Annotated in this window: 54 protein-coding genes; 27 read left to right on the top strand and 27 right to left on the bottom strand. The window is 65.6% G+C overall.

The features are described from left to right. Positions 1-45: 45 nt before the first annotated feature. The gene (locus AB0L82_RS42025) at positions 46-1,215 is read right to left on the bottom strand and encodes a lipase family protein (RefSeq protein ID WP_364650639.1); all 1,170 of its coding nucleotides are present in this window, start codon (positions 1,213-1,215) and stop codon (positions 46-48) included. Between the two features lie 145 nt (positions 1,216-1,360). Between AB0L82_RS42025 and AB0L82_RS42030 the strand changes: the two genes are divergently transcribed. Continuing rightward, positions 1,361-2,770 carry a PQQ-binding-like beta-propeller repeat protein gene (locus tag AB0L82_RS42030; protein ID WP_364650642.1) on the top strand — a complete coding sequence of 470 codons (1,410 nt, stop codon included), beginning with the start codon at positions 1,361-1,363 and terminating at the stop codon, positions 2,768-2,770. A gap of 4 nt (positions 2,771-2,774) precedes the next feature. After that, positions 2,775-3,524, top strand: coding sequence for an SMI1/KNR4 family protein (locus tag AB0L82_RS42035; RefSeq protein ID WP_364650645.1), 750 nt, complete (start codon positions 2,775-2,777; stop codon positions 3,522-3,524). A gap of 57 nt (positions 3,525-3,581) precedes the next feature. On the opposite strand, the gene AB0L82_RS42040 is transcribed toward AB0L82_RS42035, so the two are convergent. Further along, entirely contained in the window at positions 3,582-9,665 is a 6,084-nt protein-coding gene (locus AB0L82_RS42040) for an amino acid adenylation domain-containing protein (protein WP_364650649.1), read from the bottom strand. Positions 9,666-10,008: 343 nt separating this feature from the next. Here AB0L82_RS42040 and AB0L82_RS42045 point away from each other — a divergent pair, with 343 nt between their 5' ends. Next, on the top strand, positions 10,009-10,461 hold the full coding sequence (locus AB0L82_RS42045; RefSeq protein ID WP_364650652.1) for a VOC family protein: 453 nt from the start codon (positions 10,009-10,011) through the stop codon (positions 10,459-10,461). A gap of 76 nt (positions 10,462-10,537) precedes the next feature. Here the strand turns inward: AB0L82_RS42045 and AB0L82_RS42050 are convergent, their stop codons facing one another. Continuing rightward, positions 10,538-11,404, bottom strand: coding sequence for an SDR family NAD(P)-dependent oxidoreductase (locus AB0L82_RS42050; RefSeq protein ID WP_364650655.1), 867 nt, complete (start codon positions 11,402-11,404; stop codon positions 10,538-10,540). Positions 11,405-11,436: 32 nt separating this feature from the next. Next, entirely contained in the window at positions 11,437-11,973 is a 537-nt protein-coding gene (locus AB0L82_RS42055) for a DUF308 domain-containing protein (protein WP_364650658.1), read from the bottom strand. Between the two features lie 175 nt (positions 11,974-12,148). Here AB0L82_RS42055 and AB0L82_RS42060 point away from each other — a divergent pair, with 175 nt between their 5' ends. Next, a complete protein-coding gene (locus AB0L82_RS42060) occupies positions 12,149-12,778 on the top strand; it encodes a TetR/AcrR family transcriptional regulator (RefSeq protein WP_364650661.1) in 630 nt (209 codons plus the stop codon). Positions 12,779-12,797: 19 nt separating this feature from the next. Here the strand turns inward: AB0L82_RS42060 and AB0L82_RS42065 are convergent, their stop codons facing one another. After that, positions 12,798-13,925 (bottom strand): epoxide hydrolase family protein, encoded by a 1,128-nt coding sequence (locus tag AB0L82_RS42065; protein ID WP_364650665.1) that lies wholly within the window; start codon positions 13,923-13,925, stop codon positions 12,798-12,800. A 109-nt stretch (positions 13,926-14,034) separates the two neighbouring features. Between AB0L82_RS42065 and AB0L82_RS42070 the strand changes: the two genes are divergently transcribed. Beyond that, positions 14,035-15,858, top strand: coding sequence for a histidine kinase (locus AB0L82_RS42070; protein ID WP_364650668.1), 1,824 nt, complete (start codon positions 14,035-14,037; stop codon positions 15,856-15,858). Here AB0L82_RS42070 and AB0L82_RS42075 read toward each other — a convergent pair. From AB0L82_RS42075 to AB0L82_RS42090, 4 genes are all read right to left on the bottom strand, one after another. Beyond that, positions 15,827-16,432, bottom strand: a complete 606-nt coding sequence (locus AB0L82_RS42075; RefSeq protein WP_364650671.1) for a response regulator transcription factor — start codon at positions 16,430-16,432, stop codon at positions 15,827-15,829. The two genes, AB0L82_RS42070 and AB0L82_RS42075, sit on opposite strands and share 32 nt — an antisense overlap. 49 nt (positions 16,433-16,481) lie before the next feature. Next, positions 16,482-17,468, bottom strand: a complete 987-nt coding sequence (locus AB0L82_RS42080; RefSeq protein WP_364650674.1) for a hotdog domain-containing protein — start codon at positions 17,466-17,468, stop codon at positions 16,482-16,484. A gap of 117 nt (positions 17,469-17,585) precedes the next feature. Continuing rightward, on the bottom strand, positions 17,586-18,371 hold the full coding sequence (locus tag AB0L82_RS42085; protein WP_364650677.1) for a CPBP family intramembrane glutamic endopeptidase: 786 nt from the start codon (positions 18,369-18,371) through the stop codon (positions 17,586-17,588). 131 nt (positions 18,372-18,502) lie between these two features. Then, complete coding sequence (locus tag AB0L82_RS42090) at positions 18,503-19,021, bottom strand: nuclear transport factor 2 family protein (protein WP_364650680.1); 519 nt, start codon at positions 19,019-19,021, stop codon at positions 18,503-18,505. 235 nt (positions 19,022-19,256) lie between these two features. Here AB0L82_RS42090 and AB0L82_RS42095 point away from each other — a divergent pair, with 235 nt between their 5' ends. Beyond that, entirely contained in the window at positions 19,257-19,973 is a 717-nt protein-coding gene (locus tag AB0L82_RS42095; protein ID WP_364650683.1) for a SigB/SigF/SigG family RNA polymerase sigma factor, read from the top strand. Here AB0L82_RS42095 and AB0L82_RS42100 read toward each other — a convergent pair. Continuing rightward, positions 19,944-21,026, bottom strand: coding sequence for a LysR family transcriptional regulator (locus tag AB0L82_RS42100; protein ID WP_364650686.1), 1,083 nt, complete (start codon positions 21,024-21,026; stop codon positions 19,944-19,946). The genes AB0L82_RS42095 and AB0L82_RS42100 overlap by 30 nt on opposite strands. Before the next feature lie 360 nt (positions 21,027-21,386). Here AB0L82_RS42100 and AB0L82_RS42105 point away from each other — a divergent pair, with 360 nt between their 5' ends. After that, entirely contained in the window at positions 21,387-22,364 is a 978-nt protein-coding gene (locus tag AB0L82_RS42105) for an AraC family transcriptional regulator (protein WP_364650689.1), read from the top strand. Here AB0L82_RS42105 and AB0L82_RS42110 read toward each other — a convergent pair. Then, positions 22,353-23,411: an AraC family transcriptional regulator gene (locus tag AB0L82_RS42110; RefSeq protein WP_364650692.1), complete on the bottom strand. Its 1,059-nt coding sequence runs from the start codon at positions 23,409-23,411 to the stop codon at positions 22,353-22,355. The two genes, AB0L82_RS42105 and AB0L82_RS42110, sit on opposite strands and share 12 nt — an antisense overlap. Positions 23,412-23,759: 348 nt before the next feature. On the opposite strand from AB0L82_RS42110, the gene AB0L82_RS42115 reads away from it, so the two are divergent. The 3 genes from AB0L82_RS42115 to AB0L82_RS42125 all read left to right on the top strand — a co-directional run bounded on the left by AB0L82_RS42115 (position 23,760) and on the right by AB0L82_RS42125 (position 28,642). Next, positions 23,760-25,820 (top strand): CocE/NonD family hydrolase, encoded by a 2,061-nt coding sequence (locus tag AB0L82_RS42115; protein ID WP_364650695.1) that lies wholly within the window; start codon positions 23,760-23,762, stop codon positions 25,818-25,820. A 90-nt stretch (positions 25,821-25,910) separates the two neighbouring features. After that, on the top strand, positions 25,911-27,320 hold the full coding sequence (locus AB0L82_RS42120; protein ID WP_364650698.1) for a lipase family protein: 1,410 nt from the start codon (positions 25,911-25,913) through the stop codon (positions 27,318-27,320). Between the two features lie 254 nt (positions 27,321-27,574). Next, positions 27,575-28,642 (top strand): Fic family protein, encoded by a 1,068-nt coding sequence (locus tag AB0L82_RS42125; protein WP_364650701.1) that lies wholly within the window; start codon positions 27,575-27,577, stop codon positions 28,640-28,642. A 63-nt stretch (positions 28,643-28,705) separates the two neighbouring features. On the opposite strand, the gene AB0L82_RS42130 is transcribed toward AB0L82_RS42125, so the two are convergent. After that, the gene (locus AB0L82_RS42130) at positions 28,706-29,026 is read right to left on the bottom strand and encodes a hypothetical protein (protein WP_364650704.1); all 321 of its coding nucleotides are present in this window, start codon (positions 29,024-29,026) and stop codon (positions 28,706-28,708) included. A 207-nt stretch (positions 29,027-29,233) separates the two neighbouring features. Here AB0L82_RS42130 and AB0L82_RS42135 point away from each other — a divergent pair, with 207 nt between their 5' ends. Further along, positions 29,234-29,785, top strand: a complete 552-nt coding sequence (locus AB0L82_RS42135; protein WP_364650707.1) for an RNA polymerase sigma factor — start codon at positions 29,234-29,236, stop codon at positions 29,783-29,785. Further along, positions 29,782-30,054, top strand: a complete 273-nt coding sequence (locus AB0L82_RS42140; protein ID WP_364650710.1) for a hypothetical protein — start codon at positions 29,782-29,784, stop codon at positions 30,052-30,054. The genes AB0L82_RS42135 and AB0L82_RS42140 overlap by 4 nt, the downstream gene beginning before the upstream one ends. Before the next feature lie 46 nt (positions 30,055-30,100). Here the strand turns inward: AB0L82_RS42140 and AB0L82_RS42145 are convergent, their stop codons facing one another. Next, positions 30,101-30,436: a hypothetical protein gene (locus tag AB0L82_RS42145; RefSeq protein WP_364650713.1), complete on the bottom strand. Its 336-nt coding sequence runs from the start codon at positions 30,434-30,436 to the stop codon at positions 30,101-30,103. Between the two features lie 121 nt (positions 30,437-30,557). Then, entirely contained in the window at positions 30,558-31,901 is a 1,344-nt protein-coding gene (locus AB0L82_RS42150; protein WP_364650716.1) for a hypothetical protein, read from the bottom strand. Between the two features lie 177 nt (positions 31,902-32,078). Between AB0L82_RS42150 and AB0L82_RS42155 the strand changes: the two genes are divergently transcribed. Beyond that, entirely contained in the window at positions 32,079-32,405 is a 327-nt protein-coding gene (locus AB0L82_RS42155) for a hypothetical protein (RefSeq protein ID WP_364650719.1), read from the top strand. A 108-nt stretch (positions 32,406-32,513) separates the two neighbouring features. Here AB0L82_RS42155 and AB0L82_RS42160 read toward each other — a convergent pair whose 3' ends face one another. Beyond that, entirely contained in the window at positions 32,514-32,699 is a 186-nt protein-coding gene (locus tag AB0L82_RS42160; RefSeq protein WP_364650722.1) for a hypothetical protein, read from the bottom strand. A 385-nt stretch (positions 32,700-33,084) separates the two neighbouring features. On the opposite strand from AB0L82_RS42160, the gene AB0L82_RS42165 reads away from it, so the two are divergent. From AB0L82_RS42165 to AB0L82_RS42200, 8 genes are all read left to right on the top strand, one after another. Then, entirely contained in the window at positions 33,085-34,485 is a 1,401-nt protein-coding gene (locus AB0L82_RS42165) for a hypothetical protein (protein WP_364650725.1), read from the top strand. Continuing rightward, positions 34,482-34,889 carry a FixH family protein gene (locus tag AB0L82_RS42170; protein WP_364650728.1) on the top strand — a complete coding sequence of 136 codons (408 nt, stop codon included), beginning with the start codon at positions 34,482-34,484 and terminating at the stop codon, positions 34,887-34,889. The genes AB0L82_RS42165 and AB0L82_RS42170 overlap by 4 nt, the downstream gene beginning before the upstream one ends. Before the next feature lie 67 nt (positions 34,890-34,956). Further along, positions 34,957-36,078: a hypothetical protein gene (locus AB0L82_RS42175; RefSeq protein ID WP_364650731.1), complete on the top strand. Its 1,122-nt coding sequence runs from the start codon at positions 34,957-34,959 to the stop codon at positions 36,076-36,078. Continuing rightward, on the top strand, positions 36,075-36,614 hold the full coding sequence (locus AB0L82_RS42180) for a hypothetical protein (RefSeq protein WP_364650734.1): 540 nt from the start codon (positions 36,075-36,077) through the stop codon (positions 36,612-36,614). Before AB0L82_RS42175 ends, AB0L82_RS42180 begins: the two co-directional genes overlap by 4 nt. Positions 36,615-36,808: 194 nt before the next feature. Further along, positions 36,809-38,032 (top strand): oxygenase MpaB family protein, encoded by a 1,224-nt coding sequence (locus AB0L82_RS42185; protein ID WP_364650737.1) that lies wholly within the window; start codon positions 36,809-36,811, stop codon positions 38,030-38,032. A 95-nt stretch (positions 38,033-38,127) separates the two neighbouring features. Beyond that, on the top strand, positions 38,128-38,778 hold the full coding sequence (locus AB0L82_RS42190; protein ID WP_364650740.1) for a helix-turn-helix domain-containing protein: 651 nt from the start codon (positions 38,128-38,130) through the stop codon (positions 38,776-38,778). A gap of 127 nt (positions 38,779-38,905) precedes the next feature. Then, positions 38,906-40,000 (top strand): GGDEF domain-containing protein, encoded by a 1,095-nt coding sequence (locus tag AB0L82_RS42195; RefSeq protein WP_364650743.1) that lies wholly within the window; start codon positions 38,906-38,908, stop codon positions 39,998-40,000. A 222-nt stretch (positions 40,001-40,222) separates the two neighbouring features. Beyond that, a complete protein-coding gene (locus AB0L82_RS42200) occupies positions 40,223-40,399 on the top strand; it encodes a hypothetical protein (RefSeq protein ID WP_364650746.1) in 177 nt (58 codons plus the stop codon). Positions 40,400-40,477: 78 nt separating this feature from the next. On the opposite strand, the gene AB0L82_RS42205 is transcribed toward AB0L82_RS42200, so the two are convergent. From AB0L82_RS42205 to AB0L82_RS42240, 8 genes are all read right to left on the bottom strand, one after another. After that, positions 40,478-40,669, bottom strand: coding sequence for a DUF1059 domain-containing protein (locus tag AB0L82_RS42205; protein WP_364650749.1), 192 nt, complete (start codon positions 40,667-40,669; stop codon positions 40,478-40,480). 89 nt (positions 40,670-40,758) lie between these two features. Continuing rightward, a complete protein-coding gene (locus AB0L82_RS42210) occupies positions 40,759-40,938 on the bottom strand; it encodes a hypothetical protein (RefSeq protein ID WP_364650751.1) in 180 nt (59 codons plus the stop codon). Positions 40,939-41,054: 116 nt separating this feature from the next. Continuing rightward, the gene (locus AB0L82_RS42215; RefSeq protein ID WP_364650753.1) at positions 41,055-41,297 is read right to left on the bottom strand and encodes a hypothetical protein; all 243 of its coding nucleotides are present in this window, start codon (positions 41,295-41,297) and stop codon (positions 41,055-41,057) included. Between the two features lie 291 nt (positions 41,298-41,588). Further along, positions 41,589-41,930, bottom strand: coding sequence for a hypothetical protein (locus AB0L82_RS42220; RefSeq protein WP_364650756.1), 342 nt, complete (start codon positions 41,928-41,930; stop codon positions 41,589-41,591). A gap of 191 nt (positions 41,931-42,121) precedes the next feature. Continuing rightward, complete coding sequence (locus tag AB0L82_RS42225; protein WP_364650759.1) at positions 42,122-42,262, bottom strand: hypothetical protein; 141 nt, start codon at positions 42,260-42,262, stop codon at positions 42,122-42,124. Between the two features lie 97 nt (positions 42,263-42,359). Beyond that, entirely contained in the window at positions 42,360-42,620 is a 261-nt protein-coding gene (locus tag AB0L82_RS42230) for a hypothetical protein (RefSeq protein WP_364650762.1), read from the bottom strand. Next, entirely contained in the window at positions 42,621-42,953 is a 333-nt protein-coding gene (locus tag AB0L82_RS42235) for a DUF6247 family protein (protein ID WP_364650764.1), read from the bottom strand. Positions 42,954-43,304: 351 nt separating this feature from the next. Then, positions 43,305-43,979, bottom strand: a complete 675-nt coding sequence (locus tag AB0L82_RS42240; RefSeq protein WP_364650767.1) for a hemerythrin domain-containing protein — start codon at positions 43,977-43,979, stop codon at positions 43,305-43,307. A gap of 54 nt (positions 43,980-44,033) precedes the next feature. On the opposite strand from AB0L82_RS42240, the gene AB0L82_RS42245 reads away from it, so the two are divergent. Together AB0L82_RS42245 and AB0L82_RS42250 are read left to right on the top strand one after the other, a co-directional pair. Further along, positions 44,034-47,315: a BTAD domain-containing putative transcriptional regulator gene (locus AB0L82_RS42245; protein WP_364650770.1), complete on the top strand. Its 3,282-nt coding sequence runs from the start codon at positions 44,034-44,036 to the stop codon at positions 47,313-47,315. A gap of 49 nt (positions 47,316-47,364) precedes the next feature. After that, complete coding sequence (locus AB0L82_RS42250; protein ID WP_364650773.1) at positions 47,365-47,790, top strand: nitroreductase/quinone reductase family protein; 426 nt, start codon at positions 47,365-47,367, stop codon at positions 47,788-47,790. Here the strand turns inward: AB0L82_RS42250 and AB0L82_RS42255 are convergent. Continuing rightward, on the bottom strand, positions 47,787-48,824 hold the full coding sequence (locus AB0L82_RS42255; RefSeq protein ID WP_364650776.1) for a ketoacyl-ACP synthase III: 1,038 nt from the start codon (positions 48,822-48,824) through the stop codon (positions 47,787-47,789). The two genes, AB0L82_RS42250 and AB0L82_RS42255, sit on opposite strands and share 4 nt — an antisense overlap. Beyond that, positions 48,821-50,692 (bottom strand): ThiF family adenylyltransferase, encoded by a 1,872-nt coding sequence (locus tag AB0L82_RS42260; RefSeq protein ID WP_364650779.1) that lies wholly within the window; start codon positions 50,690-50,692, stop codon positions 48,821-48,823. The genes AB0L82_RS42255 and AB0L82_RS42260 overlap by 4 nt, the downstream gene beginning before the upstream one ends. A 477-nt stretch (positions 50,693-51,169) precedes the next feature. Here AB0L82_RS42260 and AB0L82_RS42265 point away from each other — a divergent pair, with 477 nt between their 5' ends. Continuing rightward, positions 51,170-53,002 (top strand): hypothetical protein, encoded by a 1,833-nt coding sequence (locus tag AB0L82_RS42265; protein ID WP_364650781.1) that lies wholly within the window; start codon positions 51,170-51,172, stop codon positions 53,000-53,002. Here the strand turns inward: AB0L82_RS42265 and AB0L82_RS42270 are convergent. Next, positions 52,994-53,158, bottom strand: coding sequence for a hypothetical protein (locus tag AB0L82_RS42270; protein ID WP_364650784.1), 165 nt, complete (start codon positions 53,156-53,158; stop codon positions 52,994-52,996). The two genes, AB0L82_RS42265 and AB0L82_RS42270, sit on opposite strands and share 9 nt — an antisense overlap. Before the next feature lie 329 nt (positions 53,159-53,487). On the opposite strand from AB0L82_RS42270, the gene AB0L82_RS42275 reads away from it, so the two are divergent. Further along, a complete protein-coding gene (locus tag AB0L82_RS42275) occupies positions 53,488-53,790 on the top strand; it encodes a hypothetical protein (RefSeq protein WP_364650787.1) in 303 nt (100 codons plus the stop codon). A 30-nt stretch (positions 53,791-53,820) separates the two neighbouring features. Here AB0L82_RS42275 and AB0L82_RS42280 read toward each other — a convergent pair whose 3' ends face one another. After that, positions 53,821-54,204 carry a hypothetical protein gene (locus AB0L82_RS42280; protein WP_364650790.1) on the bottom strand — a complete coding sequence of 128 codons (384 nt, stop codon included), beginning with the start codon at positions 54,202-54,204 and terminating at the stop codon, positions 53,821-53,823. A 229-nt stretch (positions 54,205-54,433) separates the two neighbouring features. Here AB0L82_RS42280 and AB0L82_RS42285 point away from each other — a divergent pair, with 229 nt between their 5' ends. Together AB0L82_RS42285 and AB0L82_RS42290 are read left to right on the top strand one after the other, a co-directional pair. Next, positions 54,434-54,844, top strand: coding sequence for a hypothetical protein (locus AB0L82_RS42285; protein ID WP_364650792.1), 411 nt, complete (start codon positions 54,434-54,436; stop codon positions 54,842-54,844). A gap of 514 nt (positions 54,845-55,358) precedes the next feature. Continuing rightward, entirely contained in the window at positions 55,359-56,357 is a 999-nt protein-coding gene (locus AB0L82_RS42290; protein ID WP_364650795.1) for an Rpn family recombination-promoting nuclease/putative transposase, read from the top strand. The last annotated feature ends 182 nt before the right edge of the window (positions 56,358-56,539 follow it).

Consider the following 56,539-nt stretch of genomic DNA (forward strand, 5'->3'; position numbering starts at 1 on the left):
ATCGGGGTACTTCTTCGGTGCTGCCACGAATGACTCCTTCCGGCCCTATCGGACCACAGTCAGAGCTCTCCGAGAAAGCGGGGGAACCTCACGCAGAAACCGCAGCGCATCGGGCAGGGATGCAAGGAACGCTCCGCTGTGATCCTTGCCCGGATACCGGGTGACGCCGACAGCGATGCCCAGATTGCTGCTTTGCAGTTGCTGGCCGAATTCCTCTGTGTAGGTAGGGGGTACGTCGATATCGGCGGTGCCGTAGCCGATGGAGACATCGACCGGGAAGTCGTCAGTTCGGAAGCCCGCCAACGCGGCGATATCGGCTTCGAAGGTCGGTGTGGGGGAGTCCGGGTCGGTGACCAGGGCCGCCGGGCGTCGCCCCTGCGCCGCGGCGGTGAGATTCGCCAGGCACGTCGAATTGGCCTGCGCCACATAGTCGCGGCCGAAGTCCGACAGGTATGGCGTCACCCGATCCGGGTACAACTGCTGCATCGCCGCCAGATAGTAAGCGGCGTAAGCGATCTGATTCGCGGAGCCGGTCGAGGAGCGCTGGAACATCGTGCGCAGGCTTGGCCCGGTATTCGCGCGCAGTCCCGTGACGACCGCGCCCCTCAGCCCTGCCGACCGTCCGGCGGGATCGTAGAGCGAGACCGCGCTCAGCGCGGCGTGCGAGCCTTCGGACTGTCCGATGACGACCCAATTGTGTGACAGCGGAACCGGAGTCGTGCGGATTGCCGCCACGGCGTCCAGGATGGAACGGCCTTCGACGATGGTGTTGTAGTAGCTGAACCCGCCGCCGGTCCCCAGCCCCTGGTAGTCCGGAGCCAGCACGGCATAGCCGTTGTTCAGGATCTCGTTGAAATAGGTACGGTTGCGCTCTGATTGGGGTTGGCGCGAGGGTGCGCAGGCGTCGGCGATCCCCACCGTGCCATGCGCCCAGACCACCAGCGGCCAGCCGCCAGCCGGGGGCAGCCCGGGCGGTACATACAACCCCGCCGAGGCGGGCGTGATCTGCGCGTACTGATTCGTTGTCGTATAGCGAAGCTCTATCGCGGCGGCGGCCGCGGGGAATGACCATGCCGGATCGAGCACGCCGAGACCGGATACCTGACCGAAGCCCGCGTTCTCGGCGGTGGCCGCCGGGCTCGCCAGGGCGGCCGAGAGCGAGAGACAGGAAACAGCGACGACGCAGGCCGCCTTGCGCAACGACAGTGCGAACATGGTCGACAACCGTAGTTCCCGAATCGGCCGGATGAGTGCCACCGGTGGGAAATCCGGCGCGGCGAGTGGCATCCGAGGCAGCTGATACCTTGCGTGCAGGCTTGTTTGGACTGATGTCTGGCTCGATGTCGAAGGAGACCGCCATATGGGCTCAGCCGCACAGTGGTTCACCGGTGCGAACAGGTGGCGACTCTGGATAGCCGGGCTGGTCGTCGTGGTGGCCGTGGGTGTGATGGTGATCGTCTGGCCGGATTCGTCGACGAAACAGTCAGCGCCGCCAGCTCCGGTGGAGGGTGGCAGGTTTCGTGTGACCACTGTGCTCGACTCCGCTCCCGCCGCCGCGTGGACCGTACGCGCCGCGGACCTGACGACCGAGCCCGGTGCGGTTCTGCTGTCGGTGCCGCACAGTCTCGGCCGCTACTACGGATTCAGCAGCCCCATGGACGCCGGTACGACGATTGTGGCGGCCACCGCGGTGCCCGCGAGCGCGAGCGATGGGACCGGGGCGCCGGTCGGTCCGGTCCGACTGCACGGCCTCGACCCCGACACCGGAAAACCGCGCTGGACAACCGATGTCGGGGAACTCACCAGCTGCGGTGAACGGGTATTCGCGGGGATGATCACCTGTAAGGGGGGCCATCGGGTACTGATCATCGACAGCGCGACGGGCGCGGTGGTCACCGACCGGACCACCGACTTCGAGGTCGTGGACGTGCAGGTCCGCGACGGGGTCGTGTCGGTGGCCGGGCGTACCGTGGACGGACAGACTGCGGTCGTCACCCGCGGCACCGTCGCCGATATCGCCGCGACCTGGAGCAAAACCTATCCCACAGCGGTCCCCGGTGAACCCGTCCAGCCTCGGCTCGACCCGCCGGACTACTTTCGGCTCGGACGCGACAGCCACGTCCAGGTTTTCGACTTGCGCTCTGGTGAACCGCTTTTCACCGGTCCGGTCGGCAATATCTTCGACGGCGGCATCATCGCCTCGCAGGTGATCGATCGCAGCGGCACCGCGGGAACGGTCGCTCTCCTGGGACGAGACGGGCACTTGATCACCGATGTCGCCAACGCCACCTTCATGCTCGAGTGGTACCCCGCCGCCTCGGCGGCACCACTTCCGATCATGACCGGGGAGAGTGCCTATGACCGCACGACCGGCGCAATCCTGTGGACCAACCCGGAGATTCGCATCAGTGATGCCGCCGGAGGCAAGAGCGCGGTCCAGGGCGTGGTGCGCGATACCGTCATTATCCGATCGCAGGATGGGACAACGCTTTCCGGCCTCGACCTCACGGACGGGCATCGAATCTGGCAGCGGCCCTCACCATTCGAGCACGCCTCACAATTCACCTTGTACGACGGCGTGACCGACGCAACGCATCTCATCCTCACCGACGGTGTCACCGTGCAGGCGATCAATGCCGCCGACGGGTCGCCCGTCTGGTCGATGCCGTTGCCGCCCAACGGCGATCCCCGAACACGTGCACAGGTGCGGGCACTCGCGGGTCGCATGGTTGTCACGACCGCCCACGATTTCACCGGATACGGTGCGTGATGGCATGGCACTCGATCTGATCGTCGTATCGACGGAAATCGAACCGGTCGAGCACGTGGCCGTGGCCGCGCTCGAGCGGCGACTGGGCATATCGATGCCACCCGATTACGCCGACCTCATGGCGACCTACGGCCAGGGCAGTGTCTGCAACGCTTTCGATGTCTGGGGGCCGACGCGCATCCTGGACAGTCTCGACGGCATGCGAGAGATGTGGGCGGAGTACTGGTTCTGGAAGCACCTGGAGCTGGGGCAGGCTGATTTCGCGGACGCCGTACCGGTGGGCGGCTCATCCGATGGCGACCAACTGGCACTGGTCCCGGGGCGCGGTCTTGTGATGCTGCCGCGTCATTCGGACGAGGCGATCGATGTGGGCTCCTCGTACACCGACGCCGTGCGCTGGTTCTGCACCTCGGGACGCCTCGTGGTGGCCAGCGACGTTCTGTGGTTCGCATCCTGGACCAGGCAGAGCTGCTACGAGAACTGGGCGGGCGGTGAGCTGAATCCGGTGCGGGACGCGATTTCCGCGTTGGGCATGCATGTCGCGGTCGAGGCATCCGGTGCGGACGCGAGTACGTTCCTGATCCCGGCCATGGGTGGTCACGTGTCGGTCCTGCGGCCCTCCGGCGACGCGGATTTGTATGTGCACGTGCGATTCGAGCCGGAATTCGCGGCGCTCCACGCCCGGATCGAAGCGGCGCTGATCGGAACGGGAGCGCGTCGGATGGCACGCTGGGGAGCAGAACCCGTCACCTAGCGTCCTTCCCCCGGCCGTGCGCGCCGCTGATTGCGGGGCGCACAGCCGGGGGTCAGATCAGTGTGCTCCGACCGTCAGCGCGGGCAGGAATCCCGATGCCGTGAACTGTTCGAGATAGCGGTTCAGCACCTCTCGATCGATGACCGGGCAATGAATGCCCTTCTCGTGCAGCGCCGCTCGCGTATGGGTGTCATCCCATCGGGTGTGCCCGGCGAGATCTCCGAAGGTGGACGCCAGCACCGACGCGCGGGCGAGGGAGTCATCGCCTGCGGCGGAGCGGGTCACCGATTGCCGGTTCAGTTCGGCCAGTACGAAATCCATCGACCGTTCGTGTACCGGATAGCCGTGTTCGCGCAGGCATTCCAGGATCTCGCGCACCGCGACGGGTGTGTGATTGACCTGGTGGTAGACGGTCTCGGTGCGCGGATTCGAGCCGAGCGCGACGATCGCGCGCACGACGTAGTCGACGGGAACCAGTGAGACCGTGGCATCGCCCACCTCGGGCGCCACACCGAGCACCGCGGCGGCGCGCACCATATTCCAGAGGGCGTCATCGGGATTGTTGACGCCGGTGCGGGTGTCACCGCAGATCGTTCCCGGCCGATGAATGCTGACCGGCACCCCGCGTGCACCGGCCTGGCGAATCAGTTCCTCGCCAACCCATTTCGAGGTCAGATAGCCGTTGGACTGAAGTTGGTCCGCGCGCAGCCGGTCGTTCTCGCCGACGACCTCGGGGACCGTGCCCGCCGGGATCGCCGCGCCGAGGGTGGAGATGTAGTGCACGGCCTTCACCCGTGCGGTGGTGGCCAATTCGAGCACCGATCGCGTGCCCTCGACATTCGCCGCGCGCAGCCGCTCGTACGGATCGACATGGTTGACCTTCGCGCCATTGTGATAGATGACGTCGATGCGGTCGGCGAGCAGGTCGAACTGCCCGGCGTCCAGGCCCAGTCGCGGTGCGGTCAGATCACCGCGCACGGCGGTCACCCGGTCGGTGACGCCGTCGGTCGGCAGCTGAAATCGTGCCATGGCCAGCAGGATTCGATCCAGCGGATCATCGTCGCCGTGGGTGCGCACCAGGCACCAGACCCGCGCCCGGGTGCGGGTCAGCAATTCGTGTAGCAGATGTGCGCCGAGGAATCCCGTCGCACCGGTGAGCAGGATATTGTCCGCGCTACGCCGTGCCAGCGCGCATCCCGCGAGCGAGATCGCCGGGGCGAGAACCGCATCGGTCTCCGGTGTGAACGCCGGGAGGGGTTGGCGAACACCGCTCACATACCCCGCCAGACCCGCCACGGTCGGTGCGGCCAGGATCGCGGACATGGGGACATCGCAGTCCAGTCGCTCCGAAAGGCGTTGGTGCAGCACGAATATCAGCAGCGATGAGCCGCCGAGCTCGAAGAAGTCCGAGGTCGAACCGACATCGGAGACCTCCAGCACCTCCGCGAAGACCTGCGCGATCGCGATCTCCAGCGGGGTGCTCGGTGCGATGACGACCTCGTCGGTGAACACCGGCGCGGGCAATGCGGCCCGATCGACCTTGCCGCTGGTGTTCACCGGCAGCGAGTCGAGCACCATTACCGCCGCCGGAACCATGTATCCCGGCAGTAGCCCGGATACGTTGTTGCGCAATTCCTTCGGCTGGACGGTGGTCCCCGCTCGCGGCACCACATAGCCGATCAGCCGATCGTCCTGGCCGTCCCGGCGTACGGTGACCACGGCCTGGGCCACGGCGGGATCATCGAGCAGTGCGGACTCGATCTCACCGAGTTCGATGCGATGTCCGCGCACCTTGACCTGAAAGTCCGTGCGGCCCAAGTACTCCAGGACTCCATCAGGCCGGGAACGCGCCAGATCGCCGCTGCGATACATCCGCGATCCCGGCGGCCCGAACGGGCTCGCCACGAATCGCGCCGCGGTGAGTCCCGGCGCACGATGATAGCCGCGTGCGAGTTGATCGCCCGCCAGCACGAGCTCACCGGCCACACCCGGAAAGAGCCGATGCAATCGGGAATCGAGCACACCGCACTGCGAATTCCACGCGGGCACCCCGATCGGCATGATCCCCGCACGCCGATCCGCCTCGGCCACCTGGTGTTCGGTAATGCTGACAGCGGCCTCGGTCGGTCCGTACAGGTTGTGCAGCTCAGCCGCGGTGACCTCCGCGAACGCCTGCGCGGTTTCGGGTGCGAGCGCCTCGCCGATGACGAACACCGCGCGCAGGGTCGCCAGATCCGCGGACGTCGCCGCGCGGGCCACCAGGGTCAGCATGGTCGGCACGAAATCGGTCAGTGTCGCACTGTGTTCCGCGATCAATCGGCAGATGGCCCGCGGATCCCGATGCTCGTCCGGCCCGGCCAGCACCAGTCGCGCACCCGCCCCCAGCGGCAGGAAATACCCCCACAGCGACACATCGAAGGTCGCGGCGGTCTTGTGCAGGTAGATATCCCGGGAGCGCACGTCGTAGCGAGCACGCATCCACTCGAGCTGATTGACGATCGCCGCGTGGGTGACGACCACGCCCTTGGGCTTTCCTGTCGATCCGGAGGTGTAGATGACATAGGAGGGGTGATCGCCCCGCAGCGGTGTGGTCCGTTCATTATCACGCACCGGTCCGGCGGAATACCCTGCGAGGTCAACGGTATCGACGGTGTACGGGGTACCGAGGGTGAACCCATCGCCGGTGGTGGTCAGAACACACTGTGGCGCAGCGGATTCGAGAATGTATCCGATGCGCTCGGCCGGATGATCGGGATCGATCGGCACCCACGCCGCGCCCGCTTCCGCGACCGCGTACAGCGTGACGACCTGCTCGACAGATCGGCGCATCGCCACCGCGACAAGGGATTCCGGGCCGATGCCCTGTGCGATCAGCCAGCGTGCGCGCCGGGTGGCGCGCTCGTACAGCTCGGCGAAGGTGAGGGATTCGCCCGCTCCGACCACGGCCACCGCGTCGGGGCGCTCGGCCACCCGCCGGGCGATCGCGGCGGTGAGATGCTCGCGTGCGACCGCCACATCGTCCCCGCGTGCCACCTCGCGGCCATCGACCATCGCGAGATCGCCCACCGCGGTGCGCGGATCGGCCAGGATGGACTCCAGCAGCCGGGTGTACGCGTCGACGAAGCCCTGCACCGTCGATCGATCGAAAAGATCTGTGCTGTAACCGAATCGCAGCGCGATGGGACCGAGCCTGCCCTCGGCGTCGCGGGTGTCGATCACGCCGATATGCATATCGGTCTTGACCGTATCGGCTTCGATTTCGAATACCGACATATCCGTCGCTGTCATCTCCAAATCGGCCGGCGTGAAGTTCTGGAACGCGAATCCGATCTGGTACAGCGGATGCCGCCCCGGCGATCGGACCGGATCGACCGCGTCCACGACGTGTTCGAACGGCACGTCCGAGTGCGCGAAATTGGCCAGATCGCGGTCTCTGGTGCGTGCCAGCAGTGCGTCGAAACTCTCCGCCGCGTCCACCCGGGTGCGAGAGACGGTGGTATTGACGAACATTCCGACGACACCCGCGAGGGCAGGTTCGGCGCGATTGGTCATCGGCACGCCGATCGCGATGTCCTGGGTGCCGGACAGCCGTGCCAGCAGTACCGCCAGCGCGGTCCGCATCACCATGAACACGCTCGCATGGCGTGCCCGCGCGAAGGTCAGCAACTGTTCGTGAACGGTCGCGGGGAGCAGTTGATCGAGCGTGGCGCCGCGCAGTGAGGCGATCGCGGGCCGCCGCCGGTCGGTCGGCAGATCGAGCTGGTCCGGTAGCCCGCGCAGTTCCTCGGTCCAGTATCGAAGCTGCTGTGCCAGCAGTGATTCGGAGTCATCGCGGGACCCGAGCACCGTCTGCTGCCACAGCGCGTAGTCGGCGTACTGCACCGCCACCGGACGCCAGGATGGGGCGGTGCCACCGCAGCGGGCCGCGTACGCCAGGCCCATATCCTGGGCCAGCGGTGCCATTGACGAGCCGTCGGCGCAAATATGGTGCACCGCGCAGACCAGCACCTGTTCGGTCGGGGTGCGCAGCAGCCGCATGCGCAACGGCACCTGCGCGGTGACGTCAAACCCTTCGCGAATCACGCTGTGCACCTTGGCGGAGAGCTCGTCTTCGGCGACGTCCTGGACCGCGAAGCCGTCCATCACCGCGTCCGCGTCCACGATCTGCTGGTACGGCCCATCGGCATCGGCCGGATAGCGGGTCCGCAGTGCCTCGTGCCGGGTGATCACATCGCGCAACGCTCCGCGCAGCGCGTCGGCATCGAGGCCGGTGAGCCGCAACGCGAAACCGATATTGTCCACCGCGGTGGCGGTGTCGAACTGATTGCGCAGCCAGAATCGAAGCTGATTCGGCGACAATGGAATTCGGTTCGGTCGCAATCCTGCCAACAGTGCCGGGCGCGCGGTGTCGAACCGCTGGGACCGAATGGCCTTGGTCAGTGTGGCGACGGTCGGATGATCGAACAGCAGTTGCGGTGGAATCCGCACCTTCCAGATTTCGCTCAACCGCGCCGCCGCCTGCGTGACCAGCAGCGAATTACCGCCCGCGGCAAAGAAATCACTGTCGGCCCCGAGGCGTTCGACACCGAGCACCTGCGCGAATACCTCGGCGACGAGGTCCTCTCCGGCACCGGTCACCCGCCGCTGACCTTCGCGTCGCACCGGCAGCGTTCGCAGTGCGTTCCGATCGACCTTGCCCGCCTCGGTGAGCGGGAACTCCGGCACCACCACAACGGAATTGGGCACCATATAACCCGGTAGTCGGGCCGCCAGCCGTGCCAGCAGGTCCGTCGAATCCGGTGCCGCATCCGCGTCGGCCAGCACGAACGACACCAATTCGGTATCGCCGGTAGCGGTTTCGCGGTCCACGGTCACCGCACTCGCCACACCCGCCAGCCCGGACAGCGCGGCGTCTATCTCCCGGAGTTCGATGCGCAGACCGCGCACATTGACCTGATGGTCGATCCGGCCGAGATACTCCAGCTCGCCGCTGTCACTGCGTCGCACCAAATCCCCGGTGCGGTACAACCGCGCGCCCGCCCCTTGTGGATCGGCGACGAATCGCGCTGCGGTCAGTGCGGACTGACCGATGTACCCGCGCGCCAAACCCGGTCCGGTGACGTACAACTCGCCGACCGAGCCGTTGGCGACCGCCCGCAACCGATTATCGAGGATGAGGTGCCCGACTCCTTGCACCGGGCCACCGATCGATACGGGGGCATCGGGAAGCAAAGGACCGCTCAGACTGGCCGCGACGGTGGTCTCCGTCGGCCCGTACGCATTGTGCACCCGTCGCGCACCACCGGCCCAGCGCATGACCAGCGACGCGGGACACGCCTCACCGCCCACCACGATCGTGCCGAGCGCATCGAGCCCGTCCGGTTGCACGGTCGCCAGCACCGACGGCGTCAAGAACGCGTGCGAAACCCGTTGCCGGTGCAGGAATTCGGCCAGTTCACCGCCGCCGATGAGCGAGGGCGGGGCGATGACCATCGTCGCGCCCGCCCCGATCGCGAGCAGCAGTTCGAGTACCGACGCGTCGAAGCTCGGTGAGGCGAAGTGCAGGCATCGAGACGCCGAGGTGGTCGCCAGGGTCGTCTGGAGCTCGGCGCACAACGCGGCCAACCCGGTGTGGGTGACCTCGACGCCCTTGGGCACGCCCGTCGACCCGGACGTGTAGATCACATACGCCGTATTCGAAATCCGCAGCGCCGCAGCGCGGTCGAGGTAGGAGATCGGTGCCGGTGATTCGCTCGCAACCGCCGTGCGGACCCGTGGATCATCGAGTTCCAGCCACCGAACGGTATCGGGCAGATTGTCGCGATGACCGCGATCGGTCAGCCCCACCACACATCCGCTGTCCGCGAGTTGATACTCGATCCGCGCGCGCGGATACCCCGGATCCAACGGTACGAACGCCGCCCCCGCCTTCGTAACCGCCCACACCGCCGCGATCGATTCCACCGACCGCGACAGCGCCACCCCCACCCGATCCTCGGGCCCCACCTCGGCTTGAATCAGCCAGCGCGCCATCCTATTGGTTCGCGCATCCAACTCCCGATAAGTGAGCTCCACACCATCGGCGACCACCGCGACCCCATCGGGATTCCGCTCCACCGCCGCCGCCAGCAACGCCGCCAACCCCCGGCCACCAATCCCGCTCCCGCGTCGACGCCGAGTCGAACGTGAAGAAGAAACATGGCTGCCGTCGCGCATAGGTGTCCTGCCGTTCGGGTCGAATGCTGGGATGATGCTACGACCGCCCGGATCACCTTGCCACAGCAGAGAAATGGACGCTTGACCGAACCGCCTCGCCCGCCTGCCTCACCTCTGCGAACGGGTACTACCCGGTTCGGCGTGGTGGCGGAGCGTTGCCCGGACCGTTATCTATCGGCCCGAAGTAGAGGCCAGAACCTGTCCTGTACTCCTGACACGATCGGAAGCCTCCGGAACTACTCCGGAACACATCGATCTAGGAGTGCCCATGACCGTCGCCGCCGTCACTCATCTCAACTTCACCGGCCAGGCGCGCGCCGCGCTGAGCTTCTACCAGCAGGTGTTCGGTGGTCAGCTGACCGTGGCGAGTTACGCGGACTTCGGTATACCCGAGGAAGTGCCCGGCGCGGACAATGTCGTATTCGGCCAGGTCGTAGCCGAGAACGGCTTCGCCATCATGGCCTACGACATCCCCGGACAAACCGATGCCCCCGAGCCCTCATGGACCCGCCGCGAGAACGGAGCAACCCTGACGAACGCCCCATTCTTCGTCTCCTTGCGCGGCGAAACCGTAGACGAGGTCGCGGCCCTCTGGGCCAAACTCTCCGACGGCGCGAAGATCGTCGAGGAATTCGCCCCGGCCCAGTGGACCCCAGCCTTCGGCATGCTGACCGACCGCTTCGGCGTCACCTGGATCCTCGACGTAGCCGCGACCTACTGACCGATATCCATACCGTGCGATCGCAGGCCCGATCGGGCCCGCGATCGGCATGTCGGGGGTAAACCACGGTCCTCGATCAGCGCCTGCCGCGTTGGATGCGGGCGATGATCCAGTCGATGTAGTGGGCGGTGAGTTCGGGTGCGGTTGTGGTGATTCGGCGCAGGATGCGGGTGGCGAGGTTGGGGAGGACAGTTGGTTTGCCGGAGGCTGCTCCGATGAGGAGGGCGCGGGCTACGGCGGGGGCGGTCATGGGGGTGCCGGAGGAGAGGGCGGAGAGTTCTCGGGGTTTGGTGGCGGCTTCGGCGGCGAGTTGGGGAGTGTCGACGTCGGGCGGGCAGACGACGGTGACGGTGATGCCCTTGGGCTTGAGTTCTTGGCGCAGGGCTTCGGCGGCGGCGCGGACGGCGAATTTGCTTGGGCTGTAGGCGCTGTAGCCGATCAGGCTGAGGAAACCGGCGGCCGAGGAGATGGCGGTGATGCTGGCTCGGTCGGCGGTGAGCAGGTCGGGGAGGGCTTCGCGGATGGGGGTGAGGGTGCCGAAGTAGTTGACTTCCATATGGTTTCGGAAGTCGGATTCGGAGAGTTCGGTGAAATAGCCGGGTTTGGCGATTCCGGCGCAGGCGATCACTGCGCCGATGGGGCCGTGCTGGGAGCGCGCGCCGTACAGTGCGGTGCGGATCTGGTGGGGCGAGGTGACGTTCGCGGTGAAGGTCGCGAGCCTGCCGTCATAGTCGCCGGTGCGGGTGGCGAGGGCGGACATGGCGGGATCGTCGAGGGCGAGCACGCTGACCGCCGCACCCGCGCCGAGCGCCAATTCGGTGACGGCGAGGCCGATTCCACTACTGCCGCCGGTAATGACCACATGGCGGTCCGCCCAATACGCGGCGGTGGCGGCGGGCAACTGGACCTGAGTCGAATCATTGTGCTGTACGCGAGTATTCATGACCGTCTTCCATTCACTCGATGTGTACTTCGTCAGCCGCGGGCGTGATATCGGCGTATCGGGACGCGGGTCCTGCTGATCGCGGGGGCGATAAACCGGTTCCGTACGCGGACAGCGGTATTCGTGATCGGCCGGTTGATCGAACCGAGCCGAACGCTCCGGATGCGGGCCGGGGCATGGGTCAGGAATCGCAGTCCCCGGGTGGGATAGGGCGTGATCGCGGCGATGATGTCGACCGCGCCGCGAATGATGAGCCAGCAGCCCATCCATTCCAGCGAGGTCCACACCGTGGTGTTGGGCCGCAGTAATGCGTTGAGCCCCACGCCGATTCCGAATACCCGGATGCCGAACGTCGCCGGGACCGTCCACGATTCCTCACGCAGTGCGCCGTGGTCGGCGCCCAATCCGGCCAGCAGAGCGGCGATTCCGTCGACCATGAGGTAGCCCGCGGTCAGCGCGAGAACGGTGATCGCGGTGTCGTCCGTGGACAGCATCGCGATCATCCCGAGTCCGAGAGCCGCCATACCTTCGACGACGAAGGCGCGGATCATGCGCCGCGATGTGTTCATTGCTTCCTCCCGTCGTCTCGGTACAGCACAAGTATTAAGTCAATCGATCGACTAAGTCAAACGACCAACTTGGAAACCGCCGCCTGTGAGAGCCCCTGGAAGCGCGAGGACCAGCTGATATAGTCCAAGTTGTTCAACTGATCAAGTCGATCGATCAGATCTCGGAAGGGACGGTATGGCCCACGTGCCCGCCGCAGTCCGCCGCGCGCAGATCGTCGAGGCGGCGACCGCGGTCATCGCCCGCGACGGCGTCGCCGGAACCACCACCCGCGCGATCGCAGGGGAGGCCGGGCTGTCATTGGCGACCCTGCACTATGTCTTCGCGGGCAAGGACGAAGTGCTGGCGGCGGTCTTGGAAGCACTGTTGGAGGAGGGAAAGCGGGCTCTCGAAGCCAGCACCCCGCAGGCCGGGGACGCGCCCATCGGACTGGCCGACGCGCTCTACCACCTGGCCCGCACCTACTGGCAGGGAATCCGGAGCGACCCGGGAACCCAACGCGTGCAATACGAATTGACCCTGTACGCCATGCGCACCCCCCAGGCCGCCCACCTGGGCCGCGCACTCTACGAGTACTACCTCGAAGCCACCGAAACCCTCATCCGCGACGCCTGCGCACGCGCGGGCGAGACACCCCGCACACCGGTGCGCGACCTGGCCCACCTGGCGGTCTCGGGCATCGACGGCATCCTGCTGCAATACCTGGTCCTCGGCGACGACGAGCAAGCTCGCCGCAGCCTGGACAACCTCATTCACGGCATCCTCGCCCTGGCCACCGCGCCGGAGTCGACCGGTCCGCGGATCTGATCACCGGACCGCCCCGGCCTCATTCGATCGCGCCGAGACCTCGGAAGAACGTGCGCACATCCGCGATGAACAGGTCCGGCTGCTCCTTGGGCAGGAAGTTGCCTCCGCGCTCGAGTTCGGTCCAATGGGTCACCGGCGCATCGCGTTCAGCGAAGCGGCGAATGGTGATGTCGGTGGGGGCCAATGCGACACCGGTCGGCACGGTTCCGGTCGGCCGGGGCGTCCAGGCGTCCGGGTTGTGCCCGTTCTCGTAGTACAGCCCGGCTGAGGATCCGGCGGTACCGGTGAACCAGTAGAGGCTGACATTCGTCAGCAGCGTGTCCCGGCCCACCGCGTCTTCGGGCAGTTCGGTTGCGGGGTCGGTCCATTCGCGGAACTTCTCCACGATCCACGCGAGCTGACCGACCGGGGAATCGTGCAGTCCGTAGGCCAGGGTCTGCGGGCGGGTGGACTGCTGGATGGCGAAGCCCATCATGTCGTCGCGGAAGTGCTGCAGCTTGCCCAGGCGGCGCATCTCGTCCTCGGTCAGGCCGTCCATTTCACCGTCCTGCCCGAGCGGGAAGGTGACGTGACCGTTGACGTGCACGCCGACAACGTTTTCCGGAGACTGCCGGCCCATTTCCACCGCGTCCCAGGCACCGCCGCCCTGACCCTGCACGCCATAGCGCTCATATCCCAGACGTGACATGAGTTCGATGAACGCTCCGGCGATCTTGCCCGCGTGCCAGCCGGTGCTGGTCAGCGGACCGGAGAACGCGATACCCGGAATGCTGGGGATGACGAGGTGAAAGTCCCGCGACAGCGGTGCGACGACCTGGCGGAAGATCATGAACGATGCGGGCCAGTCGTGAAGCAGCAATAGCGGTAGGGCATTGGGATTGTCCGAGCGCAGGTGTGCGAAATGGAGCGTCTCGCCCTCGATCTCGGTGGTGAACTGGGGCAGCTCGTTCAGAGCGGCCTCCTCGGCGCGCCAGTCGTACTCGTCCGCCCAGTAGCGGGCGAGCTGCTGGAGGTAGTCCAGCGGCACGCCTCGGGTCCATTCCTGGCCGGGAATCTCGCCGGTCCATCGGGTGCGGCGCAGGCGGTCACGCAGGTCATCGAGGTCGGACTGCGGGATATCGATCTTGAATGGCTGAATTTCGGTCATATGAGTAGTGTTCGCCGAGCAGGTGCTCGGCGGCAGTGTCCGGTGCAGCAATGCGGGTGCAAAATGCACATTCCTGCGCGATGGTTACGGCTGGTTCTGGAGGCGAGCGGTGGGCCGACAGCCCGGATGGATACTTGTCGCGGTCATGCTCGCCGGGCAGCTGGTGGCTCGGATCGGCGAACTGATCAGCGGGGCATCGCGATTCACCCTCGTCGGGTCCGCCGTCCTGGTGGCGATCGTCGTGCTGCAAGGTCTGATCAGCATCGGGCGCTGGCATCCCAAGCTATTGCTGTGTGTGCAGGCGGTATTGGTGTTCGCGCCCTACCCGTGGCTCGGCACGGTGTGGGGGCCGGTCGCAGGTCTGCTCGGGGCGGGCATCGTGCTCACGCTGCGGGCGTGTCTGGCCTGGCCGTTGTTCGGTGCGGTGCTGATCGCCGAGACCACGTGGAATCTATTGCTGGACAGTGCGTTTTCCGCGGTCACCACCACCGTCGTCGATCTCAATGTGGGTTTCACCTTCTTCGCGGCGGTATATCTGGTCCGGCAGTTGGAGCGCACGGCTCGTGAACGCGAGCGAGTGGCCGCCATGGCCGTGACCACCGAACAGCTGGACACGGCGGCACGGTTGCATCAGACCCTCGGCGCGGAACTCGGTGCGATCATTCGGGAGATTCGGCGGGCACCCGGCCGCGCGGATCTGATTCGAATCGCCGAGTCGAGCAGATCGGCGCTCGGTACCGTTCGATCGGTCGCGGACGCGCAGCGCGCCGCGATACCCGCGCCCGCCGATACCGCGCAGCAGCCCTCGCAGGCTCGGTTCGCCTGGTGGTTTCTGCTGTTCCTACTGCTCAATTGCAGTGCGATGCCCTTGGCCAATCTCACCCAGCTCCATGTCGATTGGCGCGGTTTCGCACTGATCACCGCACTGATGATCGTCTCGGGCGCGCTCCAACTGCATCACGGCGCACCCCGGGAATCCGATGCCGAACCCAGGGCTTGGCACTGGACGCTCGCACTGCACGCGGTGATCGTCGTACTCGCGCTGGTGCTCCCGTCGTGGCCTGCGGCGTCGACGATCGCGCCGTTCTTCCTGATGTTCGGTGCGGTGGTGGTTCGAATCCGGACGGCCTGGGCGTGGGCGTTGATCGTGGCCTGCACGCTGGTGGCCGCGTGGACGTTCCAGTGGCACGGCATTCATTTCGGGTGGCGCATCTATTGGAGCGTGACCTCGGTGGTGGCGGCCGTTTACGTCTATGTGCTGTGCCGTATCCCGGAGGTGAATCGGGAGCTGTATCGGACCAGGGCGCAGGCGCTTCGGATGGCCGTTGTCGCCGAACGACTTCGCATGGCCCGCGATGTCCACGACCTGCTCGGGCAGACCCTGTCGGCGATCACCCTCAAAGCCGAACTGGCCGCCCGCCGCCCGGAGGATCCCGCCGAAGCCTTACTCGAGCTGGCACAGCTGGCCGACCAGGCGCTACAGGAAGTCCGATCGATCACCCGCGGACCCGCCGAGCTGTCCCTGGCCGAGGAGATCGCCACCGCCCGTTCGGTTCTGGAGGCAACGGGGGCCGAGGTGAATGTGGACGTTGCCCCCGCCCCGCCGGACAGTCGAGTCCTGGCCATCGTCCTGCGGGAGGCGGTGACCAATATCGTGCGTCACTCCGAAGCGGATCTGGCTTCGATCCACGTGATCGTCGATGCGAATTCGATGCGGCTGGTTGTCACGAATAATCGCGTGCCACTCGGCAAGGAAGTGCCCGAACGTCAGGGCACCGGCCTGTCCAATATGTCTTCCCGGCTCACCGATTACGGAGGAGTCCTTGTGACAGAACGGGATTCGGGCCGGTTCACGCTCACCGCCACGCTCCCTCAGGGGATGGAGTCGGCGGCCGGACCGGTCACAGCCAACCCGCCGCTGTCGCGAGTTTGATCGCGTCCACGCGATTGCGGGCATCGAGTTTGGTCACCGCGGCGGCCAAATAGTTCCGTACCGTCCCATAGCCCAGATGCAAAGTGGCCGCGACCTCGCGCGGTGACGCACCGGTGGCCAGTTCGCGCAGCACATCGGTCTCGCGTTCGGTCAACGGGCTGTCGGCCACATCGAGCGTCGCGTAGGCGAGCTGCGGATCGAGCACCCGCCCGCCGCCCGCCACCGTGCGGATCGCGTCGATGAGTTCCTGAGGGCGGGCATCTTTCAGCATGAATCCGGCCACCTGCGCGGCGATACCCCGGCGCAGATTGCCGGGTCGGCCCACGCCGGTGAGGATGATCACCCGGCACGAGGGCACCCGATCGCGCAGCAGCGCCGCGGCTTCCAACCCATCGATCCCGGGCAATTCGATATCGAGTATCGCCACGTCGGGCCGGTGTGCCAGCACCGCGGGGACAACCGCGTCTCCGGTTTCCACCCCGGCCACCACCTCGATGTCCTGCTCGAGGGACAGCAAACCGATCAGCGCCTCCCGCAGGATGCGCATGTCCTCGGCTACCAATACACGAATCACCGTTGCATCATTCCCGACCGCGTTCGCGGTGATTCCGCAGGGCACAGGGCTAAGAGAGAACCGGTACGCGCAGATAGCTGGGTTCGGCGTCCGGGGGCACGGCTCCCGCCAGTGTGAAAGGAGTGGCTTCCGCGCGGAATTCGATCAATTGCCGGGCGTGTTCGTCGAGTGCTCGGTCTTCACCGGACACCGGTTCCCAGGGGCGGATCGGTCGCGCTTTTCCGTCCTCGCCCAGCGCCACGACGACGGCGAGTCCGTGGGCCGCGAGCACGGGTTGATCGGAGAAGGTATCGGACGAGGTGACGTGCACGCTCATATGCATGCTGCGCGGGCCGGTGTGGATCAGCCGCGCGGTCACCTCGACCACATGGCCGATGGCGATCGGGCGGTAGAAGCGGATACCGCCGAAATACGACGTGATCACGTGCTGTCCGGCCCATCCCGCGCCGCAGACGTAGGCGGCCTCGTCGATCCAGCCCATGGTCCGCCCGCCGTGCACCCGGCCACCCCAGTTGATATCCGAGGGCGCTGCGAGAAACCGCAGGGTGGCATCAGGCGCGGTGCCCGCGCTGGTGTACCGCTGGGCGCTCATCGCCTCCTCGATGCGGCGGCGCACCGAGATGCGTTCGCGCGCTTGGCGACTGCGCTGCTGTTCGAGGATGGTGGTCGGAACCCATTGCGGGACTTCGACGGCGTGGCTGTGGTCGTCCATCGCGACGAAGATCATCAGACATTGGGTGGTCTGGATCGGCTTGGCCCGGGTCGGATCGGTCGAGTAGACCGTCACCAGAATGTGCATGCTGGTGCGCCCGGTGTGCACCAGATTCGCATGCAGCTCAACCAGTTCGCCCACCGCGATCGGCCGGTCGAGGTGGATATTGCCGACATAGGCGGTCACGCAGTACCGCCCGCTCCACTGCGCGGCCGCCGCATAGCCGACTTTGTCGATCCACTCCAACAGACGGCCGCCGTCGACGGGCCCGGCAATGCCCGCATCGTCGGGTTTGACGAGAAGTCGATGGATTGAGCTGGTCACCGTCGGATCCGTTCGGTAGCACCTGTCGCGTACGCGCTTGCTCGACCGCGTTGTCCCGCAGCACGATAGGGCTTCGCCGGGTTTACGGGCGAGTAGCGGTATTCCCAAGCGGTCGGCTCAGCTGACGGCCGGTTCGATGTGGCGGCGCTTGATCAGCAGGATGATCGCGAGCAACGGGTAGACCAGGATCGGCAGCAGGGTGCCGGCGTAGAAGGTTTGCTCGGCCAGGATCGCGGTCCCGGACAGCAGCGTGAAATCGAAGAGCCCGTGGATGATCGAGTTCGCCGCATTGCCGCGCGTAACCCGCCGGATCAGGTAGAAGAAGTACCCCGCGAGGCTGACCATGATCGCCTGCGGCAGCGCCGAAGCGCCGTGACTGATGGCATTGGTCAGGTGCACCGCGCCGAAGATCACGCTCGACCAGAGCGCGACCCGGCCTTCGGTGAGCCCGTGCTCGCGCAGCATCACCACCCCGATACCGCGGAACATCCCCTCCTCGCCCCAACCCACGAACTGCGTGGCGATAAGCAGCGCAACGACATACAGCCAGCCCTTCTGCGAGAGCGCGCTGTAGGCGATGCCCCCGGCGATGGCGATCAGGAACACGATCGGCACCACGCGCACCCACGATTGTGTGGGCCGGTCGTCGTGCAGCACCGGCCGCAGCCAGCCGAGATAGCCGATCACCGCGTAGGTGAACGCCAGCGCCGCACCGAGCGGAATGATCATGATGTAGAACACCGCTCGGGTGGACAGGAAGTCGTCCTCGCCGGTGAGGTGCTTCATGAGCAGCCCGCCGCCCTGAATCAGGGCGAGGTAGACGATGACGACGACAGCAAACATGAGGTAGGACAAACCCCGGCCGGTGCCGACGGCCGAGGTCTGCGTATGCGACGCGCCCATCAGCTGAAAGTAGTCGCGTTCACCCCTTGAGACCGGACATTTCACACCAGCGCGCCATACGCGGCGCTATTGCCGGACCGAGGACTTCACGCCCAGCTACGCAGTGACGAAGGGCAGTGCGAGCCGATCGCTCAGGCACCGTCGTTCGCGACGGTGATGACCGTGTCCGGCGCGAGCGGCCGGGTAATCGTCCAGTATGTCCGGAAGTGCGATTTGGACATCTTCCACGCGCCGTTCTCGATGACATACTCGTCGTCGTATTCGCCCGTGGAAACGCTCTCGGTTCTATCGATCAAATTGACCTGCCGGAACCGCAGCGTCCAGACGCCGTTCGCGGACGTCGCGGAGGTGAGCGTGATGTCGGGCAGCATGCCGTGATGCATATCGAGTATCACCGGTTTCCCGTCAACCTGGTGCAGCGCAATGGATTCGAAGATCTTCACGATCCCGTCGGCGTCATCGAATCGGCCCAGCGTTCCGAAATCGATCGACGCACCCTCGGCGATGAAGCAGTCCCGGAAGCCCCGCGGATTCTTGGCATCGCACGCGCGCCAATACCGATGCTTGAGCGCCTTGATCGCCTCGACGGCTTCGATCCGCGCCACGCGCTCACGCAACTGCTCGACTTCGGTTGTCCCATCTTCACTCACGCTCGTGACGCTATCGTCCGGGCGCGGATAACGCCGTGCCGGATGTGGATCATGGTCGTTTCGACTCGTCGAAACCGGGTAAGTGCTGGAGGTACCCAGTCTGTTCCGGGCGACCCCTCCACAAGGGATTGATATGTCAACTGAATACGCAGCACGACCCGCACACTCTTCCCACACAGCGACGGGCGGCGATTCATACGACAATCTCGAGCCCCGGTTCCACCAGCTCGCGGCCATGGACCCGCAGGACCCCGAGCGGGCTCGATTGCGCGACGAAATCATCACTGCCGCCATGCCGTTGGGCGCGCACGTGGCTCGCCGCTATGCCGGGCGCGGGGTGGAACTCGAGGATCTGACCCAGGTCGCCGCGGTCGGGGTCGTGCTGGCGGTGGACCGGTTCGATCCGCAGCACGGAGCAACGTTCCTGGGTTTCGCGGTGCCGACGGTCATGGGGGAGGTCAAACGCTACTTCCGCGACAGCACCTGGGCGGTGCGCGTGCCGCGGCGAACCAAGGAGCTGCAACAGCAACTGGCCAAGGTGATCCCGGAGCTGGCGCAGCGCCTCGAACGCGAGCCCAGGGCACGCGAGATCGCCGAGCACATGGGGGTGGATCTGCTCGAAGTCACCCAGGCTCTGATCGCTCGCAACAGCCACACCGCGTCCTCGCTGGACGCGATGCTCACCATGACCGAAGACAGTTCGGGCTATTCTCCGGCGGATACCCTCGGTGACCTCGACGCCGGATACGCGCTGATGGAAGACTCCCTCACCGCCGGTCCGCTGCTGGCGGCGCTGCCCGCGCGCGAACGCTCGATCCTGGTCATGCGCTACGGACAGGACAAGACCCAGTCCGAGATCGCGAAAATCCTCGGCATCTCGCAGATGCAGGTCTCGCGAATCCTGACCAAGGTACTGGGCGAGCTACGCGCCCAATGCCTGCAAGCCGCCTGAGCCGGTCTCACGGTGCGCCGCAGCCACTTCGAGCAGCATGGTGATGAACGTGCGCAGCGGTGCCGAATCCCTGCCGATCGGCCGGAGCAGGCCGTACTCGATCGGCGGACTGTCCCGGAATGGCACGAACGCGATGCCGGGACGGGAGTAGTAGAGGCGGGCGCACGCTGCCACCGGCGAGACGCCACGACCCGCCGCGACAAGGGTGGGGATCTCCGTCCAATAGGTGGCGGTCGGCCCCTGCGGAATCGGTCGCCCCGACGGTGTGTGCAGAGGCAGATGGGCGTCGAGCCAATACCCCGGCACCGCACCGTGAATCGATACGAGCGGGACATCGGCGAGATCCTCCAGCGATACCGAGTCGCGTCGCGCGAGCGGATGCCGCGCCGGGACCATGAGCGCGCGCGGCTCGGTCAGGACCACCGGCCCGATCGCGAGACCCGTCTCGTGGACCGGGAATTCGCTGATCTGCAGATCGAGATCGCCCGAGCGGAGTCCGCCGAGCGGATTCCCCACCTGCACTTCGTGAATCGTGATCTCGCAGTCGGGCCGCTGCACCCGGAAAGCGTCCGCGGCGGGCCCGAGCAGATCGGCCACCCACGGCGCGGAGTATCCGATGTGCAGGGTGCACGTGATGCCGCGACCGAATTCGATCGCCCGCGCCACCGCGCGTTGCACGCTCTCGTACGCGGGCTGTAGGTCATCACGGAGCCGCTGTCCGGTCGCTGTAAGGGCCACCTGCCTGCTGGTGCGATCGAATAGTGGTACACCGACACGACGTTCGAGACGTTTGACCGTCTGGCTGACTCGGCCGGTGGACAACCCCAATCGTTCGGAGGCCCGCCGGAAGTGCAATTCCTCCGCCAGGGCGAGAAACGTTTCGATTTCGTACCGCTCGATGGTCGTACTCCCGGTGCGATCGCTGGCGATGGATAACCCGTGGTCAGCCCCACAGCGATGAGATGAATCCGAAACGCGCCGCCCCTGGGACGAGAACGAAGTACATAGCGGTGTGCGCGGGCACCGGGTCGATTGGCGGATCGGAAGGCTCATTGGATTCCCCCATTCGGTCTATTTCACTGCGGGGCAACATAAGTGGGTCGGCACCCGCGGCCGGTTCGTCGCCGGTCGCGATTGCGCGCATATGAACTCCTTGCTACCCGTCCGCGTCCGGTTGAACGGGGTCGATACCGTCGGCCACACCCGGCGATCCAGGAGTCAGCTACTCGGACGGTATCGATCGGCCGTGCGTGCCCGCTTGTCCGTGAGCGCACGGCCATTGTCCGAATGCGCAGAGCGGAGAACCGGCGATCGTGGCCGGGCTGCGGTCCGCGCGGGTTCGGTCGTACACTCTGACCTCGAATTGGATTGACGATCAGGCACCGATGGTCGCCGAACCGAGAGACGGTACCGATGAACACAGCGGCTATTGCCGACTCGGCCACGACCGATGCCGTGGATCCACGTGAGCGGGCCGACTATTGGGCGCACGTGATCAATATGTACCAGTGCCGACTCGGCTACCGGTTTCCCAGCCGCACCGATTTCCAGGGCAGTACCCAACTGCGGCGCACCGATTCCTATCAATTGATCGGCTGGGAATCCGATGCCGTCACCTACCTGCGCACCCGCAAACTCATCCGTGCCGATCCCGATGACAACTATCGGCTGATCATTCCGTTCACCGGGCAGCTGGCCTTCGGGTCCGACGACGGGCACGGAATCCTCACCCCGGCGGCAATGCTGCTGGTAGCCATCGACCAGCCGTTCGCGCTGTCCATGTCAGAGGCCACGCGCGGGGTGATCATCAACATTCCGCGCGAGCAGGTACGGCATCGCCTCAACCGCGTCGCGCCGCCGCTCGGCCCGCTCGATCTCACCACCGGGCTCGGGCGCGTTTCCGCCGGGATCGTCGGTGGCCTGTACACCGAGTGCGCCGCCCTCACCGACCGCGAATTCGACAGTGTCTCCGAACGTTTGGTGGATTTGCTGTGCATGCAGATCCTCGGCGATCCGGCGACCTCGGCCACCCCGCTCGCCGATGTGGCAGCGACCGCCCGCCGGTACATACGCGCCCACGTCGGTGATCCGGACCTCACCAGCGCGCGAGTCGCCACCGCGCTCGGCTGGTCGCTGCGTCAAATTCAATTGGCGTTCAACGCCATTGGCACCACACCGAGCGAAGTCATTCGAGAAGAACGACTGCATGTGGCGTGTGAGCGCCTGCGCAGCCCCGCCTACCAGCGGTGCGGTATCGCCGATATCGCCTCGGATCTGGGATTCGGTTCGGCCAGCAGCTTCAACAAGGCTTTCCGTCGGCGTTTCGACACCACGCCGAGTCAATTCCGCGGGGGAGCGGTGGGCGATATCGGCCCGCGACTATTCGCGTGAGACCGGTTGCACGCGAATCCCGGTGGGTGAACCATGTTGCGCGCGTGCGGAATTGCGGATCTGCTGGGGTGTGACGCCGAACCAGCGGCGCACCACCCGGGTCAACGCGGATTGTTCGCGTAGGCCGGCGAGCGCGGTGATCTGGCTCATCGGCAGATCGGTCTCGCGCAGCAGGCGGTAGACGGTGTCGCGGCGGGTGCTGTCGAGGACATCGTTGAAGGTGGTGCCCTCGGCGGCCAGGGCGCGTTGCAGGGTGCGCTCATGCATGATCAGCATGCGGGCAACGGTCGCGATATCGGGTTTGGCGGTGGTGATCAGCTGTTCGATCGCGACGCGGACGCGGGCGCTCATGGTGTGATCCTGATCGGAGAAGTTCCTGTTCAGGTAGTCGACCGAGATGGTGCGCAGGGTGTGGTTGCTGCCCGCGATGGGGCGGGCGAGCATCTCGGCGGGTATCCGGAAGACGACGTACGGCGAGTCGAAAACCACTGGTGCGCGAAAGTATTCGATGTAGAGCGCTTCGGGAGCCACCGCCGGATGCGGCAACTGGACGGACCGCAAACCGTAGTCCTGACCCGCCACCTGCTGCAGGACCTTGTGGATCGTGCCCGCCGACAGTCCCGCGCCTTGCGCGAAGCCGGTCGCGGCGGAGGTGTCGCGGTACTCCAAGCCGATGGTCCCCGGCTGTCCTTCCGGATCCTCGACCAGGCTGACGGAAATGCCGCTGTTGTGCGTGAACACGAAGCGGGAGGCGAACTCCAGTGCATCGCCGACGGTGGCGGCATTGGCCACCGCGACCGCCAACGGTCCCAGCACGTCGAGGTTCTGCCGGACGGCCAGCCGCAGGCCGAAGTCGGGGCAATTCAGTTCTGTCGCAGCGGCTTCGAGCGCCCACCCGATCGGCTCGGCGGGGATGATGGCCTCATCATTGGTGACCGCGGCTACGGTGATGCCGAAACGGCCGAGCAGGGCCGCGCCATCGCCGCCCAACTCATCGACCAATGCCGGATAGTCCCTTAGGCCGGCGGCACGTGCCGTGGTCACCATGTGATGGATCGCCTTTCCCGATGTCGGTTATTCGCGACTACGGACGTTAATGCAGGGCATCGATTCGCCGCAATATCCGCAGTTGCGGCCGTGAACTACCAATGCAATTAACATATTCTGCCACCGGCCCGGCGAAAAATATTGTCGCCGTGGGATAAAACGCCACGTACATCGTTCTGAGCTGGGGTTTTCGCGGCGGAATGAGCCATGTGCAGGTTGCCCGGCCGATGTGGGCCGCATTACAGTCCCTACCCGCTGGTAACTCGTAATCGGCTAATGCGTCCGAACTCTGAAAAACATTGACGTTTCGGATGACTCGAATGAATGTGGAGCGATATGAAATCGAGGGTGGGGGCAAGATTGTTCGCTCGAAAGGCGAGCGTGACGGTCATCGGCATCGCCGCGGTGACCCTGTTCGTCCAGCCGGTCTCGGCCGCCGATTCCGAATTCACCGGGATCGACGGCGGGCAGTACGCCGCCGCGTGGACCGCCGCGGTCGACGGCCCGCAACCGTACGCGCAGATCTTCCCGGACCTGGCCGAGCCGGTCACCCTGAGCGACGGGACGGTGATCAAACTCGATGTCACCCGGCCCGGGAACACCGGGCGGCCGGTGGACGCCAAACTGCCGACGATCGTGGAATTCGAGACCTACAGCAAGATCGCGATCAACCTGGCCTCGGTGCTGTTGCAGGTGCCCGGGGTGGAGAACGTCCTGCTGCCGTGGATCGGATCCATCGGAGCGCCCGCCGGATCCGGGCTCGAGGGACTCACCGATCTGAGCCAGCAGTTGCGGTCGGGTGCTTTGCAGACCTTTCTGCACAACTATGACCTGGTCAAAGCTGGATACAACATGGTGCACGTGGACATTCGCGGCACCGGGACGTCCCAGGGCAAGTGGCAGATGTTCGGGGACAAGGAGCGGCAGGACGCCGCCGAGGTGATCGACTGGATCACCAAGCAGCCGTGGAGCGACGGCAGTGTCGGGGTCAAGGGCACGTCGGCGACCGGTATCGCGGCACTGCGCTCGGCCGATCGCGGCAATCCGGCGATCAAGGCGGTCTTCACCTATATCGGCAGCGGGGACCTCGTCGATGACATCGTGGCACCGGGCGGCGCGGTAGGATTCGGGTTCGCCGCGTTCTGGCCGATGGTGGTGAACCTGGCCAAATTCGCGCCCGATGTGGAGTCGGTCATCGCGGGTAAGTTCGACCCGGAACAGCAGCTGAAGTGGTTGCAGGACAGGCTCGCCGACCCGTTGACGATGGTGGATGTGGTCGCCAACGCGTTCACCGCGATGAATACCGGCCAGCTCATGCCCAAGACCCGTGATCTGTTCGACCCGGACTCCGAGGTGCGCCGGGGGCTCAAGGCCGACAGTCAGAATGTCACCGCACCGAGCTTCATGGTCAGCGGCTGGTGGGATCTGTTCGGCAGCACGCCCACCGACACCTATCGGGCCATACCGCAAACCGCCGACCGGAAGAAACTCGTTGTCGGTGAGGGATTCCACGCGGGCGCGGGGATCAAGGGATTCGGCGATCCAGCGATGCCACCGCGCCTGGATGTGCTCCAGCGTGCGTGGTTCGACAAATGGCTCAAGGGAATCGACAACGGGATCGACCGATACAGCCCGGTCACGCTGAAGCAGCAGGGTGGCGGATGGATCTCCTCGGACACCTACCCGCAGGTCGGAAACGGCTACCGCCGTATGTATCTCGACGATCAGCGCACCGGCACCGCGAATTCGCTGTATGACGGCGGACTTTCGGGCGCACCGCGACAGGGCGCGGTCAATGATCTGACCGTCGCGCCGGGAATCCTCGGCGTGTGCTCCCGCGATACCGCGCGCATTCTGGCGGGCGTCCCGTCCATCGTCATGGCCTGCGGTGAGGACTCGCGGATCTGGGAGAACAACGGCTTGAGCTTCACCAGCGGCCCGGTCGCCGAACCGACGGTCATCTCCGGGGCCATCAGCGCGCATCTGAACACGGTGCTCGATCAACCCGACGGCTACTGGGTCGTCACCGTGAATGACGTGTCCCCGGACGGTCGTTCACGCGAGATCAGCTCGGGTCAGCTGGTGGCCTCGCTGCGCCAGATCGACGAATCCCGCAGCACCAGAACGGACAACGGCGACTTCACCCGGCCCGTCTACTTCCTCGACGTCGACAAGCGCCAAACCGTGACCCCGGGCGAGCCGCTGGTCCTCGATATCGCGATCGACCCCACCGACGCGGTCCTGCAACCCGGGCATCGCCTGCGCGTGGACGTCTACGCCAGCAATTTCCCGAAGGGCTTGCCGCCCATGCCGATTCTGGTCGACAGCAAGCTCGCGCCGCAGCATCTGCGACTGGATCCGGCCGAGCCCAGTTGGGTGAATATCCCGCTCAGCGCCGATATTCCGTAACGGCCCCACCACCTCCTCGGCACCGCGCATCGCATGGGGTATGCGCGGCGTCGAGGGCTTTCGTCCGTGCTCGAATCACCCGGAAGAATGATGACTACTCACCACATCACCGATGCGCGCCCACGGCACCATGTTTCAGCCCTGCTGCGGTTGTCCGCGCTCACCGGCGCTCTGGCGTTGACCGGCGCCTGCGTGCTGGCCGGGCTTCCGGCCGCCTCGGCCGACGACGCACCCGATCCCGTTGCGGCACAGTCCGCTCCGGCCGACACCTTCTACGATCCGCCCGCGGGCTATGAATCCACCACGCCCGGAACCATTCTCGCCAGTCGCGCGGTCCGCGCCGCAGCCCTCCCGTCGCTGCCGCTGGCGGTGAACGCCTGGCAGCTGCTATACCGCACCACCGACGCCGACGGCAACCCGTACGCCGCGGTCACCACCGTGCTGAGACCCGAAACCCGTTCCGGCCCTACCCGATTGCTCTCGGTGCAGGCGGCCTACGACTCCATCCAGCGTACCTGCATGCCCTCCTACACCATGACCGCCGGGGATCTCGCCTCCCCGCCACCGAGCGAAGCACTCGAAGCCGCGATCGCGCTGGATCGAGGCTGGACGGTATCGATTCCCGACCCGGGCGGCATCGACAACCGCTTCCTCACACCCCGCGTCATGGGATACACCGTGCTGGACGGGATTCGAGCCGCCGAAAACTTCAGCCCCCTCGGCCTCGACGGTGCCGCCACCCGCACCGCGCTGACCGGATACTCCGGCGGCGGCATCGGAACCAGCTGGGCCGCAGAGCTACACCCGTCCTACGCGCCGGAACTCAACATCGTGGGTGCCGTACTCGGCGCGCCGATCCCTGACCTCGCCGCGGCAATGCGATCGGTCAGCGGCCGCATCTCGGGCGGCCTGATCGCCGTCGGCGTCGCCGCAGTCATGTATGACTCCCCAGAATTCTCCGCCGCCCTCGACCGCTACCTGAAGCCGGGAGCCCGCGCGATCCTCGCCGCCGCCGGCCGCGAATGCGTCTCCGCCACAGTCTCGAAGAACCTCTTCATCAACGCCTCGGACCTGCTGACCGTGCCCCTGGATCAAGTGCTCTCGGACCCGGTAATCCACGCGACCATCGCCGACCGAGCCCGCGGCACCGCCACCCCCACCACACCGATGTACATCGTGAACGCCGTGAACGACGAGGTAAGCCCGATAGCGAAGGTCGATGCCCTGGTCGCCCGCTACTGCGCGGCCGGTGCGTCAGTGAGTTATGTCCGCGACGACCTCCCCGACCTCATCAGCGACCACAGCATCGAAGCCCTCACCAGCGTCGGCGGCTCCTTCACCTGGCTGGACCGCGCCATGAACTCCGACACCCCGAACCCACCCACCTGCCAAACCACCACCGTCCCCTCCACCTTCACCGACGGCTCCTGGTCCACCCAACTCCCCGCATTCACCCAGAGCCTGGCACGAGTACTACTGAGTCAGTCCCTCGGCCAATAGCTTTCGCCCACTACGAATCTGCTTGGTGCCGATATCCCGAAGCAGTCCGAAACCTCCTCAGCTCCGTGGCGTCCACGGGTGCCGAGGAGGTTTTCGTTGGTTGCTCAAATCGACAGGCGGGACGGCCTGCGCAAATCGTCGAGCAAGCCTCCACACTTGACGTAATGATTATGTCATTCTATTGTTGGATCATGCTGTTTCCTACGCCTGCGCTGACGTCTGCCGACAGCCGTGTCTTAGCCGAGGTAGATCGTATGCGCGACCAGCTGCGCCACGAGGTTCAGGCCAAACCTGGCAAGTGGGCGGGTGGTCTCCGGAAGTTCCTCACTGCGGACTCTGTTGCAGCGTCCAACTCGATCGAGGGATTCAAAGTCTCCACTGTCGATGTGGAAGACCTCATCGCAGGTGAGCGAGATGTCGAGGTCTCGGAGGAAAACAAGGCCGAGACGCTCGCCTACGAGCGAATGATGACCTACATTCAGACACTCCATAACGTTGAAGATTTCGCGTACAGCAAGGGTTTTCTCAACGGACTGCATTGGATGTTGCAGGGGCACAGGCACACTGAGCGCCGCCCAGCGGGGCAATGGCGGCCGGGTCCGGTGTATGTCACCGACGCCCGTGACCCGAGCATCGCTGCCTACACGGCCCCCGCCGCCGATCAGGTGCCCGATCTAATGGGAGAACTCGTCGACTGGCTCAACGTCGATGATGGGACGCACGCTCTCGTGCGTGCGGCGATGGCACATTTGCACCTGGTTTCCATCCATCCGTGGGCTGACGGCAATGGCCGAATGTCCCGATCCCTGCAGACGCTGATGATCGCTCGCGAAGGTGTTCTCGCACCGGAGTTCTCGTCGATCGAGGCGTGGCTTGGCAGGCCCGGCAATACATGGGAGTACTACCAGGTACTCGGCCGTCGCGGCAGCACTTATCGTCCGGATCAGGATGTCTCCGAATGGATTCGGTTCAACCTGACCGCCTACCATCAGCAGGCTCAAACTGTGCACGCTCGCTGGGTTCGGTCCGGAACGGTGTGGGCGAGGCTGGAAGAGTATGTCGCCGGTACTCACTTGGATGAACGGGTCATCAGCGCCCTACATGATGTCGCGATGTCCGGCAGGGTGCGCCGTACCCGCTATGAACAATCGGAAGGGCTGAGTTTGCAGCAGGCGCAGCGCGACCTGCGCGATCTGGTGGCGCTTCGCGTGCTCGAGCCGGTCGGTAAAACGCGAGCTCGCTTCTACACCGCTGGACCTGCCTATCCGGCAACGGCATTGGAGGTCGCCGGTACTCCGACCACGCTCGATAATCCCTACTGAATTACCGCCGTTGACCAGCGCGGCCCCGGCGGTAGATGCCGGGGCCGCGTGAACGTTGTCGCGCTAGGCTCCGACGGCCGACCAGCCCCAGTAGGTGCCCGAGGTGCCTCCGGGGACAGTGGCGATCGGGTCGCCGGTGCAGTCCTTGGTGCCGAAGACCAGCAGGTTGCGGGAGCTGCGGTTGTCGAAGTGGATGTCGCGGGGGAATCCGCTGGCCCAGCAGGAGTTGAGATCGCTCAGCTCCAGGGTGTTGTCGACGATCACGACCTGGCGGCCGTCGCCCGCTCCGAATGAGCCGGTGGGCAGGGCCGATGCCATTGGAGCAGCGAAGGATACCGCGGTGAGCGCGAGAGCGCTTGCGGCAGAACGCAATACGAATGTCATGGGATGACCCTATCGAAGTCGGATTCGGGGCTCGGGGGCAGGGGCTCCCAATGGTGAATCCTTTCGGCGGTTGAGCGCTCTTATGGGTGTGCGTCCACCCGGGCGCGCATCGAGGAAGGGAACTCATGACCATAGGGATTGTCGCCGTGGTGATCGCGGCCGTATCGGTGTGTAGTTGCGTGGTGTTGGTGCGAAGGAGGCGGGCGCGTGGCTAGGTATGGCGCATGGCCGGGGGAGCAGGTGGTCGCGGCTGCCCGGGAAGGGGACGAGGCGTCGATCGCGGCACTGGTGTCGGGGGCGCATCCCCATGTGCGACGGTTCGCGTTCTCGCTGTGCGCGAGCAGTCAGGATGCCGAGGACGCGGCGCAGGAAGCGCTGATCGTGCTGTACCGCAAGATCGGAACCCTGCGGGCGACCGGGGCGCTGGCCTCGTGGATGTTCCGCATCGTGCGCAATGAATGTCTGCGGCGGGTGGCTGATCTGGCGCGCCGCGGTGAACCCGAGGTCGAGTTGTGCGTCTCCTCGGCCGAGGACGATGTGCTGGCTCGGCTCGAGGTGGAGCGGGTGGCCGCGGCCATCGCGGCATTGCCGCCCGATCAACGCCGGGTGCTGATCATGCGTGATGTGCAGGGATTGCCGGGCGGGACGGTGGCCGATGCGGTCGGATTGAGCACGGCGGCAATGAAATCCCGGTTGCATCGGGCGCGCGCGGCGGTGCGCTCCGCACTCGATTTCCCGAGTGCGGAGGCACCGCGATGAGCGCTCCAGTCCGGTCGGGCGAGCCGTCCTTCGCCAGCCGATCCCTCTCGGCACACCTGGTGCGCGGCCTCATCGGATTCGGCTCGCTTCTCGGATCACTCGCGCTGACACCGATTCTCGGTCTCGGCGCGCTCCTGTTGCTGCCGGTCGGGCTGGTGGCCCTGCGCGGCTGCCCGATGTGCTGGCTGATCGGCTTGGCGCAGACGATCTCCGGCGGTCGCCTGCGTCGAGACTGCACCGGCGACTCGTGCAATCTGGTCATCCGGTGAGCGTCGGCGTGTAGGGAGCCGGCGGTGAAAGGCGTTCGGCGTCGGTTCAGGCCGGGATCTGTGCCCCGAGGGCCGCGCCCGCGCTCGCGCCGACGGTGGCTCCGATCGCTCCGCCCACCACGCCGCCGATCCCGACCCCGACGATCGTGCCGACCGGGCAGACGGGCGCGGTGACCGCACAGGCGAACGCGCCGCCCAGCACCGCGCCCACGCCCACCCCGACCACAGTCCCCACCACGGTGCCGACCTGCTCACCGACCAGCGCCTGCGTCTGGCCCGCGGCAACCGGTTCGGGCGTGGGGGTTTCGGCCTGCGCGAGTCCGGCTCCGGTTCCGATGAGCGCGGCGCTGATGGCCGCCGCGGCCGCGATCCTGCGAATCATGGTGCACTCCTGAGTTTTCCGGCAGTGCACCGATCGTGAGCCGCGGACGACCCGCAGGTGCGGCGATTACGCCGAGACCGTGCACATGCACAGTCCGGGCTTGACTTCGGCCTCGCGGTCGTTACGGGTCGAGTCCGTGAATGATGAAGTCCACGTGTGGGTTTCCGTTGTAGTCACCGATGGCCGCGCGGATATCGAAGGTGGTGCCGGACTGGTCGAGGATGAAGACATAGACCTTCGGCGTGGTGGCGGTGCCGGTGTTATCGGTGGTGTAGTTCGCGTACGCCTGCTCGGAGTTGCCGTCGAAGGAGATCCGCATCGCCTGGCCCTGCGGGTTGTACGGTGAGAAATAGACTTTGACGCCCGCGAAGGGCACGCCGTTTCCCTTGCCGTACTTGACCGAGAGCGGCGCCGTCGGCACCCAGTCGTGGCCGATACCGCCACCGTGCACGGTCTGGTTGTTACCGGAAAGGATGGTCAGCACGTTGTCGGTGGGATTCGCGGGCGCGGCGTTGTTCCACAGTGCTGCCGCGGTGGTGTTCGGATCATTGCCGGAGTACACGGCCAGGGTTCCGTTGTCGTCGAGGTTGGCCACGTAGCTGCCCTGCGCGCGAGCCTTGCCCGAAATCGCCCAGTACAGGCCTTGATTGTGGCCCGGATCGGTGCCCTTGTAGACGCACAGATTGCCATCGGTCTGCATGATCGCGAAGCAGGGGAACGCCGGTTTGGTGATCTTGTTGCTCCAGTACTGCTGCGTGCCACCCTGGATCGGATTTCCCGGCTGAGTGCCGCACACCAGCGCGAACGTGCCGGTCTCGGTCAGCGTGATCCCGTATTTCCCGTTGGCGGAAGGCAATACGATGCCGCGCGAAATCCATTGCCCGGCTTGCAGACTGTGACCGCTGGTGACCCGCTGCGCCTGATAGCTCTGCGCCGACTGCCACGTGATGAACGCGGGATTGAATCCATTGTCCGGAACCACCCCCTCCGGAGCCGAACCGATCTGTAGGTTCCCATCCGGCGCGAACACCGCCCAGTATTTCGGCCCGGCCCCCTTCTGCCACGTATTCGTGGCCCAACAGGGTCCGTGGTTGTCGGAGGGCCCGGTACCCCGATAGATGACGAAGTTGCCATCATTTTGAATGGTGGCGAAGTACTGCCCGTTGGTCTGCGCGGGATTGAACTTCCAACTCTTGTCGATATGCGCCGCCCCGGCGTCGCCGACCACCGAATAGTAGGGCTGATTCGGATCGATATCGGCATACGCGCCCCCGGTCGCCCCGGGCTTGGCGAAGTAGAACCGCAAGTCCCCGTTGGCCTGCAGCACCGCATAGAACCCGTTCAACGGGCCCTGTTTGAAGAAATAGTCTCCAACCCGTAGATATCCCCCCATATCCACCGCGGACCCCTTGTTCACCCCCGCCGCGGGCAGCAGATTCCCACTGTTCAAACTGGTTGTACTCATCGGCATCTCGCTTCATCCTCGCCGACCATGCTGGGCTTCGATCGTCCGGCGGTCCCCACGCCCAGGTCAAGCGCTCGCCCCGAAATCCGATCCCGCACAAGGCAAGTCGCTCGCGACGCGCCGATACTCGGTCATATCTCCGTGGCAAGGGCATCATGTGGGCTTATGAAACCAACGGTGACCGATGAAGAGATTCAAGCCGTGGCCGCGACGGCGAAACCGTACAGTCTGGTGCTGCTGCACTGGGGTCCGAACCGAACAATGGACGGCGCCAACGCAATAGAACTCGAACACCAGCGCCGCATGGTCTCCCTCCGCGCCGACGGCATAATCGCCGTCCTGTGCCCGGTGGCCTCCGACACCGTCGCGGGCGTCGCGATCATGACTGTCTCGGTGGACGAAGCCACGAAGCTCATAGCCGAAGATCCTTGCGTCCAAGCCGGAATGCTGATCCCCGAGGTACACCTGTGCCACGGCTTCCCCGGCGACACCATCCCGGCGTAAGCGCCGCTGTGGCACAGTGCCACCCGTGCTGGTCGAGGTGGCACCGTGTCTCTCCTTCAGGTGGGCGCTACACACTGCTGACGTTTGCGTAGCGTGGATGCGGCCGGACTACTTGCGCGCGGTGAGCGCGGATTCGTAACCTCGGTCGTATCCGTCCCACTGGCCCTGCCGGTAGTCGCCATTACCTGCCAATTGTGTTGCGGCAGTGAAAGCCCTGGGCAGTTCGGCGTCGCCGTCCTTGAAACCTGCCCGATAGCCCTCGCGATAGCCGCGCGTGTATGCCGGTGTCTGCATATCGGCTCTCCTGATTGCGAGAATCGATCCCGGTATCGATATGGGTGGAAGATATGAAAGCGCATGTTGAACGGCCGCCTGTGGGTCGGCGACCCCGCGTGCATTTTCCCCATGCACGGAATACCACGTGCGATTCGAGTATCGCATAAATTCTGCGTGTCTGTCTCCGGAGTGGCGATGAATTGCTGTAATCGTCTGTGGCCAGGCCGGTTTCGCGGGGAGACCGCGTTGCGTGTTCCCGCGACCATCGACCGCCATCGGGGGCTTCTCGGGGTGGCATCCCTCTGTAGAGGGATTCGAGACCGGTGGTTGTTTCGGTAGCTTCGGAACAGTGCGGTTGCCGTTGACATTTCGCCCGCGGGGCGCTGGTCTGATCGTCGGGGTGGTGGGGATATGGCTGTTGTCGGTGCTCGGGGCCGGACCGGCGCGGGCCGATGGCGCGGTGAGCGGGGGTGATGTGACGGTGGCGCAGTCGCTCGGCGACCGGGAGTTGACGGTGATCGTGCGGCGCGCCGAACCCGGGCCGCTGCGAGTGGATCTCGTGACCCATGCCGGAACACCGGCGGGCACGCTGACGCTCGGGGTGGCCGCCGCCGATCGTGCCGGTGACGCCGGATCTGCCACGGTGCAGCTCACCGATCAGGCGGGTCCGTATCCGGTGACGCTGCGGGTGGATCACGCCGGACCCTGGGAACTGACGATATTCGACGGGGAACGCACCGCGCGCATTCCGTTCCTGGTCTACGGCCGCGTGGTAACCCCGTGGGAGCGTGCGGCTTACGGAGGTTTCTGCACCGCCGGGGCCATGCTGCTGGTGGCTCTGGGCACCGCGTTGATCTCGCGGCGCGGATGGGTGACGCTGCTGCCCGCGGGCGCGTTCCTGGTCGCGCTCACGGTCGGGGTGACCGGGGCCGTGCTGTCGGGCTACGCGCCCGCACCGCGTGCGGCGGGCAGCCTGCTCGATCCCACCTCGGACAATGTGGGCGATCCCTTTCCTGAGCGGGACCTGCCGCGAACAGTCAATTACTCACGGCCGCCGGTGAATATGGCGGTGCAGGCGAACGATCCCGCCGATATCCTTCTGGCGCTGACCGATTCGGCGACCGGCCGTCCCGTGGACGATCTGCTCGTCAACGATGACGCACTGCTGCATCTGATGGTGGTCGGGCCGGACGGGCGGCTGTGGCATCGCCATCCGATCCGGGTCGCGCCCGGCGACTATCGAATCTCGCTGCGCGGCGGGCAATCCGGTGAGTACGCGTTCGCGGCCGAGATCGCGCGGCGCGGCGGCGGCGTGCAATTGCTGAGGGTGGCGGCGAGGTTGGACGCTGCGGTTGCCGCACCAGCCATACCGACTGTGTCCGGAGAACTCGGAACGACCGCGCCCGGTGATCCCCTCCCTCCCGGTGCGACGCTCACGGTGAGCGATCCGGTGGCGGGCGAACCCGCAACGCTCACCGCACGATTCGGCGGCGGGGCAGATCTACAACTGTGGCTCGGCATGGTCGGCCATCTCATCGCGGTCGGCCCGCTGCCCGAGCGGACGCCGACCGGCAGCGCCGCCGCGACCGCGCCGATCTGGGCGCACGCGCACGCCATGGCCCCACTGCCGCCCGCGGGTGCGCAGCCCGCCGACGAGACCGTCACGAAGTACGGACCGACTGTCGATTTCACCTTCACATTCGCGCTACCGGGCCGATATCTGGTCTGGGCGCAGGCCGAGCGCGGCTACGGCGTCCTGACGCTGCCCGCGGTCGTCGATGTCCGGATGGGAGCTCCACGATGACCGCGCGCCGGGCGATAGTCGCGATGGCCGCCATAGTCATTGCCGCGCTGGCGGTCTGGTGGCTGTGGCCCGATGGCGGCGGTGCGTCGGTGTCGCGAATGGCGGCCGGACCGTATCAGGTGGCCTTGAGTGTCGCCGGGGACGGCGCACGGACCGGAGACAATACGGTCGATCTCGAAATCCGCACGGCGCAAGGCGATCCCGCCGCACCCGAGAAGGTGATCGTGGCACCGGCCATGCCGCAGATGGGTCATGCGCTGCCGACCGCCATCGCGACCGCCACCGGTCCGGGACGCTATCGCGCCGGGGTGAACCTGCCCATGCCCGGGCAATGGGAGATCACCGTACAACTGTCCGGTCCGCAGGGAACGGGGTCGGCCACCTTCTCCGTTCGTGCCAATTGATTACTCAGCCAGTCGATCTCATAGTCAGCCAATTCCGCAGCCGATCGATCACCTCGAGGAGACCGCAATGGACCTCACCGCAGACGGTGGCGGGCGCACTGCCACCGCGTCCACCCCGCTCGTCGTCAAACCCTGGATACCCGCGGCGATCCTGTTCGCCGCCGCGGCCACCTTCGCCATCGGATCCACTTGGGATATCCAGTGGCACGCCGATGTCGGTCCCGACACCTTCTTCACCCTGCCGCACCTGTTCATCTACGCCAGCGCCGCGGTCGCCGGATTCACCGGTCTCGCGGTCATTCTGCACACCACCGCGGCCGGGCGAGCCGGGCGCGAGGTGGACCCCGCACTGGGCGGACCGGGTATCGGGGTGTTCGGCCGCACCTTCACCGCACCGCTCGGGTATCTGGTCGCCGCGCTCGGTGCGGCCTCGTTCCTGCTCTACGGACTGTGGGACCTCTGGTGGCACAGCCTCTACGGCTTCGACGCGGTCATCGACTCACCCCCGCATATCGGTCTCTTCCTGTCCAGCACGGTCATATCGGTGGGCACGGTCATCGTGTTCGCGGCCGCGCGCGGGCAGCGCTGGGGTGAGATCGGCGCGCTGGTCTCGCTCGCGCACCTGCTGACCTCGAGCACGGTCACCGCGCTGGCGGTGCAGCGACTGAGCCAGGGCACCGTGCGCTGGACCGTCGCGGTCACCGCGTTCATGGCGATTCTGCTGCTGATCGCGGGTGCGGCGTTCCGGCGCGGTGGCGCGACGGGTGTGGCGGTGTTCGCCTCCGCCATTCAGGGTGTGTTCTGGTGGTTCGCGCCATGGGCCGCGCGCGCCTACGCCGATTTCGTGGGATTGCCGCTGCGCGAACATATTCGGAGCATTCCGACCACCCCGGCGCTGATACCGTTCTGCCTGATCCCGGTGGGGATCGTGCTCGATCTCCTCCTGCGCCGCACCACCGCCCCGGCCCGGCTGTTGCCGCTGCTGGCCGGTGCGATCGGCGGCGCGATCATCGCCGTGCTGTCCTTCGAGCAGAACACGCTCATCTACGACGCGCACTGGCCGCTGTCATCCATCGTCACCGGAACCACCATCGCCGGAGCCGTTTTGGGCGCGCTCGGCGGATTCCTCGGACACAGATTCGGCGCGATGCTGCGCCTGACCGCGCCCGCACCGGAGGTGCACGCATGATCCGCCGCTTGGCTCCCTTGGCCGCCTTCGTACTCGCGCTGTGCTGCGCGCTCATCGCCACCACCGGCACCGCCGCCGCCTACCAACCGGTCAATATCGTGCACACCGAGAACGTCCGCGTCGGCCCGTACAACCTGACCGTCGGCTTCAGCGAATGGCCTTTGCGCGCAATGCAATCGCTGGACTTCACCTTCGTCCCCGACGGCGGCACCGAGGGCATGACCGGCAAGCTCACCACGGTGCAGCCCAATGGCAAGGTGCGCCGCTCGGAACCCCTCTCGCACCACCCGCGCAAACGCGAGGACTGGGGCCTGGACGTGCGATCCCTGGACAAGGACGGCACCTGGACCTTCCGCTTCGCCCTGGACGGTCCCCGCGGCCACGGCGAAGGCGAACTCCGCGATCTCGCCGTCCTACCCCAGCCCGGCCCACCCCTCAGCGTGAGCTGGGCCGTCAGCAGCCTGCCGCTACTGGGTCTGATCGCCTTCCTCGCCTATGCCTGGCGGCGTAGCGACAGGACCGCTGCTACCCGCTGAGCCCAGGTCGAGGCGGTTGAGCAGGTTCTGGATCAGGACATAGGGATTCATCGATTCGAGCCTTCTCTGGATCCACCCGCAGGTGGAAGGTGTTGTGCCGCAATCGGTTGTGATGGCGGTAACAATGTGCTGTCATGAAGATACAGGGAAACACGGATTGTGTCTCTGTATCTCTCGACGATGAGGATTCGATGATGGACGCACACCACCTCAGCCGCCGCGACGCATTGCGCACCGGTGGAGGGCTATTGGGAGTGGTCGGCGCAATGGCGCTGACCGCGCGGACCGCTCGGGCGGAGCCGTGGAAATGGTCGCCCGCCGATTCGGTGGTGGGCAGCGGTGACGGCGCAGATCCCATGACGATGTTCGATCCGGACGCGGACTCGGTACTGGCCGATGTCATCGATCACTACGATGTGCCCGAGGTCAACAGACTGCTGGCGACGTGGGTCTACAACGATCAACCCGTACCCGCCGGACTGCCGAAAGGGTTGGCGGAGTTCATCGAATCCGCTCGGCAGCTGCCCTCCTGGGCCGATCAGGGCAAGCTGGCCAGCTCCTTCGAATTCACCAAGAAGCGTGGGCTCTACCTCGGGGTGCTGTACGCGTTCGCCAGCGGCATGATGTCCACGGTCATCCCGCACGAGGCGCTCGCGGTGTACTACTCCCGAGGCGGCTCGCACCTGAAGGACCGCATCGCCAAGACCGCGAAATTCGGCTACGACATCGGCACGGTCAACGCCTACGGCGCCGGTGGCGAAATGATCGTGACCTGCGTGAAGACCCGGATCATCCACGCCTCGGTGCGGCATCTGCTGCCGCGCTCACCGTATTGGCCCGACGGGGTCACCCCGATCAGCCAGGACGATCTGATGGTCACCTGGCACAGTTTGGCGACCACCATCATGCGCACGCTCACCGCGTGGCGAATGCCCATGCCCGCCGCGGAATCCGAAGGCTACCTGCACAGTTGGCAGCTCGCCGGGCATATGCTCGGCATCCGCGACGAATACCTGCCCGCCACCTGGGAGCAGGCCAACGTGCAGGCCGCACAGCAACTCGACCCCATCCTCGCGCCGACCGCGGAGGGTAAGGATCTGGCCAATCAACTGCTGAACTTGGGCGCGAACCTCGACCTGACGCTGCTGAGCCGGGGCGTGCTGGGCGCGTTCACCCGATTCATCATGGGGGACAAGGTCGCCGACTGGCTCGCCATCCCGCGCGAACCGGTGTGGAGTCCGCTGCTGGAGGTCGCGTGGGGTCCATTCGTGGCCGTGCGCGAGGGCGTGCTGTCGGTGGCCCCGGTGGTGGACGCTCCGTACTGGATGTTCGACGAATTCCTGCGCCAGTTCGCGATGTGGTACATGGCCGAGCTCCGCATGCCGTTGAGTATTGAGATTCCGCTGACCAACCGGTAATCGAATCCGATTGGTGCCCCTGGCGATTCACTCGCGATGCAATGAAACAGCTAACGTAGCTGCGTACCATAGGCGATCGATCTCAGGAGGACACCGTGGAAGCTGTGCCGCCCGCGGCCGGGAAATCCCTCATCGAACGCGTCTATCTGGAGGCGGTACAGCCGGGCGACGACACCGATCGGATTCGCGCCCGTGTGCTCGACGCGGCCGCGGAACAGTTCCGGCACTGGGGAATTCAGCGCTCGACCATGGAGGACGTGGCCCGGCGGGCGGGAGTCTCCCGCATTACGGTCTACCGCCGTTTCCCCACCAAGGAAGATCTGGTCGAGCACGTGATCCTGCGGGAGTTCCGCGGCTACTTCGACACGTTCCTGGTCGATATCGCCGCTGCGGCCACCCCGGCCGATCGTGTCGTCGCCGGATTCGTGAGCTCGCTGCGTACCCTGCGCGGCAACCCTCTGATCGGCACTCTGATCACCGCCGAACCCGATCAGTTCACCAGCTCGCTGATCGGCGACGGCGGCCGGGCGGTGGCGATGGTCCGCGAGTTCGTCGCCAACCAGCTCGGTGCGGAACAGCGGGCGGGAACGATCTCGGCGGAGTTGAACACCCAGCTGATCGCAGAGGTGATGGTCCGAATCTGCGCGTCTTTCCTGGCGATTCCGAGCCAGCTCGTCGATCTCGAGGATGAGGAGCAGCTCGCTCGGATCGCCCGCCAGTTCCTGGTCCCCATGCTCGAACTGTGACCTGGCACACGATTCTTCGATCGCTGTCATAGGCCGTGCGTACACTGCGGTAATCCGGCCGGAGGTGGTGTGGGCGGACGTTGATCGATAAAGCAGGAGGGTTCGTTCCGCACCGAGGGGGCCGGACATGCTCGTTGATCTGCGCTTGGTTCGTGACTGGTGGCGTGAGGACGTCGACTACCGATGGGTGGTCGACGCGATCGACGCCCGATCGGCATTGGACGGCCTCCGGGTCGCGGTAGGTCTGTGTGGTCTGGCCGCACCGATCATCGCCGTACTGACCGTGCTGTCTCCGACGCGGCCGATGGATTCCACATCGCGAATGCTGTTGTGGCTATTGGCCGGGGTCGGTGTGGTGTGGTGTGCGCGCTGGTGGTTTCGGCCGTGGCCGGGGGAGACCGAATCGCTGGTGCTCATCGGAATCGCCGATGTCTGCGTGACGGCGGTGTGCGCGGTGAGTCCCGGATATGTCGTGCGCGCGGTCGGGATGATGATGTTGTTGATCATCGGCATCTATGTCAGCGCGCTGCACAGTCCGAGAGTGCTTGCCGTGCAGACGGTTTGGTCGCTGCTCGCCGCGGTTCTGCTATCGATCCCGCTGGTGCGCGGCGGCGACATCACCTCCGCGATGATCATGCTCCTGGGTATGTCGGCGGCGGTCATCGTGCCGCCGGGCCTGCAATTCTGCTACTCGCTGCTTCGCGGCGAAATGCTCTCCGACCCGTTGACCGGGCTGCTGAGCAGGCGCGGCTTGGACTATCACGCCGCGATCTGGTTCTCTCGGCCCGCACCGGCCCCGGCCTGCGTGCTGATGATCGACCTCGACCGTTTCAAAGCCGTCAACGACACCCACGGCCATTCGGGGGGCGATGAGGTCCTGATCTCCACCGCCGACCGGCTACGCCGGACCGCGCCCGCGGACAGCATCGTGTCGCGTTTCGGCGGAGAGGAATTCGCGATCATCGTGCGCCTGCCGGTAGATCCGGCCGCAGAGGTGGCCGATCGACTACGCCGCGCCGTCGCCGAACCGACCGGAGCCATTGCCGTCACCGCCAGCATCGGATTGGCTCCTTTCCCGGCTTGCGGCGGCCCGACCCGCCATGACGATCTGGTTCGCCGAACCCTCTGCTGCGCCGACAATGCGATGTATCGCGCAAAACAGCAGGGCGGCAATGCGATCGTTATTGCCGAAATTCGGAACCTATCCGAAACGCCGGGGTGAACCTACCCGCCGGGTGCGGACTCGGCGGCTATGTTCGTGAACGAGACAGCATGGCCGAAATCCGCACAATTGTGGCCGTGTTTTATCGGATGAACACCTCGGGCGGTCTCTACTCTAATGCGTGGTGAGCCGTCCCCGCCCGGGGCGGCGCGTTCGGTCCCACCTGCACCGGGACCGAACGGAAGCGATCCCGGGTTCCTGACTATCCGAGGGGAGATCACGATGGGTACCGAAACCAGTGGTGCGCTGAAGTTGATGGCGCAGATCCTGTCCAGCTACAGCAGTCTCGAAGAATTTCTCGCTCACTTGCGCAGTGAACTCGATGCACCCACCCAGGAACTTCCCCGCATCGACTTCGGCACCGTCGCCCGGCCCGGGCGTCACGCCGCAAACCACTGACGATCGCCGTTGCCGCACAGCGGCAACGCCGTCGTTATCGCCGAATCGGTGACCCGGTGGTTGACCACCGGGGCGCGATTACGGCGCTACTTTCTCGTCCTCGAGCATCCCGCGAAGCTGTTCACGCAATTCCGGACTGTCCTGATGCTGGTGAACCGAGACCGCGTGCTCGGCCGCCGCTCGCAGGACTTCGTCTTCCTCGCCGGAAATGGTGAGCGTGCAATTCGAGTCGCTGGGGAACCGACGACAGTCAGCTACCTTTCTCGTCATCGGAAACCTCCTCGCAGATCATTAATGGTGCTTCTCCACGATAGACCTGCAATGGTGCGGCAATCACGAAAACGAGTGGCCGGAATTGCTCAGAGATGCGGCGACAGCAGGGTGAGGATCGCGAGCGCCGAGAGGGCGGATCCACCGGCCAGCGTGGCCAAACCGGCCTGGGCGCGTACGAGTCGATCGCGCTGCGGGGTGCCGTTCGAGCTGCGGTCCAGCATCGAGATGACGGTTCGGCCGGCACTGGTTTGGTATGTCACGGTCATGGCCAGGGGACTACCCCGCCTCGATCACCTCAAACCGTCCGCACGGGAACCGCGTCAAGACTGTGCGCCCCAGCAGTTCTGTCGGACCGATGGTCCACGTCGAAATCTGTTGTGCGCTAGTCGAAGTCGTACACCGTGACGGCGAGCTCCCGGGCCAGGAGGGTTTCGGAGATGATCGGCTCGATCCGCTCCCAGCGCCCGCCCGCCAAACCGCACCCGATGCGCGGCATGTGCACACTGGCCTCGACCCGCAACGCGTCATCGCCGACGGCTCGCAAGCACCGAGCCACCGCGTCATAGCGAATGGGCGGACCGCCACTCCCCGTACGCATTCCGTGCTGGCCGATCATATTCGCCACCCAGATATCCGCACGAACCTGAATCAATTGTGTTGCCCCGAGCCCGAAGTCGTTCCGGGCCCGTTCGCGATGCCATTCTCGATAGGCACGCTCCGGCTCGGGCCAGCGCTTCGATATCGACCGCACAAACCCTTTGCCCCACCCGCCGAGATCATTGCAAACATGCGCAATGATCTTCGGCCCCTTGGCCTGAGGGCTCGTCGCATCACCCTTGATCACCCGCAGCGCCCGCACCCCGCGATGCTGGCACCGGCCCACCCACGGGTCAATCAGGTTTCGGTCGCCTACCGCTCAGGTGTGCCTGCCCGTATGCCCGTGCTTGACCTGAAGGCATCCGCAGTACTGCGAATATCCGCTCGCATCGAACCGAACAATGGTCGTCTGCGCCGGCAGCCCCCGCCCTTCGAGATCGCTCTTGCTGACCGGCCGAACCCAGTGCTCCCGCCGCTTCACATCGGTCGTCCCGAGCATCATCTCATCCTCACCGATCTGAAAATGACTGCGCAACAAGGCAACCCCGAACCGCTCCAAATTCCCATACTTCTCCACCCCCCGAATCTCATCCACGCAAGCGGCATCCCCATCCCCGATCGGCCGCACCTCATCAATATCCTCGAGCCTGTTCCACGGCAATGGATTAAGCGAGACCCGACTCGTACCGCCGCTCCCAAACACTCGACCCGAACAAGTTCCGCCGAATTCTCCCGCCCCACCCGCGCTCCCCACCAGAGCCGAAGGTCACCGAGCAACCCATCCGTGTTCGCGGACCGATCCAAGGGCGAGAAGTACACGGACAGAGCAGAAACCATTCCTCCGACCGGGACCTACTTGCTGGTCCCATTGGCCGGGCTGCGACGACGGAACTCGATGCCGAGCTTCTCGGCTTCGCGGCAGATCTGTTCGCGCTCCGCCTGAGTGGTTTCCACGCGCTCGATGCGCATCGTCTCCTGAGTCAGGGCTCCCACGTCACTCCTTCACCGTAGGAACTCGTCGCCGCGTCCGCACCACCGAGCCCGTGACCTCTTCCGTCGCAGCCCCGATGTTGTCGGCAGGCGAGCATGGTCAGTCGATGCCGAGCCACTGTACGAGCAGCACGTGCACTTCGCGGTCAGCGTCGATGATCAAATACACGACGTGTCCGGCGCGCCCTGGTCCGAATAATTTGTATCGGACCGCGCCGTCGGGATTGTCTTTGTTCTGCGGATGCCCTGACCAAGGATCGACGCCGAGGACAGCGAACGTTTCGGCATAGGACGTGAGCGCATGGGCCGGAAGCGCTTCAGCCTGCTCGATAGCCTGTGCGTCCGGGATGACCCGATACACCTAGCCGGCCAAACGCCGCGCGATCAAATCCTGCATTTCCTGCGGCGAAGCGGCGGTCGAGTTGACACCGGTGGTGGTGATTTCCTCGATCTTCGCCTGTAGGCGTGCGTACGCCCCCGGTGACTGTTGCTCGGTGGCGGCGATGTGCCGCCAGTGGGCCAGCAGGACGAAAACCTCTTCGAGGTCCATCGAGGTTTTGGCTTCTTCCAAGGTCAGCGCCCACTCGCGATCGAACACCGGCACGGCCACGGCTGGCAGCGCGGCCCGGATCTGCGCCGGGTCGGCGCTGGGCACACGCACTCCTGAGTGCGGATCGGGCGCGGGGGAAGCCATGACACAACGATAACCGGCCGCTCCGACAATGTCGCCGATCATGGAGCTCGATTGCATCGCCGAACCGAACTCACGTTTACGGCGCAGTCCGGCACTCCGACGTGGCTGCGCCTCACCGAGATGTGTGTCCGGCCGCTATCGGAGCGTCCGCCGGAGGTTTACAGTCCCGTCCGGTTGGTATTTCTATGGGGTCGGCGCGGCACGAGTTTCACTGGTCGAGCCGATACGAGAGCCCCGCCCCGTGGGCCTGTGCGCCGCCGGGCGAGGCTCTTGTCCACGCTTTGCACGGACCGTGGGGTGGGGTCTCGCGAGTTGATGACGTTATGCCGAGTCGACGACACGATCGAGGGGTCATTCAGGATCGGTGCCGTAGATGGAGCGGTGTTCCTTGGCGAAGGCGCGGCGGCCGAGGAGGCGCCAGGCGAGGCGGGCGGGGAAAGGCATGTCGGCGAGGAACTTTCGGCGGTCGGTGGGTGGGACACCTTGCAGGACGAAGCCGAGGAAGATCAGTTGGCGGTCTTTGGGGATGGCGCCGCGGCCGTGTTCGCCCAGGGCGTTCCATTCGTGGGTGGTCATGAACCGTTCGGCGAGGGGGAGGATCGAGACCTCCTCTTCGGTCATGTGCTCGTCCAGGGCGGTGGCGAGCGCGGACAGGGTGGTCGCGAGCTGGTCGCGGATTTGCGGCTGGGCGGATGTGGCGAATTCCGTGGCTTGGTGATCGGCTCGGGTGATCAGTTCGGCGATGCGCTCGTGCTGTTCTTCCATTCGAAGGATCAGTGCGCCATCGGTTTTCGCGCGCTCGAGCAGTAGCGGCCACATCAGCTCGTCCTCGGCGGTGTGGTGGTGATGCAGGCCGGTGTTGAGCTCGGCCAGAAAATCCGCGATGCGGCGTGCGCGGGCGGTGTCCGCGTCGGCGACACCGCGCACCAGGGCCGGTAGCGCGTCGAAATGGCGGCGGAACGCGCGGTGGATGAGCAGCATATCGGTGGTGTCGGGGCGTTCGACGGTGTGAGTTGTGGCGGTCATGTGCCCACTGTGCGTGGATCCACTTGTAGGGCACTTGCAATAGAATTTGCCGCCATGGTGCGGATTCAGGTGCTCGGTTCGCTGACCGCCCAGACCGGGCGTGGCAGCGTGGATCTCGGCGGTCGCCGCCAGCGCGGTGTGCTCACCCTGCTGCTCATCGCGCGCGGCGCGGTCGTGCCCGTCGACCGGCTCATCGATGATCTGTGGCGCGGCGAGCCGCCGACGCGCGCACTCGGCACCCTGCAGGCCTACATCTCGCACCTGCGCAAACTCCTCGAACCGGATCGACTACCCCGCGCACCGGCCACCGTGCTCGTGAGCCAGGCGCCGGGATATGCGTTGCGGCTCGCCTCCGAAGCGGTCGACGCCTGGCAGTTCGAAGCCGAATTACGCGGCGCGCCAACAGATCCCGTGGAACGAAGGCGCCGCCTCGAACAAGCCCTCGGCCGATGGCACGGCCAGGCGTTCGCCGAGTTCAACGATGAATCCTGGGCGCGGCCCGAGGCAAGCCGACTCGAGGAGCTGCGCCTGGCCGCCCGCGAACGCCTGGCCGCGACGCTGATCGAACTCGGTGACCCGACCGCTGCCGCCCTGGAAGCGGACGCCCTGACCAGCGCGCATCCACTGCGCGAGGAGGCATGGCGGATTTCGGCGCTGGCGCGGTTCCACGCGGGACGGCAGGCGGACGCGCTCGCGGCATTGCGCACCGCACGGGAGATTCTCGCCGATCAACTCGGCATCGATCCCGGCCCGGCCCTGATTCAGCTCGAGGCCGACCTGCTGGCGCAACGCATTCCCATCGAGCTCTCCGCGCCGACGCCATTGCCGTCACCGACCGCCGTGCCCGCCGAGGTGCATTCCGAATTCATCGGCCGCACCAGGGAACTCGACGAACTGATGCGCGCGGCGGGCCCGGGTTCACCTCGTGTCGCGGCGGTGATCGGAGAAGCCGGTAGCGGCAAATCGCTTCTGCTACAGCGTTTTCGAGCCGGGCTGGTATCGAACGGCTGGCGCGTCATCACGGGCCGCTGCCCCGAGGAGGACGGCGCACCACCGGCCTGGGCGTGGGTGGAGGCATTGCGCGAACTCACCGCCGCCGTCGACCCCGGCGACTACACCGCACCGCTCGAGCCCCTACTGACCGACCGCCACACCGCGCGTGACGCCGATGCCTCGGTCGGACGATTCCTGCTGCATCGCGCCGTCGGCGCATACCTGGATGAGACGGCCCGGTCACAACCGCTCGCGGTCATACTCGACGACCTGCACCGCGCGGACCTGGAAACGCTCACCCTGCTCGGCAGCGTGGCGAAATCGGCCGCGATCCTGATCGTGATCGCCTACCGCCCCGACGAGATCGGCACATCCCTGGCAGAGGTGCTCGGCTCACTGGCCACCACGACGACCGCGCGAATCCACTTGCGCGGCTTGGACGTCGAGGACGCGGCAGTCCTCATCCGCTCGGTCGCCGGACACGATCCCGCACGGGCGACCATCGAGGCGTTGACCGAGCGCACCGGCGGAAATCCCTTCTACCTCACCGAAAGCGCTCGCCTACTCGCGAGCGAGGGCGCGCTGGTGGCGACCTCGGAAGTACCCCAGGGCGTGCGCGATGTGCTGCGGCGACGCTTCGCCCGACTGCCCGAGGTCAGCGTGTCGATCCTGCGGCTGGCCGCGGTGATCGGGCGCGAATTCGATATCGAGGTGCTGATCGGCGCGGCCGAGATCGGCGAGGACGAGGTCCTCGATGCCGTGGAAGCCGGTGTACTGGCCGGGCTCCTCGAGGAACCAGATTCCGATCACGCGCGGTTCACCCACGCCCTCATCCGCGACACGTTGATCGCGGACCTGTCCCGTGTCCGCCGTCGCCGCTGGCACCTGCGCGTCGCCGAGTCCATCGAGCGCGCCCGCCCCGACGATCTGTCCGCGCTCGCACACCATTTCGGCGAATCCCTCACCGCCGCAACGGCGCGACGGGCCGCGAGCGCCGCACATGCGGCAGCTGAACAGGCCGAACGCCGATTTGCCCACGATGCCGCCGCCGAAAGCTACGGCCGCGTCGTCGCCGCGCTCGAACGGATCAGCGGTGAGAGCACCGCGGCCGAACGAGTCACCGCTCTCTCGCGAATGAGCAGGAGCTTCCTCGCCGCGGGTTCGGGCCCGCAGGCTCGCGATGCTCGCGATCGGGCGGTCGCGGCGGCCGATACCCCCGACTTGATGATCGAGGCGCTCACCGCATGGGACACACCGACTCCCTGGCTGAACCGCGCCTACGGATACGTCGACCATCAGGTGGTTACCGCGATCGAGAGCGCGCTGCGCACACCCGAACTCAGACCGCAGGCACGCTGCAGGCTCCTGGTCGCGCTGGTCCGCGAGATCGGCGGCGAGCTGCACGACCGAGCGCGCGAGGCAGCCGAACAGGCCGAATCCCTCGCACGCGAACTCGGCGATCCGCGATTGCTGGGACTGGCCTTGCAGGCGCGAACCTCGTTGTACGACACCTCGATTCCACTCGCCGACCGCGACCGGCTCGCGGCCGAGTTGATCGCCCTCGGCGAGGACAACGCACTGCCCGCCGTCGCGCTGATCGGGCGCAACGCCGCCCTGCAGGTCGCCGCCGCCGGCGGCGATATCGACCGCGCGAGGGCCGAACTCGCGGCCGCGACCGCGCTGGCCGACCGCTACCACTGGGCGCAGGCCCGGGCCGCGAACCTCATGGGCGAGGCCATGATCGCGCACCTGACGGGCGACTTCGAAGCGGCGGAACAGCATTACCTGCGCGCACACGAAATGTTCAGCCGCCATGGCGTATTCGACTCGGACGGCAATCTGCTGATCGCGATCCTCACCATCCGGCTCACGCAGGGCCGGATCGGCGAATTCACCCAACCGCTCACCGAGGCGTTCGCGCACCTCGACACCGCGGGTAATGACCTGGCCGTCGACCCGTTGGCCTTGGCGCTGCTGGCGACCGGTGATCGGCCGGGTGCGCTGGCGGTGACACGGTCTCGCCGACCGCTGCGCAACGACTTCTTCCGCTCGCTGTTCCTCACCGTGCGCGGAATGGCCGTCGCCGGTCTCGAACAGCGTGCCGAGGCGGAACAGGTGTACGAGCAGTTGCGCGTGTACTCGGGTCAGATCGCGGGCTCCGACACCGGCGCGCACGCCGTGGGGCCGGTCGACACCGTGCTCGGTGACCTGGCGGGATTGCTCGGCAAACCCGCCCAGGCGGCCCAACACTACGCAGCCGCCGAACGTCTCGCTCGCCGCTGCGGATGCCGGGAATGGATCAACGCGGTGCAGCACCGCATCGCTTTACAAGTCGATCACTAGTCGCCCCCGGAAGCTGGATGGCACATCACCCAGCACAAGGAGCCCCACCATGCCGACCGATCGACAGCTCAAGACCATCACCACCATTCACCGCGCGGTGATCACATGCAGTGGCGGCATGCTCGGCACCACCTTCAAAGGCATGCCGACGATCAAGCTGACCACCACCGGCCGCAAATCCGGCCGTGCGCACACGGTCGTGCTCACCGCACCGATCATCGACGGCGACACGATTGTCGTGGTCGCCTCCCGCGGCGGCGATCCCACCGATCCGGCCTGGTTGCACAACCTGCGCGCCAATCCCTCGGTGCGGGTCGCCCGGGGGAATGGTCCGGCTCTGCCGATGACGGCTCGCGTCCTGTCATCGGCAGAGCGGGACGCGCTGTGGCCCGAGGTGATCTCGGCGCATCCCGGCTATGCCGACTATCAGGCACTGACGACCCGAACCATTCCCCTGGTCACCCTGACACCCTAGGCCTGACGAAAACAGAGTGTGCCCCACTGGAATCCGGCCCCGATCGCGGACAGGAGAAAGGTATCGCCCGCGTTGATCAGGTTCTCACTGCGCGCTTGATGCAGTGCGGTGACGACACCCGCGGATCCGGTGTTGCCGAGCATGTCCAGGGTGACCGGAGCTCGCCACATCGGCACCTCGAGTTCGGCCATCGCGGCGATGAGGATATTGAGGTTCGCCTGATGCAGAAAGAAGTGATCGATATCGGTGACGGCGAGCCCGGCTCGACCGACGGCGGCGCGAATACTCTGCGGCAGACAGCTGGTCGCGGTGTCCCACACCGCGCGGCCGTCCATGCGCAGATAGTGCTCACGATCGGCGACGGTCTGCTCGCTGGTCGGCAACCGGGAACCACCGGCCCGGATCTCCACGCTGTGCGAGAGCTGAGATCCGAAGTCCCAGGCCAGTATTCCGGCCTCGGGGGTGTCGGTGCGGGTCAGCACGATCGCGCCCGCCGCGTCGCCGAAGAACACGCCGGTGGTGCGGTTGCGCGGATCGGTGACCCGGGACGCGCAATCGGCCGCGATGACCAGCACCGCGCGTGCCGAGACCTGGAGCAGATGGGCGGCGAGCAGAATCGCTTGCAGCCCATTGGCGCAGGCGGCCTGGGTGATATCGATCGGTAGGGCTCGATGCGCGCCGATGCGTTCCTTGACCATCAATGCGGTCGAGGGCAGGGGCTGGTCGTAGGTGTAGCTCGCGATGATGACGGCATCGAGTTCGCCGGGCGAGATTCCCGCCTCGGCGAGCGCCGCCGGAGCCGCCGCGACGCACATATCCGAGACCGCCAGATCGGGCGCGAGCCGTCGGCGTTCACGAATGCCGGTGCGGCTCAGGATCCATTCGGCCGAGGTGTCCAAGGTCCTGGTCAGTTCGTCGTTGGTGACGACGGTCGCGGGCAGATGGACGCTGGAGCCCGACACCGTCACCGGCAGCGGGCGTGGGACCGTCGACCGAACGGATACGGGACGCGGCTCGGCCACCATGCCCGTCATGCGGGGATCCCGTCATGTGTGGCGGCGGTGTTGTACTCGGGACTGATCAGGTGATCGAGATCCACATAGAACCGCCCGGATTCACACGGTGTGCCGAGCAGGATGCGCCGCGCGGCCGAGGTGACCAGCGCGCCACCGAGCGCCACATCGGACGCCAATTGCGGCCAGCTGCTGAGTGTTCGGCCGATCTCACCGAAGGAGGCGGCCAGCTCCGGGCTGATGCGGTCGGCGTCGACCATCGCCAGAATGAGATCCGACTTGGCTTGAGGCGTCAGTTCGGGCAGATCCGCCGCGTGCAGATCACCGATGCGCCCGTGCAACAGCGGACGGTCGGGCTCGAGGTCGAAACGCTCGATATCGAGCATGCCGCGATCGTTGCAGTCCATGACCACCGGAATGCGCAGTGCGCGTGCGTATTCCCGCGCCGCGATCTTGACGTACGGGGTATCGCATTCCTCGACCAGCAGATCGATCGGAGTCCCGTCGCCGTGGAAGAACTCGGTCATGGTCTCGTCGGTGAGCCCGCCCGTGAAGATCTCGATATCCAGATACGGGTCGATCTCGTACATCTGGCGCGCGCACAGCACCGCCTTGCCGACGCCGAGATGATGCACGCTGGCGCGCAACCGGTTCATATTCGACAGGCTCAGGTCGTCGAAGTCGGCCAGGCGGAACGCCCCACCGACTCCTTCGAGCGCCATGGTGACCGCGGCGCTGTTACCGACCGACAGCCCGATGATCCCGATCCGATGCTCGCGCAGTTGCCGCTGTTGGGGGCGTTCGATTTTCCCGCGATTGCGGTCGGCGCGCACGAGCCGGAACTCCTCGCGCGGCAGCACATGCACCAGCCGCCCGGACCACGGATACCAGAACCAGCTGCCGTAAGCCCATGGCTCGACCCCGGCGAGCTGCTCCTCTATCTTGCGTTCGAGTTCGGCCTCGGTGTGGCGAAGATGCGGTTCGCGGCAGCTGATCAACTCCGCCAGCTGGGCGTCGATGGTGTCGTACACCGCGGTGATGTGGTCCGATTCGAGCAGTGCGGTCAGGGTCGCGTAGTCGGCGGCATGGCAGGGTTCGAGCAGCACCGGCTGCCAGGCATCGCGATCCGGTGCGACGCCCGAGGTGAGAGCCGCTGGCTCGGGCGGGTTTTCGGATCCCGCCGAAGCCCACTCGGCGGGGCTGTCGTTCACGAGCGCCGGGAATCGGTGGCGCAATTCGCTCACCAGGTCGGTGTACTCGCCCGCGCCGTCCGCGGTGCGGTGCCGCAGAATCACCACGTCCTCGGTGTACCGCTCGACGTAGCAACGGGTTCCGGGCACCGGATGGAATCCGAACCGGCCGTGGAAGCGGTCCTGGCCGTCCTTGGTCCCCGAGGTGCCGATCATGAGCTTGGCGCCGAGATGGTGCGCCGCGCCGATCGCGACCGCGTTCAAATACACGCCCAGCCCGAGTTTGCGGGCACGATGCTCGACCACCAGTCGGCTGTGTTCATAGGTATTGGCGGGCTCGGCGCCTTCCTCGGCGAGCAACCGCTGGTAGCGCTCCTCGCCCAGATGCGCGCGCGACTGGAACAGTTCGCCGGTCTCCGGCGTCGACAGGCGAATGTAGCCCAGCACGGGGCCTCGCGGATGCCGGCGGGCAATGAAATGCCATGCACCGTAATCCAATTCCTGGTCATCGACGTGTGCGCCGCAGGCGTCGCGGAACTCTGGTCGCCTGCCGTTGTCGTACAGGATGCGAGCCCGCAGTTCTCGTAATCGGCTCACCCGATCCGCGTGATCGGCACCGCTGCGCGGTATCCGAAACGCTGAAACATGCCACCGCACATCATGATCGAGGGTGCGGATATCACGTCGTTCGACAGGCATGCGGGATCCATCAGATGCCGACACGGGCATGGAACCTTTCCGGGGATTCGTGTGTGTGGGTGGCCTGGCGTGAGCGAGTGCTTGTGTGTGGGTCCGAACGGTGGTGCGGTGTGGGGCCGCACGCGAATTCGGTTGCTAAATAATAGCTTGAGGAGGATGTGAAGTATCCGCAACGCAGATTCGGCGCGGCGCATAACGCCTGGGGCGTAGCCTCGAAATGGTGATTCTGTCCCAGAACAGTCGGGGAAATGATTGATTGCTACAAGATTGCTATAAAAGGCTGCCCAAAACCGCTTTCTTGGCCGAATATGGCCTGTTGCTTTCAGATTGACGAGGTCGCCGAGTAGCACAACGAGCGTCGGCCCACAAGGGCATCGGGGTCCGGATGTGCGGATCGGAGTGAGGCTTGCGGGAGGAGGGTTGCCCGGTGGTGGCTGACCAGACTGGTCCTCACTATCGAGGAGAGGGTTCGGCCGAATGAATGTGGTGAAACGACGGGGTAGGTTGCTCGTCGGGCTGGTGATCGTGACCGTTGCCGTGGGAGCCGGCACGGGTGGGGCGGTGGTGACCCGGGTCATCGACGATCGGCGGGAGAGCACGAACGCGCTGTCGGGGGATCCGAACGTTCCGCTCGTGTGTGCGGACAGCCGCCCGGGCAAGGTCGATCCCGGCAGCTATGGAATGCAGAACAATGGATCGTTCCTGCATCCCGGACTCACCTACGTGAATGAAGAGGAACAGCATCCGTTCCCTGGCGGGGGAGAGGACGTGTTTCCCGCGACCGGCGGATACGACCCGAACACCTACAAGAGCGATAACGTGACCGTCGAGGCGCACTATCCCGGCAAGCAGTTCACCCCGGATCCATTCCACTCCTGGCAGAACATCGTGGATTTCGACGGCCGCCGGTACATGTTCCAGTACGACCGCAGCGAGGCGCGGGTGTACGACATCACCGACGTCAAGAATGTGCGGGTCGTCGAATCGCTGAGCCGCGACGATGTCGCCGATGTCGCGGGCAACGATGAGGCCGTCGCCGGAAAGGATTGGGCCGCAGACGATTACTGGGGAGCCTCCACCATTCAATGGAGTCCGCGGTACAACGGCTACGTCATGGTCCAGAGCTTCGAGATGCGGCGGCAGGTGCCGTTCTGGATGGGCGACACACCGGACAAGAGCAAATACGCTGCGGCCGACGGCGTCGCGGCGGCGCGCGCCGACACCCAACTCAAAGGCTTCAAGGTCTACAAGCTCAACGGTCCCCGCAAGAAGGACTGGGAACTGCTCGCGACAGTGAGCACCGATGAGACGCAACAGAATCCGCTCGCACCGGATATGACCAAACCGCAGCAGGGCTCGGGGTCACTGGATGTGCCGCAATGGAACGGCGGGCGCTACATGTTCCTGTCGACCGCGCCCAGCGATGACTGGTCGAACCAGGAGTATCCGACGTACCTGTACGCCAATGGATTCCAGGTGTGGGATATGGCCGATCCCGCGACGCCCAAGCTCCTGGACACCTGGCATCGCGACGGCATGGTGCGCGGGGAGGACGCCGCCTACCGCGCCAATCCACGCTGCGGCAATCGCACCTCGTGGATGGGTTCGCGCAATCCGCTCTACATTCCGACCCCGATCGAGGAGGGCGGCAAGTACGGTTTCGCGGCCATGGGCGGCTTCGGACTCTCGATCCTCGACATCTCCGATCCGACGAACCTTCGCGAGGTCAGCCATCTCGACATCCCCATGTCGGTGTCCGGAACCGAAGCCGACAATGTCGATGTCTCGCAGTTCGAGTCGACCGGCATGGTCTATCTGAGCGGCTACCCGCTGTCGGAGGACTGCTATGAGCCGTACAAGGACATCTTCCAGATCGATGCCTCGAATCCGGCGACACCGCACATCGTCGGACGGCTGCCGCGCCCCACACCACCGGCGGGCGCGACGGTGACCGACTACTGCCAGCGCGGCGGCAGCTTCGGCCCCAAACGCAGCGGCTACTACACCTCACCCGGCGACCCCGAAAACGGCCTGCTCATCTACGACTTCTACAACGCCGGCGCCCAATTCTTCGACGTCACGGACCCCCGAAACCCCAAGATCGCAGGCTACTTCGCCCCACCCACCTTCGGCCCCGAAACCGACGACTGGGCCCGCAGCAACCCGACCCACGGCGTCTACATCGAATACGACCGCAATATCGCCTGGCTCATGACCAACGACGGCATCTACGCCCTATCGTCCCAATCCCTGCTCGGCACACCGAATCTCGGCGCCCCCGCCGAGCCGTATCGCACCAGCTCACGCTGACGCTGGGTCATCGACCACATCCTGGAGCGCGTCGATCCGGTCCTGCACCACCTCGGCGCGCGCCACCAACTCGACCCGATCGGGCTCGGTAAGACTCTCGGCCCCAAGCTTCTCGTACACACACGAGAGCGCGGACCGCAGATTCTCGAGCTCCATACCTGACTCCACGAAATCACCCTACGGCCGAGGGTGGCGTATCTATGTAGCGGCTCACAGCGACTGATCGGCAGCCTTCCGAAAGAGCGCACACAACACCAGCGAGCGTTTGCTCGGCTTGCGCGCAAGTGGTGAGGTGGCCTTGCTCGCGACCCCTTGCTCACACCGAGCCGATGACTCGATCATGCCGCCACCTGTGGCGCAACTGCGAAAACCGCTTTCGCTGAAGATCTTTCAGAACTAGATTGCTCAAACATGGCTGAAAGCCAGAAAGCTGACGAAGAATGCTTCAGTCTGTTGATCGGCCAGTTTGGTTCGTGGAGGAGACGATGACTGCTGCGGACAGGCTTCGTGCCGAAGGCCGTGCCGAAGGCCGTGCCGAGGGCCGTGCCGAGGGCCGTGCCGAGGGCCGTGCCGAGGGCCGTGCCGAGGGCCGTATCGAAGGGTTCATCGAAGGGTTCATCGAAGGCAACGCCGAGAGTTTGCTCGACTTGTTGGCAGTCAAATTTGGGGCGGTGCCTGAGCGGATCCGCGTTCTCGTGTGCGGGGGCGACGCAGCTCGGTTGCGGACGTGGGGTTCGCGGTTGCTCGCGGCCGAGACATTGGACGATGTGTTCGCTGACTCGAACTGACGTGAAGGTCGGCAGGTTGCGCTCGCGGCTTCACTCGTACGCGTTCGATGGTGCTGGGCGCGTCGGGACCGGGGTGATTCGCACATCGGTCGCGATACCGAGCTGTCCCAGCGTGAGCGGCATCATGCAGTCGCGTACGGGATGGGTGAAGATCGGGTCGAGGTTCGGGTCGGTGCGTATCGTCGCGGATTTGAAGTAGGGGCCGAACGGTTGTCCGCCGGACACGCTCACGCCGAAACAGTCGACCTCGAGAATGTACGTGCCCTCGGCGCAGTGTGCGGAGGCTCCGCTCCACCACCGATCGAGTGTGCAGCCTTGCGGGTCGGCGAGTGCCGAGGCCGCCACGACCGTGGTCGTGGTTGCGGCGGTCGCGATCAGGATTGCTGTCGCGACCATGCGGCGAATAACTGTCATATGATCTCTCCGCTCCTCGCCCGGAAGTGCTTCTCGGCCACAGACGCTAGTGCGTGGCGCGGTTCGACCGGCGAAGGACACGAGCGTTGCGACGACTCGAAGATGATCGCGGTCCGGTCTTCCACCGAGACGGAGGTCGCTCGTGCTGGTGCGGATCGGTTTTCGATACTTCTGATTAGCGGCCGGGAATTCGGTTATGCCGCTTCGGAGACAACGATGGAGAGGACCAATGCCCTTCAGCCCGAAGCACGTCATAGCCGCCCTTGCCATTTTGGCAGCCACCTCCGGCACCACCGTCGCCACCGCCCAGCCGCCTGCCAATGAGCCCACCGCCGAGGCGGATGTGACCCAAGCGGTCCGTGACCACACCCGGCACATCGGTGAGCGCTTACCGGTGTTCGGACACGTCTATTCCGATCTCCCCGCATGGCCGCTGGCCTTCGTCACCGCCGACCCCCAGGAGTTCTACGATCTGCACGGTGTGCGCGTGGAACTGACCGGCCAGGGCGCCCAGACGCTCGCCACCGGCGACATCTTCACCGGGACGATGACCATCACCGGTCGCACCGGCGTGACGGATCCCGTTGTCTCCCTGGACGATGTACATGTCATCGACCATCGCCCGGCGGGCTGGGGCTGAGGCCGACACCCGCACCGAATGGGACCGGTTGTCGCGCAGAACGATAGCGTTCTTCTCGCGGCGGATCGGGTCAAAATGATGAGCCGGTGCCGCCGAACGGCCACGGCGGGATCGGGCTGTTGTCGATCACCACATTGTCGTATCTGATCCCGAAGACCTGGTTGGGCCTACTGCACGATCCCGTGATGTCATCCGAACAGGGTTCGCTGCGACTACCGCACCCACCGTTCACGCTCGTCGTCCGATGCGCGGGAAGATAGGCCCGACTGGCTCTACGGTCCTACGCTGGACCGACTTCTGCAGACTTGCACCAGATTTCAATCCATGGTCGGCATCCCCGTCAAACCGAGATGAAACATCACCAAGCATTTGCTCGTTCAGTTTGGTTGGCGCCGGTATCCCGTTCGCACCCCATACTTTGGCCGAGCCTGATGACTCGTTCCTGCCGCTCACCTGTGGCGCAACTGCGAAAACCGCTTTCGCTGAAGAGCTTTCGGAACTAGATTGCTAAAACATGGCTGAACAGCCGGAAAAGTTGACGAAGAACCCCCACGACGCCTACTTCCGACACGTGATGTCCGAGGCGTCCGCGGCCGAGGGTGAACTGCGGACAGTGCTGCCGGAATCGGTTGCCGCAGAGATGGACTGGGATGCCATGGAACTGCAGTCCTGCAGTTTCGTGCCGAAGGAGCTGCAGTCCCGATACAGCGATGTGCTGTACCAGACCCGCTGGAAGGGCCGCGAGGCATTCGTGTTCGTGCTGATGGAGCACCAGAGCAGCTCGGACAATCTGATGGCGTTCCGGATGCTCGAATACATGGTCGCGATCTGGAACCGCTACCTGCGCAAAACCCCGGGCGCCCGACGCCTGCCGGTAGTGATTCCGGTCGTGGTCCATTGCGATCCGCAAGGACGACGCTGGAGCGCACCCACCGAACTGTCCGACCTCCTCGATATCGATCCCGAAGCACGTGCGGCACTGGGTGACTGCCTACCGAGACTGCGGTTCGTGCTCGATGACCTGGGCGCCACCGACGTGGCAGCGCTGCGCGCACGGCAATTGACCGAAGTCGCCAAGGTCCTGCTGGTCACGCTGAAGATCGCCCCCGGAAACCGCCAACTGGGCCACGACCTACTGCCACTGGCGCGCGAGCTACAAGTACTGATTGAGCACCACCCACGCGAATTCGACCAGGTAGTAACCTATCTTTGGGGTGTCGGCCAGACCGACTTGGCCGGGTTTGCACCGTTGATCGACCAGCTCGGTCCACGAGCGAAGGAGATGATGATGACCGCCGCCGAACAGTTCCGCACCGAAGGCCGGGCAGAGGGCCGTGTTGAGGGCCGGCTCGAAGGACGCGCCGAGAGTCTGCGCGATCAATTGATAATCAAGTTCGGGGCCGTGCCGGATCGGATCGTCAGTCTCTTGCGTGTGGCTGAGGTGTCGCAGCTACGGAACTGGAGCGCGCGCGTGCTCACCGCGAATACCCTCGACGAGGTCTTCGCGGAGTAGCACCTCGCAGCTCGGCCGGGCCGACGCAGAGCGTTAACGATATCGATCAAGCGTTGGGTTACTTCTTTGATCGACCAGCTCGGCCCTCGAGCGAAGGAGATGTTGATGACCGCCGCTGAACAGTTCCGCCTCGAAAGGACGCGCCGAAAGTCTCCACGATCAATTGATAATCAAGTTCGGGG

This window comes from Nocardia sp. NPDC052001 (assembly GCF_040680615.1).
GTDB lineage: Bacteria > Actinomycetota > Actinomycetes > Mycobacteriales > Mycobacteriaceae > Nocardia.

What these genes read in the sequence shown, in the direction of transcription:
- AB0L82_RS42025 (WP_364650639.1), bottom strand. Translation starts at nt 1,215, where the DNA reads ATGTTCGCACTGTCGTTGCGCAAGGCGGCCTGCGTCGTCGCTGTTTCC.
- AB0L82_RS42030 (WP_364650642.1), top strand. Translation starts at nt 1,361, where the DNA reads ATGGGCTCAGCCGCACAGTGGTTCACCGGTGCGAACAGGTGGCGACTC.
- AB0L82_RS42035 (WP_364650645.1), top strand. Translation starts at nt 2,775, where the DNA reads ATGGCACTCGATCTGATCGTCGTATCGACGGAAATCGAACCGGTCGAG.
- AB0L82_RS42045 (WP_364650652.1), top strand. Translation starts at nt 10,009, where the DNA reads ATGACCGTCGCCGCCGTCACTCATCTCAACTTCACCGGCCAGGCGCGC.
- AB0L82_RS42050 (WP_364650655.1), bottom strand. Translation starts at nt 11,404, where the DNA reads ATGAATACTCGCGTACAGCACAATGATTCGACTCAGGTCCAGTTGCCC.
- AB0L82_RS42055 (WP_364650658.1), bottom strand. Translation starts at nt 11,973, where the DNA reads ATGAACACATCGCGGCGCATGATCCGCGCCTTCGTCGTCGAAGGTATG.
- AB0L82_RS42060 (WP_364650661.1), top strand. Translation starts at nt 12,149, where the DNA reads ATGGCCCACGTGCCCGCCGCAGTCCGCCGCGCGCAGATCGTCGAGGCG.
- AB0L82_RS42065 (WP_364650665.1), bottom strand. Translation starts at nt 13,925, where the DNA reads ATGACCGAAATTCAGCCATTCAAGATCGATATCCCGCAGTCCGACCTC.
- AB0L82_RS42085 (WP_364650677.1), bottom strand. Translation starts at nt 18,371, where the DNA reads ATGGGCGCGTCGCATACGCAGACCTCGGCCGTCGGCACCGGCCGGGGT.
- AB0L82_RS42095 (WP_364650683.1), top strand. Translation starts at nt 19,257, where the DNA reads ATGGACCCGCAGGACCCCGAGCGGGCTCGATTGCGCGACGAAATCATC.
- AB0L82_RS42100 (WP_364650686.1), bottom strand. Translation starts at nt 21,026, where the DNA reads ATGAGCCTTCCGATCCGCCAATCGACCCGGTGCCCGCGCACACCGCTA.
- AB0L82_RS42105 (WP_364650689.1), top strand. Translation starts at nt 21,387, where the DNA reads ATGAACACAGCGGCTATTGCCGACTCGGCCACGACCGATGCCGTGGAT.
- AB0L82_RS42110 (WP_364650692.1), bottom strand. Translation starts at nt 23,411, where the DNA reads ATGGTGACCACGGCACGTGCCGCCGGCCTAAGGGACTATCCGGCATTG.
- AB0L82_RS42120 (WP_364650698.1), top strand. Translation starts at nt 25,911, where the DNA reads ATGACTACTCACCACATCACCGATGCGCGCCCACGGCACCATGTTTCA.
- AB0L82_RS42125 (WP_364650701.1), top strand. Translation starts at nt 27,575, where the DNA reads ATGCGCGACCAGCTGCGCCACGAGGTTCAGGCCAAACCTGGCAAGTGG.
- AB0L82_RS42130 (WP_364650704.1), bottom strand. Translation starts at nt 29,026, where the DNA reads ATGACATTCGTATTGCGTTCTGCCGCAAGCGCTCTCGCGCTCACCGCG.
- AB0L82_RS42140 (WP_364650710.1), top strand. Translation starts at nt 29,782, where the DNA reads ATGAGCGCTCCAGTCCGGTCGGGCGAGCCGTCCTTCGCCAGCCGATCC.
- AB0L82_RS42145 (WP_364650713.1), bottom strand. Translation starts at nt 30,436, where the DNA reads ATGATTCGCAGGATCGCGGCCGCGGCGGCCATCAGCGCCGCGCTCATC.
- AB0L82_RS42150 (WP_364650716.1), bottom strand. Translation starts at nt 31,901, where the DNA reads ATGAGTACAACCAGTTTGAACAGTGGGAATCTGCTGCCCGCGGCGGGG.
- AB0L82_RS42160 (WP_364650722.1), bottom strand. Translation starts at nt 32,699, where the DNA reads ATGCAGACACCGGCATACACGCGCGGCTATCGCGAGGGCTATCGGGCA.
- AB0L82_RS42170 (WP_364650728.1), top strand. Translation starts at nt 34,482, where the DNA reads ATGACCGCGCGCCGGGCGATAGTCGCGATGGCCGCCATAGTCATTGCC.
- AB0L82_RS42175 (WP_364650731.1), top strand. Translation starts at nt 34,957, where the DNA reads ATGGACCTCACCGCAGACGGTGGCGGGCGCACTGCCACCGCGTCCACC.
- AB0L82_RS42180 (WP_364650734.1), top strand. Translation starts at nt 36,075, where the DNA reads ATGATCCGCCGCTTGGCTCCCTTGGCCGCCTTCGTACTCGCGCTGTGC.
- AB0L82_RS42185 (WP_364650737.1), top strand. Translation starts at nt 36,809, where the DNA reads ATGGACGCACACCACCTCAGCCGCCGCGACGCATTGCGCACCGGTGGA.
- AB0L82_RS42195 (WP_364650743.1), top strand. Translation starts at nt 38,906, where the DNA reads ATGCTCGTTGATCTGCGCTTGGTTCGTGACTGGTGGCGTGAGGACGTC.
- AB0L82_RS42200 (WP_364650746.1), top strand. Translation starts at nt 40,223, where the DNA reads ATGGGTACCGAAACCAGTGGTGCGCTGAAGTTGATGGCGCAGATCCTG.
- AB0L82_RS42205 (WP_364650749.1), bottom strand. Translation starts at nt 40,669, where the DNA reads ATGACGAGAAAGGTAGCTGACTGTCGTCGGTTCCCCAGCGACTCGAAT.
- AB0L82_RS42210 (WP_364650751.1), bottom strand. Translation starts at nt 40,938, where the DNA reads ATGACCGTGACATACCAAACCAGTGCCGGCCGAACCGTCATCTCGATG.
- AB0L82_RS42235 (WP_364650764.1), bottom strand. Translation starts at nt 42,953, where the DNA reads ATGGCTTCCCCCGCGCCCGATCCGCACTCAGGAGTGCGTGTGCCCAGC.
- AB0L82_RS42240 (WP_364650767.1), bottom strand. Translation starts at nt 43,979, where the DNA reads ATGACCGCCACAACTCACACCGTCGAACGCCCCGACACCACCGATATG.
- AB0L82_RS42245 (WP_364650770.1), top strand. Translation starts at nt 44,034, where the DNA reads ATGGTGCGGATTCAGGTGCTCGGTTCGCTGACCGCCCAGACCGGGCGT.
- AB0L82_RS42250 (WP_364650773.1), top strand. Translation starts at nt 47,365, where the DNA reads ATGCCGACCGATCGACAGCTCAAGACCATCACCACCATTCACCGCGCG.
- AB0L82_RS42255 (WP_364650776.1), bottom strand. Translation starts at nt 48,824, where the DNA reads ATGACGGGCATGGTGGCCGAGCCGCGTCCCGTATCCGTTCGGTCGACG.
- AB0L82_RS42260 (WP_364650779.1), bottom strand. Translation starts at nt 50,692, where the DNA reads ATGCCTGTCGAACGACGTGATATCCGCACCCTCGATCATGATGTGCGG.
- AB0L82_RS42265 (WP_364650781.1), top strand. Translation starts at nt 51,170, where the DNA reads ATGAATGTGGTGAAACGACGGGGTAGGTTGCTCGTCGGGCTGGTGATC.
- AB0L82_RS42270 (WP_364650784.1), bottom strand. Translation starts at nt 53,158, where the DNA reads ATGGAGCTCGAGAATCTGCGGTCCGCGCTCTCGTGTGTGTACGAGAAG.
- AB0L82_RS42275 (WP_364650787.1), top strand. Translation starts at nt 53,488, where the DNA reads ATGACTGCTGCGGACAGGCTTCGTGCCGAAGGCCGTGCCGAAGGCCGT.
- AB0L82_RS42280 (WP_364650790.1), bottom strand. Translation starts at nt 54,204, where the DNA reads ATGACAGTTATTCGCCGCATGGTCGCGACAGCAATCCTGATCGCGACC.
- AB0L82_RS42285 (WP_364650792.1), top strand. Translation starts at nt 54,434, where the DNA reads ATGCCCTTCAGCCCGAAGCACGTCATAGCCGCCCTTGCCATTTTGGCA.
- AB0L82_RS42290 (WP_364650795.1), top strand. Translation starts at nt 55,359, where the DNA reads ATGGCTGAACAGCCGGAAAAGTTGACGAAGAACCCCCACGACGCCTAC.